50 protein-coding genes and 5 pseudogenes (1 of these 55 running past the window's edge) are annotated in these 56192 nt (G+C 71.7%); 24 read left to right on the forward strand and 31 right to left on the reverse strand.

Translation table 11 applies throughout. The features are described from left to right. The 3 genes and pseudogenes from OJ962_RS24935 to OJ962_RS24945 form a co-directional block, all read right to left on the reverse strand. Positions 1-1292: pseudogene (locus OJ962_RS24935) on the reverse strand (hypothetical protein); the annotation flags it as partial. A 174-nt stretch (positions 1293-1466) separates the two neighbouring features. Next, positions 1467-2252 carry a hypothetical protein gene (locus tag OJ962_RS24940; RefSeq protein WP_202958234.1) on the reverse strand — a complete coding sequence of 262 codons (786 nt, stop codon included), beginning with the start codon at positions 2250-2252 and terminating at the stop codon, positions 1467-1469. 45 nt (positions 2253-2297) lie between these two features. Continuing rightward, entirely contained in the window at positions 2298-5552 is a 3255-nt protein-coding gene (locus OJ962_RS24945) for a lytic murein transglycosylase (protein WP_202958233.1), read from the reverse strand. Between the two features lie 134 nt (positions 5553-5686). Here OJ962_RS24945 and OJ962_RS24950 point away from each other — a divergent pair, with 134 nt between their 5' ends. Then, on the forward strand, positions 5687-6754 hold the full coding sequence (locus OJ962_RS24950) for a hypothetical protein (protein ID WP_202958232.1): 1068 nt from the start codon (positions 5687-5689) through the stop codon (positions 6752-6754). A 42-nt stretch (positions 6755-6796) separates the two neighbouring features. Continuing rightward, positions 6797-9109, forward strand: coding sequence for a phosphoketolase family protein (locus OJ962_RS24955; RefSeq protein ID WP_270006677.1), 2313 nt, complete (start codon positions 6797-6799; stop codon positions 9107-9109). Between the two features lie 85 nt (positions 9110-9194). On the opposite strand, the gene OJ962_RS24960 is transcribed toward OJ962_RS24955, so the two are convergent. Together OJ962_RS24960 and OJ962_RS24965 are read right to left on the reverse strand one after the other, a co-directional pair. Further along, on the reverse strand, positions 9195-9611 hold the full coding sequence (locus tag OJ962_RS24960) for a hypothetical protein (protein WP_202958231.1): 417 nt from the start codon (positions 9609-9611) through the stop codon (positions 9195-9197). Further along, a complete protein-coding gene (locus tag OJ962_RS24965) occupies positions 9611-10660 on the reverse strand; it encodes a hypothetical protein (protein WP_202958230.1) in 1050 nt (349 codons plus the stop codon). The genes OJ962_RS24960 and OJ962_RS24965 overlap by 1 nt, the downstream gene beginning before the upstream one ends. A gap of 236 nt (positions 10661-10896) precedes the next feature. On the opposite strand from OJ962_RS24965, the gene OJ962_RS24970 reads away from it, so the two are divergent. Continuing rightward, positions 10897-11265, forward strand: a complete 369-nt coding sequence (locus tag OJ962_RS24970) for a hypothetical protein (protein ID WP_202958229.1) — start codon at positions 10897-10899, stop codon at positions 11263-11265. A 252-nt stretch (positions 11266-11517) separates the two neighbouring features. Beyond that, positions 11518-11835, forward strand: coding sequence for a hypothetical protein (locus tag OJ962_RS24975; RefSeq protein ID WP_202958228.1), 318 nt, complete (start codon positions 11518-11520; stop codon positions 11833-11835). A 39-nt stretch (positions 11836-11874) separates the two neighbouring features. On the opposite strand, the gene mreC is transcribed toward OJ962_RS24975, so the two are convergent. From mreC to OJ962_RS25000, 5 genes are all read right to left on the reverse strand, one after another. Beyond that, on the reverse strand, positions 11875-12783 hold the full coding sequence (gene mreC / locus OJ962_RS24980; protein ID WP_202958227.1) for a rod shape-determining protein MreC: 909 nt from the start codon (positions 12781-12783) through the stop codon (positions 11875-11877). Next, positions 12776-13306 (reverse strand): RNA polymerase sigma factor, encoded by a 531-nt coding sequence (locus OJ962_RS24985; RefSeq protein ID WP_202958226.1) that lies wholly within the window; start codon positions 13304-13306, stop codon positions 12776-12778. Before OJ962_RS24985 ends, mreC begins: the two co-directional genes overlap by 8 nt. A gap of 43 nt (positions 13307-13349) precedes the next feature. Then, on the reverse strand, positions 13350-14714 hold the full coding sequence (locus OJ962_RS24990) for a GntP family permease (protein WP_202958225.1): 1365 nt from the start codon (positions 14712-14714) through the stop codon (positions 13350-13352). A gap of 129 nt (positions 14715-14843) precedes the next feature. Beyond that, positions 14844-16208 (reverse strand): argininosuccinate synthase, encoded by a 1365-nt coding sequence (gene argG / locus OJ962_RS24995; RefSeq protein WP_202958224.1) that lies wholly within the window; start codon positions 16206-16208, stop codon positions 14844-14846. Positions 16209-16232: 24 nt separating this feature from the next. After that, positions 16233-17117 carry a DNA gyrase subunit A gene (locus OJ962_RS25000; protein ID WP_202958223.1) on the reverse strand — a complete coding sequence of 295 codons (885 nt, stop codon included), beginning with the start codon at positions 17115-17117 and terminating at the stop codon, positions 16233-16235. Positions 17118-17173: 56 nt separating this feature from the next. Here OJ962_RS25000 and OJ962_RS25005 point away from each other — a divergent pair, with 56 nt between their 5' ends. The 3 genes from OJ962_RS25005 to OJ962_RS25015 are packed head-to-tail and all read left to right on the forward strand — an operon-like array spanning position 17174 to position 18674. Beyond that, on the forward strand, positions 17174-17872 hold the full coding sequence (locus tag OJ962_RS25005; RefSeq protein WP_202958222.1) for an arsenate reductase/protein-tyrosine-phosphatase family protein: 699 nt from the start codon (positions 17174-17176) through the stop codon (positions 17870-17872). Next, on the forward strand, positions 17865-18251 hold the full coding sequence (locus tag OJ962_RS25010; RefSeq protein ID WP_202958221.1) for a VOC family protein: 387 nt from the start codon (positions 17865-17867) through the stop codon (positions 18249-18251). The genes OJ962_RS25005 and OJ962_RS25010 overlap by 8 nt, the downstream gene beginning before the upstream one ends. 12 nt (positions 18252-18263) lie before the next feature. Beyond that, a complete protein-coding gene (locus tag OJ962_RS25015) occupies positions 18264-18674 on the forward strand; it encodes a PPOX class F420-dependent oxidoreductase (RefSeq protein ID WP_202958220.1) in 411 nt (136 codons plus the stop codon). Here OJ962_RS25015 and OJ962_RS25020 read toward each other — a convergent pair. Further along, positions 18671-19252 (reverse strand): hypothetical protein, encoded by a 582-nt coding sequence (locus OJ962_RS25020; protein WP_202958219.1) that lies wholly within the window; start codon positions 19250-19252, stop codon positions 18671-18673. The two genes, OJ962_RS25015 and OJ962_RS25020, sit on opposite strands and share 4 nt — an antisense overlap. 77 nt (positions 19253-19329) lie before the next feature. Here OJ962_RS25020 and OJ962_RS25025 point away from each other — a divergent pair, with 77 nt between their 5' ends. Beyond that, on the forward strand, positions 19330-20448 hold the full coding sequence (locus OJ962_RS25025; RefSeq protein WP_270006678.1) for an FAD-binding oxidoreductase: 1119 nt from the start codon (positions 19330-19332) through the stop codon (positions 20446-20448). Positions 20449-20621: 173 nt separating this feature from the next. After that, a complete protein-coding gene (locus OJ962_RS25030) occupies positions 20622-21989 on the forward strand; it encodes a tryptophanase (RefSeq protein WP_202958217.1) in 1368 nt (455 codons plus the stop codon). Here the strand turns inward: OJ962_RS25030 and OJ962_RS25035 are convergent. Genes OJ962_RS25035 through OJ962_RS25045 form a run of 3 tightly spaced genes read right to left on the reverse strand, consistent with a single transcriptional unit; the run spans position 21973 to position 26294 of the window. Further along, positions 21973-23922 carry a hydantoinase B/oxoprolinase family protein gene (locus tag OJ962_RS25035; protein WP_202958216.1) on the reverse strand — a complete coding sequence of 650 codons (1950 nt, stop codon included), beginning with the start codon at positions 23920-23922 and terminating at the stop codon, positions 21973-21975. The two genes, OJ962_RS25030 and OJ962_RS25035, sit on opposite strands and share 17 nt — an antisense overlap. Continuing rightward, positions 23923-25941, reverse strand: a complete 2019-nt coding sequence (locus tag OJ962_RS25040; protein ID WP_202958215.1) for a hydantoinase/oxoprolinase family protein — start codon at positions 25939-25941, stop codon at positions 23923-23925. A 29-nt stretch (positions 25942-25970) separates the two neighbouring features. Further along, positions 25971-26294: a cupin domain-containing protein gene (locus tag OJ962_RS25045; RefSeq protein ID WP_202958214.1), complete on the reverse strand. Its 324-nt coding sequence runs from the start codon at positions 26292-26294 to the stop codon at positions 25971-25973. Positions 26295-26345: 51 nt separating this feature from the next. Here OJ962_RS25045 and OJ962_RS25050 point away from each other — a divergent pair, with 51 nt between their 5' ends. Continuing rightward, positions 26346-26768 carry a hypothetical protein gene (locus OJ962_RS25050; RefSeq protein ID WP_202958213.1) on the forward strand — a complete coding sequence of 141 codons (423 nt, stop codon included), beginning with the start codon at positions 26346-26348 and terminating at the stop codon, positions 26766-26768. Between the two features lie 377 nt (positions 26769-27145). On the opposite strand, the gene OJ962_RS25055 is transcribed toward OJ962_RS25050, so the two are convergent. Further along, positions 27146-27622: an RNA polymerase sigma factor gene (locus OJ962_RS25055; RefSeq protein ID WP_202958212.1), complete on the reverse strand. Its 477-nt coding sequence runs from the start codon at positions 27620-27622 to the stop codon at positions 27146-27148. 190 nt (positions 27623-27812) lie between these two features. Then, the gene (locus tag OJ962_RS25060) at positions 27813-30749 is read right to left on the reverse strand and encodes an ATP-binding protein (RefSeq protein ID WP_238932577.1); all 2937 of its coding nucleotides are present in this window, start codon (positions 30747-30749) and stop codon (positions 27813-27815) included. A gap of 57 nt (positions 30750-30806) precedes the next feature. Here OJ962_RS25060 and OJ962_RS25065 point away from each other — a divergent pair, with 57 nt between their 5' ends. The 3 genes and pseudogenes from OJ962_RS25065 (at position 30807) to OJ962_RS25075 (ending at position 32726) form a co-directional block, all read left to right on the forward strand. Further along, positions 30807-31520, forward strand: coding sequence for a hypothetical protein (locus OJ962_RS25065; RefSeq protein ID WP_202958210.1), 714 nt, complete (start codon positions 30807-30809; stop codon positions 31518-31520). A gap of 177 nt (positions 31521-31697) precedes the next feature. Beyond that, positions 31698-32279 carry a dihydrofolate reductase family protein gene (locus OJ962_RS25070; RefSeq protein WP_202958209.1) on the forward strand — a complete coding sequence of 194 codons (582 nt, stop codon included), beginning with the start codon at positions 31698-31700 and terminating at the stop codon, positions 32277-32279. Positions 32280-32337: 58 nt separating this feature from the next. After that, positions 32338-32726, forward strand: a pseudogene (locus tag OJ962_RS25075) (ester cyclase). A gap of 218 nt (positions 32727-32944) precedes the next feature. Here the strand turns inward: OJ962_RS25075 and OJ962_RS25080 are convergent. From OJ962_RS25080 to OJ962_RS25100, 5 genes and pseudogenes are all read right to left on the reverse strand, one after another. Then, a pseudogene (locus OJ962_RS25080) lies at positions 32945-33562 on the reverse strand (DUF899 domain-containing protein). 31 nt (positions 33563-33593) lie between these two features. After that, on the reverse strand, positions 33594-34406 hold the full coding sequence (locus OJ962_RS25085) for an MFS transporter (protein ID WP_202958205.1): 813 nt from the start codon (positions 34404-34406) through the stop codon (positions 33594-33596). A 66-nt stretch (positions 34407-34472) separates the two neighbouring features. Next, positions 34473-35531 carry an RNA polymerase subunit sigma-70 gene (locus tag OJ962_RS25090; RefSeq protein WP_270006680.1) on the reverse strand — a complete coding sequence of 353 codons (1059 nt, stop codon included), beginning with the start codon at positions 35529-35531 and terminating at the stop codon, positions 34473-34475. 93 nt (positions 35532-35624) lie between these two features. Next, entirely contained in the window at positions 35625-36290 is a 666-nt protein-coding gene (locus OJ962_RS25095) for a response regulator (protein ID WP_202958204.1), read from the reverse strand. Beyond that, positions 36287-38653, reverse strand: coding sequence for a sensor histidine kinase (locus OJ962_RS25100; protein ID WP_270006681.1), 2367 nt, complete (start codon positions 38651-38653; stop codon positions 36287-36289). Before OJ962_RS25100 ends, OJ962_RS25095 begins: the two co-directional genes overlap by 4 nt. Between OJ962_RS25100 and OJ962_RS25105 the strand changes: the two genes are divergently transcribed. Continuing rightward, positions 38544-38936, forward strand: coding sequence for a hypothetical protein (locus OJ962_RS25105; protein WP_270006682.1), 393 nt, complete (start codon positions 38544-38546; stop codon positions 38934-38936). The genes OJ962_RS25100 and OJ962_RS25105 overlap by 110 nt on opposite strands. A 122-nt stretch (positions 38937-39058) precedes the next feature. After that, complete coding sequence (locus tag OJ962_RS25110; RefSeq protein ID WP_202958201.1) at positions 39059-39736, forward strand: GNAT family N-acetyltransferase; 678 nt, start codon at positions 39059-39061, stop codon at positions 39734-39736. Between the two features lie 109 nt (positions 39737-39845). Here OJ962_RS25110 and OJ962_RS25115 read toward each other — a convergent pair. Both OJ962_RS25115 and OJ962_RS25125 read right to left on the reverse strand, forming a co-directional pair. Continuing rightward, positions 39846-40957, reverse strand: a pseudogene (locus OJ962_RS25115) (amidase). Then, positions 40897-41202: an amidase family protein gene (locus OJ962_RS25125; protein WP_202958199.1), complete on the reverse strand. Its 306-nt coding sequence runs from the start codon at positions 41200-41202 to the stop codon at positions 40897-40899. Before OJ962_RS25125 ends, OJ962_RS25115 begins: the two are co-directional and overlap by 61 nt. A gap of 865 nt (positions 41203-42067) precedes the next feature. On the opposite strand from OJ962_RS25125, the gene OJ962_RS25130 reads away from it, so the two are divergent. After that, entirely contained in the window at positions 42068-42640 is a 573-nt protein-coding gene (locus OJ962_RS25130) for a CAP domain-containing protein (protein ID WP_202958198.1), read from the forward strand. 141 nt (positions 42641-42781) lie between these two features. On the opposite strand, the gene OJ962_RS25135 is transcribed toward OJ962_RS25130, so the two are convergent. Together OJ962_RS25135 and OJ962_RS25140 are read right to left on the reverse strand one after the other, a co-directional pair. Continuing rightward, a complete protein-coding gene (locus OJ962_RS25135) occupies positions 42782-42955 on the reverse strand; it encodes a hypothetical protein (protein ID WP_202958197.1) in 174 nt (57 codons plus the stop codon). Next, positions 42952-43110: a hypothetical protein gene (locus OJ962_RS25140; protein WP_270006684.1), complete on the reverse strand. Its 159-nt coding sequence runs from the start codon at positions 43108-43110 to the stop codon at positions 42952-42954. The genes OJ962_RS25135 and OJ962_RS25140 overlap by 4 nt, the downstream gene beginning before the upstream one ends. A 401-nt stretch (positions 43111-43511) precedes the next feature. Between OJ962_RS25140 and OJ962_RS25145 the strand changes: the two genes are divergently transcribed. From OJ962_RS25145 to OJ962_RS25170, 7 genes and pseudogenes are all read left to right on the forward strand, one after another. Next, entirely contained in the window at positions 43512-43823 is a 312-nt protein-coding gene (locus OJ962_RS25145; RefSeq protein WP_202958195.1) for a fasciclin domain-containing protein, read from the forward strand. A gap of 34 nt (positions 43824-43857) precedes the next feature. Continuing rightward, on the forward strand, positions 43858-43950 hold the full coding sequence (locus tag OJ962_RS25150) for a fasciclin domain-containing protein (protein WP_202958194.1): 93 nt from the start codon (positions 43858-43860) through the stop codon (positions 43948-43950). A 103-nt stretch (positions 43951-44053) separates the two neighbouring features. After that, positions 44054-44332: pseudogene (locus tag OJ962_RS34525) on the forward strand (peptidoglycan-binding domain-containing protein); the annotation flags it as partial. 218 nt (positions 44333-44550) lie between these two features. Beyond that, on the forward strand, positions 44551-45657 hold the full coding sequence (locus tag OJ962_RS25155; RefSeq protein WP_238932576.1) for a hypothetical protein: 1107 nt from the start codon (positions 44551-44553) through the stop codon (positions 45655-45657). Between the two features lie 36 nt (positions 45658-45693). Continuing rightward, complete coding sequence (locus OJ962_RS25160; protein ID WP_202958191.1) at positions 45694-46257, forward strand: dihydrofolate reductase family protein; 564 nt, start codon at positions 45694-45696, stop codon at positions 46255-46257. Positions 46258-46305: 48 nt separating this feature from the next. Further along, positions 46306-46659, forward strand: a complete 354-nt coding sequence (locus OJ962_RS25165; protein WP_202958190.1) for a DUF2200 domain-containing protein — start codon at positions 46306-46308, stop codon at positions 46657-46659. A 49-nt stretch (positions 46660-46708) separates the two neighbouring features. Beyond that, positions 46709-49375: a helix-turn-helix transcriptional regulator gene (locus tag OJ962_RS25170; protein ID WP_202958189.1), complete on the forward strand. Its 2667-nt coding sequence runs from the start codon at positions 46709-46711 to the stop codon at positions 49373-49375. Here the strand turns inward: OJ962_RS25170 and OJ962_RS25175 are convergent. The 5 genes from OJ962_RS25175 to OJ962_RS25195 are packed head-to-tail and all read right to left on the reverse strand — an operon-like array spanning position 49369 to position 55072. Then, positions 49369-51933 carry a helix-turn-helix transcriptional regulator gene (locus OJ962_RS25175; RefSeq protein WP_202958188.1) on the reverse strand — a complete coding sequence of 855 codons (2565 nt, stop codon included), beginning with the start codon at positions 51931-51933 and terminating at the stop codon, positions 49369-49371. The genes OJ962_RS25170 and OJ962_RS25175 overlap by 7 nt on opposite strands. A gap of 15 nt (positions 51934-51948) precedes the next feature. Further along, on the reverse strand, positions 51949-52599 hold the full coding sequence (locus OJ962_RS25180; protein ID WP_202958187.1) for an alpha/beta fold hydrolase: 651 nt from the start codon (positions 52597-52599) through the stop codon (positions 51949-51951). Next, positions 52599-53387 carry an alpha/beta fold hydrolase gene (locus OJ962_RS25185; protein ID WP_202958186.1) on the reverse strand — a complete coding sequence of 263 codons (789 nt, stop codon included), beginning with the start codon at positions 53385-53387 and terminating at the stop codon, positions 52599-52601. Before OJ962_RS25185 ends, OJ962_RS25180 begins: the two co-directional genes overlap by 1 nt. Continuing rightward, on the reverse strand, positions 53387-54253 hold the full coding sequence (locus OJ962_RS25190) for an alpha/beta fold hydrolase (protein WP_202958185.1): 867 nt from the start codon (positions 54251-54253) through the stop codon (positions 53387-53389). The genes OJ962_RS25185 and OJ962_RS25190 overlap by 1 nt, the downstream gene beginning before the upstream one ends. Before the next feature lie 3 nt (positions 54254-54256). After that, positions 54257-55072, reverse strand: a complete 816-nt coding sequence (locus tag OJ962_RS25195) for an alpha/beta hydrolase (RefSeq protein ID WP_202958184.1) — start codon at positions 55070-55072, stop codon at positions 54257-54259. Between the two features lie 216 nt (positions 55073-55288). Here OJ962_RS25195 and OJ962_RS25200 point away from each other — a divergent pair, with 216 nt between their 5' ends. Continuing rightward, complete coding sequence (locus OJ962_RS25200) at positions 55289-56176, forward strand: alpha/beta fold hydrolase (RefSeq protein WP_202958183.1); 888 nt, start codon at positions 55289-55291, stop codon at positions 56174-56176. Here the strand turns inward: OJ962_RS25200 and OJ962_RS25205 are convergent. Next, a protein-coding gene (locus tag OJ962_RS25205) for a M14 family zinc carboxypeptidase (protein WP_270006685.1) crosses the window boundary here: on the reverse strand, positions 56159-56192 show its final stretch. The gene runs 2633 nt beyond the window's last position; only the last 34 of its 2667 coding nucleotides appear in the window; its start codon lies beyond the right edge, outside the window — the gene reads right to left on this strand; its stop codon occupies positions 56159-56161. The genes OJ962_RS25200 and OJ962_RS25205 overlap by 18 nt on opposite strands.

The raw sequence follows: 56192 nt of genomic DNA on the forward strand, positions 1-56192 counted from the left end.
CCCGCCGCCGCGCTTGCGGTGCCGGCCGTCTCAGACGCCGCCGACGCCGCGGCCGCGCTCTCGCCGCGCGCCGACGGCGCGGCTGCCGCTGCGACCGGGGCCGGCTTCGGCGCCGGCGACTTCGCTGCGGGCGGCGGCGTCGGTGGCGCGGGTTCCGACTTGGCCGCCGGAGGCGCCTCAGCCTTCGCGGTCTCAGGCTCGACTTCAGCCTCAGAGACGAGGTCGTCGGTGCCGCCGTCGTCCGCGTCCTCGCTGGTTTCGCCTGCCGTGATCTGCTGGAAGACGGCGTCGGCCTCCGAGCGGGGGTCGGCGGTCTCGGCCGCGGGGACGTCGGCAGGAGCCTCGTCCTCCGCCTTGGCCGGCTCGGGCGGTTGCGCGGCGGGAGCGGGCGTGCCGGCAGCCGCTTCCGCGTCGCTGTCGGAGCCCGCGTCCTCGTCTTTGTCAGCCGTGGTCGGCGCGGCGTTCGCCGCGACCTCGGCGGCGGCCGGCGGCGCCCCGCCTCCGGCCAGGGCCTGCTCGGCCGAGGCCTGTTTTCCCGCCGCGGCCGGCGCGGCGTCCTTGAGCGCCGACGCGATCGCCGAGTCAGCGCCCGCCAACGGGCCACCCGTCGAGAGCGCCCCCGCCAGCCCGGCGGTGTCGGCGGTCGCGCCGTTGAGGCCCGTGACCGCCGGGGCGGCCCCATTGGCAGCCGGCGACGCGCCGCCGAGGCCCGCGACCGCCGAAGCGGCCGCAGCGGCCCCATTGGCAGCCGGCGGCGCACCGTTGAGGGCCGAGGACGCCGCGTCAGCGGACGGAGAAGTGCCGTTGAGCGCCGGCGAGGCGGCGTCGGCAGCCGGAGACGCGCCGTTGACGGCCGGCGAGGCCGCGTCGACAGCCGGAGACACGGCGTTCGACCACGAGGCCGGACCGGTAGCCGAAGATGCGCCGTCCCGTGCCCGGGGCGATGGAGCCGCGCCGTTCGCGACGCCCTCGAGCGCCGGGACGGTTCCGCTCTCGCGCCGCGCAGCGGCGGCGGCGATTGCGGCCGCGATCGCGCCGTCGCCACCCGCGCCGCCCGTGTCGAATACGCCCGACGCGCCGCGGCCGGACCCCGCGCCTGCGCCGCCGCGCACGAAGCTGCTGACCGCGCTGTTGCCCGCCGTCTGCTGCAGGTTGAGCATCTGCTCGACGCTCATCGAACCCGGGCTCGCGGGTCCGGCGAAGGCCGGGACGCCGCCGGCGGACGCCGGGGCGGCGGCGCTGGCGACGGGGGCGGCCTCGGCGACCGCGTGGTCTTCGGTGCGTTCAGGCATCAGACCCTCGCCTCAAAGACGAGCCCGCCCCACGACCACCGACCAAACGACAACGAGACCCCGCACCGGATGAGCGGAAGCGTACGCAATCGTCCAGAAACCGTCACGGCCCGTACGGGTACCCGTTCGCGCAGATCTCACCGCATGGTCACAACGACGTCACGGGCGGACTCGCTAAGGCGCGCAGACCGACGACGAGAAGCCGGGCACCCGCCGCGGCGACGTCAGGCGCACGACGCGACGCACGACCCGCGTGCCGCGCCGCCACTCGAAGTCGGCCAGCCCGCGGAACGTGCGGCCGTCGATCCCGCTGAAGCGGAACGTGTAGCCGCCCTGCCAGGAGCGGTCGGCGCGGCCGAGCACCGTCCACGGCGAGGTCCCGTTGGGCACGTCGACCCAGCGCGCGCCCTCGGCGTACTGGAGCCGGAAGCGCGCCGCGACGCGGTCGCGCCGGGCGCCACCCGCGGGGCTCGCCGCGCGCACGCCCACGGCGGTCGGCGTGCACACGTTCATCGTGGCCCACGGGCGCGGGGCGGTGATCGAGTTGCAGCGCACGCGGCGGTTGTCGGCGACGCTGACGCAGTGCCGCGCGTCCAGCCGTAACCGGCCGCCGCGCACGACGTAGGCCCGCGTGCGGGCGAAGTTGCGCCCGTGCACGGTGAGCTCGAGCCGGGAGGCGGCGCTGAGCCGCAGCTTCGGGCGGAACACGTGGCGCGGCCCGGTCGCGACGGCCTCCACGGACGTCTGGCCCAGGCACTCGTGGCAGTTCAGGGCAACGCGCTCGCCAGCGGCCACGCCGCCGACGGCGATCGCGCGGACGGTCAGGCCCTGCGCGTCGAAGGTGACCGAGAACGGGGCCGGCGCGTCGGGAACGGCGTCGGCGGGCACGGCGGCGTGCGCGTCCGCGCTCACCAGCGCGGTCGCCACGCCCAGGACAGCGATGATTCGGGGGGAACGCACTACGCGGTGGAACACGCGTTCGCGCGCGACGTTGCGGGGTTCGCCTCAGCGGTACTTCTTGGACGCCGCGAGGACCTTCTTCACGTACCAGTCCGCATGGTTGTAGGCGAACAGCGCCTTGTACCAGGAACCCGGCGCCCCGGACGCCCGCAGGTAGCGGGCGGAGGAGTAGATCGCGTCGACCGCGTTGTACGGGTCGGCCTTGCCGTCACCGCTGGCGTCCATCCCCCACTCCTTCCAGGTCGCGGGCATGAACTGCGTCCAGCCGATCGCGCCCGCGGAGGACGGGCCCATGTTACACCCGTGCGCGGACTCGACCTCGGTCAGGCCGGCGAGGATCTGCCAGCGCAGGCCGAACGCCTTCGCGGCGCGCTGGAAGATCGGCTTGAGGATCGCGGAGCCGCTGCACGGCGACGGGGAGCGCAGGCCGCTGAGGTGCTTGGGCTTGCGCCCGAGGCGGAAGTTCGAGCGCGACGCGAGCGCGGTGAGGCTGGCGACCTTCACGCGCGGCGTGCTCAGGTTCAGCCGCCAGACGGCGGCCGCGGGCTGGCCGCGCCGGGACGGCGTGTGGCGCCAGCTCAGGTGCAGGTGGTGCCCGCGGCCGTGGTTGGCGTCCCCGTTGTAGCCGACCCACCGGAACGGCGCGCGCGGGCGGTTCTGGCGCGGCTCGGCCCACTTCGCGAGCCGGTCGATGTCGTTCCAGGAGCCGCCCGGGCCCGGGACGATGTCGATCGCCAGCCCCAGCGGGTGCTCGCCCGCGGCCGAGTGGCCTTCCATCGCGTAGCCGTCGGTGATGCGGATCTTGTAACGGGCGACGAGGTAGCGGATGTCGGCCAGCAGGCGGGAGTCGATGCGCTCGCCCGGGAAGCCGGGGATGCCGACGAAGCGCCCGCGACCCGTGACCCTCGCGACGCCGCGCACGGTCGCGGTGGCGGTGACGGTTTCGACCGACACGGGCGCCGCCTCCTGCCCGCTCGCCTTCGTCTTGGTCGTGTGGGTCTTCTCGCACGCGACGGGCTTGTCGGCCTTGTCGGCCCACGCCTCGTCGCGGCCCGCGCCGCAGCGCAGCGCCTCGGTGGTGGCGTCACGGCCGTCGAGGCGGTCGTTGCCCGCGCCGCCGTCGACCGCGTCGACGCCCTTGTTGCCCCACAGCCGGTCCTTGCCCTCGCCGCCCGCGATCGTGTCGTTGCCGTCGCCGCCGCGGATGGTGTCGTCGCCGCCCTCGCCGAAGAGCTGCTCGTGCGCCGCGCCGCCGGTGAGCTTGTCGTGGCCGGCGCCGCCGATCACGGCCTCGATCGAGGTGGTGACCGTGTCGCCCTCGCCGAGCTCGCCGTCGTCGGGCTGGTCGCCGAGCGTGATCGTGAGCGCGTTCGCGCGCGCCGCGTAGTCCGCGGTGTCGCGCCCGCCGTCGCCGGACAGCCGATCCGCGCCGGCGCCGCCGACCAGCACGTCGTCGTCGTTGCCGCCGCTGACGGCGTCGTTGCCGCCGTCGCCGTTGAGGCGGTCGGCGCCGTTGTCGCCCTTGGTCTCGTCGTTGCCGTCGCCGCCGTTGACGAGGTCGGAGCCGTCGCCGCCGTACACGCGGTCGTCATCCGGCCCGCCGGCGAGCCGGTCGTCGCCCTGCTCGCCCTGCAGCAGGTCGTTGCCCGCGCCGTCGCTGAGCGCGTCGTTGCCCGAGCCGCCGTAGAGCTGGTCGTTGCCGGCCCCACCGTCCAGGGAGTCGTGCCCGTCGCCGCCCGTGAGCTTGTCGGTGCCGTCGCCGCCCGTGAGGGCGTCGTTCCCGCCCGCCCCGGTCAGCGCGTCCGTCCCGGCGCCGGCGACGAGCGTGTCGTCGTCGTTGCCGCCGTCGAGCTTGTTCGCGCCTTCGCCGCCGTTGAGGCCGTCGTTGCCGTTGGCGCCCGCGAGCGTGTCGTCGCCGTCGCCCGCCGCGAGTGTGTCGTCGCCGTTGCCGCCGTCGAGCCGGTTGTCGCCGTTGCCGGCGTCGAGCCCGTCGTTGCCCTCCGCCCCGGTCAGCGCGTCGTTGTCGGCGCCGCCGTCGAGCGTGTCGTGGCCGTCGCCGCCGTCGAGCTCGTCGCGGCCCCCGGCGCCCGCGAGCCGGTCGTCGCCGTCCTCGCCGCGGCCCTTGTCCTGGCCGTCGTCGAGCGTCAGGACATCGCTGCCCGCGCCGCCCCAGGCCTGGTCGTCGCCCGAGCCGCCGGTGACCGAGTCGTCGCCGTCGCCGCCCTTGAGGACGTCGGCCGCGCCCGCGCCGTCCAGCGCGTCGGCGCCCGTGCCGCCCTCGAGCGTGTCGGTGCCGTCGGCGCCGGCGAGCGTGTCCGCGCCCTCGTCACCGTAGGCCTTGTCGTTGCCGGCGCCGGCCGTGATCGCGTCGGCGTCGTCGCCGCCGTAGACGGTGTCGTTGCCGTCGCCCGCGTCCAGCGTGTCGCGGCCCGCGGCGCCGGTGAGGATGTCGTCGCCGGAGCCGCCGGTGAGCGCGTCGTCGCCGTGCGTGCCGGTGAGCCGGTCGTTGCCGCCGTTGCCGGCGAGCACCGCGCCGGTCAGCGTGTCGCCCGCGCTGCCGCCGACCAGGCGCTCGACGCTCGGCCGCACATCGTCGCGCTCGCCGCTCGCACCGTCGTCGTTGACGCCGTCGGCGTCGACCGTCACGCCGGAGGTGCGGGAGCCGTAGTCCGCGGTGTCGGTGCCGGCGCCGCCCTCGAGCACGTCGGCGCCGCCCGCGCCGTCGAGCACGTCGTCGCCGAGCCCGCCGTCGAGCGCGTTCGCGGCGCCGGTTCCGGTCAGATCGTCGTTGCCGGAGCCGCCGACCAGGTCCTCGACGCCGTTGAAGGTGTCGCCTTCGCCGCTGCCCGCGGCCAGGTCGACGACGACGCCGGCCACGCGCGCGGAGAAGTCCACGCGATCGGTTCCCGCGCCGCCCGCGTACGTGTCGTTGCCCGCGCCGGCGAGGAACACGTCCGCGCCGCCGCCGCCCGTCACGAGGTCGCGGCCCGCGCCGTCACCCACGGTGACCGGCACGGTGACGCTCGTGGTGAACGTGTCGTCGCCGTCGCCGAGCTCGACCGCGAAGCGGGCCGCGGCCGGGCAGGTCACGCGGCCGGCCCCCGCCACGGTGCAGCCGGCGCCCGCCGTGAGCGGGGCCGAGGAGTCACGCACCTCGGTCGCGCTGACCACCGTGAGGCGGTTCGTCTCCCCCGCCGCGGCGGTGTAGGTCACGACGCCGCCGGCGGACGAGACGGTCGCCCCGAAAGCGCTCGCGGGGACGAACAACAGGCACAGCAGGATCAGCGGGAGGGCACGCACCTACCAGGTGGTCGGCACCCCGATGCACGACTTGACGGGGTGTCAGGGAACTGGCACGCGGCCACCATGCGCCGACGAGTCCGCGCGCGGACACCTGTTCAACCAGGCATCCTCGACTGGGTTAGGTTCTCCGCGTGAAGCCGGCCGAACGCCAGCCGCAGCCGCGCGAACCCGATCCGGCGGTCCCAGCCCCCGGCCGCGCGCCCGGTCTGCCCGTGCGTGGCGCGCTCACCCCGGCGGCCGTTCTGGCGCTCCAGCGCAACGCCGGCAACCACGCGGTGAGCCAGCTCCTCGGGCGGCGCCCGCTGCTGCTGCGGGAGGTCTCGGAGGAAGAGACGGTGGCGCAGCCGACCCCTGACGAGCTGGCGACGTGCCGGAGGTGCGCGGCGATCCTGGACGGGCTCACGCAGCAAGCACGCGCGGAGCTGATCAACGGGGAGGTGCGCGACTGGGTCGGCGACAAGTTCAACACGTTCATGAAGTTCATCGCAGCCGGCAAGGACAATCTCGCTGTTCTATGGGCCGCGAACGCGATCGAGGAGCGCGTGTATGCGCTGCTCAAGACCACCAAGCTGCCGTGCGACTGGAAGCCGCAGCGGGCGGAATCGATGGGATCTGCGTCCAAGCCGGACATCGTGCTGCTCTTCGCGGACAGCAAAGTCGGGCTGATCGATGTCACCTCGGATGCAGGCCACATCCTCAGGAAGGCCGGCAACTGGGTGGGCGGCGCCAAGCACATCTATGCCGCCGAGGTCCTCTTCGCGAAGATCGACCTCCCGCACTTGTCGGTCATCAAGCAGGCGCTCGGTAAGACGGGACGGATCAGCATTCGCATTCGCGTCAAGAAGGCCGGCGCCATCCAGAAGGAGCGCAAGCAGCAGCGTGACAAGGACGCGGCCCGGGCTCGGCGGCTCTGGAACACGTATGGCTCCGTGGAGAAGATCGCCGCGAGCGAGTCGGAATTCGCGAACGCGGGCGAGGTGCGGAAGTTCCTCCGTTCCGTGAACTTCACGGCCAAGGGGTTCAAGGGCAAAACGCGCAAGGCCCTTGGAGGCATGGACCGGATCGCACAGGACGAGGCAAAACGCAAGCGCGCGCGCAAGGCGCGCGAGCGCCGCCGTGAGATCGAAGCCGCACGCGCGAACGCGCCAAGCGGCAGCGACGGCTCGGAGTCCGAGTCCGAATCCGAATCCGACGGCTAGGCCGGCCGAGGTCGGAGGCGGCGCCCCCGGTACGATCGCGACGTGACCGGGATCGAGAGCGCGGAGCTCGAGCGGCTCCACGCGTATTGGCGCGCCACCAACTACCTGTCCGTCGGGCAGATCTACCTCCGGGACAACCCGCTGCTGCGTGAGCCGCTCACGCTCGAGCACGTCAAACCGAGGCTGCTCGGTCACTGGGGCACGACACCGGGCTTGAACCTGCTGTACGCGCACATGAACCGGCTGATCAAGCTGCGCGACCAACCGACGCTGTTCATCACCGGACCGGGGCACGGCGGCCCGGGGCTCGTCGCCAACACGTGGCTGGAGGGCTCCTACAGCGAGCGCTACCCGAGCGTGTCGCGCGACGAGCGCGGGATGCGCGAGCTGTTCAAGCAGTTCTCCTACCCGGGCGGGATCCCGAGCCACGTCGCGCCGGAGACGCCCGGCTCGATCCACGAGGGTGGCGAGCTCGGGTACGCGCTCGTGCACGCCTACGGCGCCGCGTTCGACAACCCGGAGCTGCTGGTGCTGTGCGTGGTCGGCGACGGTGAGGCCGAGACCGGCCCGCTCGCCGCGAGCTGGCACTCGAACAAGTTCCTGCACCCGGAGCGGGACGGCAAGGTGCTGCCCGTCCTGCACCTCAACGGCTACAAGATCGCCAACCCGACGGTGCTCGCGCGGATCGGCGACACCGCGCTGGGCGACCTGATGCGGGGGTACGGCCACGAGCCGCTGTTCGTGGAGGGCGACGACCCGCACGCGGTGCACGCGCAGCTCGCCGCCACGCTCGAGCAAGCGCTCGACGCGCTGGCCGCCGGCGAGCACCCGATGATCGTCCTGCGCACGCCGAAGGGCTGGACGGGCCCGAAGGAGGTCGACGGCACGCCGGTCGAGAACACGTTCCGCGCGCACCAGGTCCCGCTTGCCGGGCTCGCCGACAATCCGGAGCACCTGGCCGCGCTGGAGGCGTGGATGCGCTCGTACAAACCCGAGGAGCTGTTCGACGAGGACGGCGTCCCGCTCGTGGAGCTGACCGACCAGGCGCCAGAGGGTCCGCTGCGGATGGGTGCGATCCCGCAGGCCAACGGCGGCGAGCTGCTCGAGGACCTGCGCCTGCCGGACTTCCGCGACTACGCCGTCGACGTCCCGAGCCCGGCCGAGACCTCGAGCGAGCCGATGCGCGTGCTCGGCACGTTCCTGCGCGACGTCATGCGCGACAACATGCGCACGTTCCGCGTGTTCGGGCCCGACGAGACGGCCTCGAACCGGCTGCAGGCGCTTTTCGACGTCACCGGCCGCACCTGGCAGGCCGAGACGCTCGACACCGACGAGCACCTCGCGCCCGACGGCCGCGTGATGGAGGTGCTGTCCGAGCACCTGTGCCAGGGCTGGCTGGAGGGCTACCTGCTCACCGGCCGCCACGGCGTGTTCAACTGCTACGAGGCGTTCATCCACATCGTCGACTCGATGTTCAACCAGCACGCGAAGTGGTTGAAGGTCACGCGCGACATCCCGTGGCGCGCGCCGATCGCGTCGCTCAACTACCTGCTGTCCTCGCACGTCTGGCGTCAGGACCACAACGGCTTCTCCCACCAGGACCCGGGCTTCATCGATCACGTGGTCAACAAGAAGGCCGAGATCGTCCGCGTCTACCTCCCGCCGGACGCCAACACGCTGCTGTCGGTCGCCGATCACTGCCTGCGCAGCAAGCACTACGTCAACGTCGTCGTCGCCGGTAAGCAGCCGTGCCTGAACCTGCTGGGGATGGACGAGGCGATCGCGCACTGTACGCGCGGGATCGGGATCTGGGACTGGGCGTCCAACGACGCCGGCAGCGACCCCGACGTCGTGCTCGCCTGCGCCGGGGACGTCCCGACACTGGAGACGCTCGCCGCCGCCGCGCTGTTGCGCGAGCACCTGCCCGACCTGAAGGTGCGCGTGATCAACATCGTCGACCTGATGCGCCTGCAGGACGACTCCGAGCACCCGCACGGGCTCTCGCACGGCCAGTTCGACGCGCTGTTCACCGTCGACCGTCCGGTGATCTTCGCCTACCACGGCTACCCGTGGCTGATCCACCGGCTCGCCTACCGCCGCACCAACCACGGCAACCTCCACGTGCGCGGCTACAAGGAGGAGGGCACCACCACGACCCCGTTCGACATGGTGATGCTCAACGACATGGACCGCTTCCACCTGGTGATGGACGTGATCGACCGCGTGCCCAGCCTGGGCTCGCGCGCCGCGCATCTGCGCCAGCAGATGGTCGACGAGCGGCTGCGCCACCGTGCCCACACGCGCGAGCACGGCGACGATCCCGACAGCGTCAAGTCATGGGTGTGGCCCTATTGATCGGCTCGCGCCACCTCGATGGTGCCCAACCTGCGGCGCGGACGCCGATACGAACCCGCCGGCCAGTCATGGCTGCGCGAGCAGCTCAGCGGATGAACTGGCCCGGATCCTCGTAGATCCGCTCCGAGTAGTCCGCCAAGGTCGTTGGCGCGAAGACCTCGAGGAAGTCGACCGCGCCATCCTCTTCGGAGAACGCGACGCCGCGCTCCGGCCACACGTACAGCACGGCCCGCTTGCCCGCCCGCGAGCGCAGCTCATGCGCACCGGGTCCGAGCGCGGCGGCCAGCGCGTCGGGGTCCACGTCCTCGGGCGCGCCCGCGTAGAGCATCACCTGCCGGTCACCGTCGAAGTAGAAGAACCCCGGCCACAGCGAGGCCGCCCGCACGCGGGCGACCGGGCGCAGCCGTTCGTAGCGGACGCCGTCCTCGACGACGGCGTCCGGGGCCCGCGACAGCACCTCGTCGCGCGACAACCCGCGCAGCGCGTAAGCCTGATCGAGCATCACGCGTACGCGGTGTCCTTGTTGGGCGTCGGGAAGTCGCCCACGGGCAGCTTCCACTTGCCGACGATCTTCTCCAAGAACGCGTAGCGCTTCGGGCAGGGGTTGCCCGGCGTGCCCGCGGCCGCCGAGCCGTCGCCGTTCTTCAACCGGTCGGGCGAGACGAAGAAGAACATGGTGGACTCGGAGAGATCCTCAGAGGCGTTCTTGTCGCCGTAGCTGGTCGGCGGCGCCTCGGCCCCGGCAGTGCCGCTCTTGGTGGCGCGATCGGTCCAGTAGCCGGTCTCCTTCATGAAGTCGCCCTCGGCGTACTTCATCAGCCCGTGCGCGATCTCGTGCACGGTGGTCGCCTCGAGTTGCTTGGGGACGTCGCCGGGGAAGTCGATGTCGGAGGTCTCGCCCGGGGTGAACAGCGCGAAGTTCTTCGAGTCGCGGAAGAACTCGCCGAGCGTGGCGTCGTCGAGCGCGCCGGTGGCGGTGTTCTTCGTGATCGACTGGTCGACCTTGGAAGCCGAGGTGATCTCCTGCTCGGCGCCGATGCGCTCCGACGTCGAACGCCGGGAGCCCAGGATCGGAGCGAAGTGGGCAAGCGCTCGCTCGAGCGCGACGAGCTCGGCGAACAGCCAGGTCGCGCCCTTGACCTTCTTGCGCACGTCCTCGGGCGCCTTGTCGTAGTGGTCCTTGACCGCCTGGACGCCCTTGCTGGTCGAGACCTCGATTCCGTACTTGTCCTGGATGTCCTTGATGATCCGGGCCGCTTCGGCCTCCTCGGCGGCGCTGACGACCTGCACCTTCTCGCTGCCGATCGTGGCGACGTACGGCATACCGGCCGACTTCTTCGCCTTGTTGACGATGTCGCCGATCCAGTCGCCGTGGATCTGCCGGACCCCCGTGCGCTGCTTGATCAGCGCGCGGGAGACCATCGCGTTGCCTGCGCCACGTTGGGCGGCGAGCACCCGCGCCAACTCCGGCGGCGGCCCGGCCGGCGCGGGGACGGCCTCAGGAGTGCGCCGCTCGGCGGTGAGTTCGTCCTCCTTAGCGCGCTTGGTCACAAGACGAGTCTCTCCGGCTCCCGGGGTGCCGTCAAGGGCGCAGCGAACTCGCCCGTGCGAGTGCCGACTCCGCATGGTCGCGCCTCGGCGCGGCCCGCACCGGCCAACCAGCGATCGGCCCACGCTGCGGATCGCTACGAATCACGCATCAGCGGTATGGCTCGTGGTCTCTCTGATCGCCTACGCCCCCACGCCGGTCGCGACGGTGGCCGACGCCGACGGCACAATAGGCCTTGATGTCTTCCCGCAACTTCCGATCGCCGTGGCTTGCCGCACTGCTGGTGGTCGGAGGCTGCGGGTCGCACGAACAGGCACCTCCCGCGAATCCGATTCCAGCCCGTTACGCGGCGCCGCAGGACTCCATCCAGTGTCCGGTCACTCCGTCCGATGACCGCTTGGTCCCGGCGCCCCAGAGCTTCGACGCACGCTCGCTCATCGGACTCGAGGAACAGGCGGCCGTACGCCTCGCACGCCGGCACGGCTGCGTCGTACGAGTGGTCTTCCGTGACGGACGCGGTGGCCTGGTCGAGGGCTCGTCACAGTTCAATCGCATCGACGTCTATGTGCAGCGATCGACGATCGTCGGCGTGGAGCCAATCGAGTAGCGGAGGCGGTGCACGCTCAGCAGAAACTCCGAGCACGCTCGGTGCCTGGCACCACTCGGGCCATCGACCGGAGCTTTCGCTTCTCGTCCGAAGCAGCGGCGACAAGATCTGCGTCGGCGTAACGAACCCTTCGCTATTCGAAGGGTTCGTCGCACCTCGGGCGGCGTTGCCGCAGCCGACGACGCGGCGGGTTCGTCGAGAACCCCCACTTCGGCGACCGTGGCGCAGCGGCCTACGGGTAGTTGTACCGGTGTGACCGATGAAGAGTTCGTCGAGGCCGTCCGGGCCTCCGCAGCGACCCAACTGGAAGAGAACCGGCAGCACTACGCGGGTCTGATCGCCGGATCGGTCCGACGGCAAGGACCGTATGTGGTGTTCGAGTTCGAGGCGAGAAAGCGCCCGGGTACCACGTACGCGTACCGAGCCAGCGCGCTTCCGAGGCCCGATGAGCCGCGCGATGCCGATGGTGTCGCCGGCAGCCTCTTCGCCAATTGGCTCGAGATCGTCGAGGCCAGCGACGTGGCGCCGCCCGAACCGTGCGGGGACGCAATTGCTTGGATCGACGAGTAGCGTCCGGCGTTCGCTGAAGTCCATGTCGGCACCGGCGTTTCACCGGTTCTCGCTGGTCCCCGATCTTGAGCGCGCGTCCGTGAGGACCTGGACGATGTCGAGGCGGCTGAGCTCAGCCGCGGGCTCGACGTAGAACCGTCTGTCCAGGTCGCCGTTGCCGAGCTCGATTCGACTGACGCGGCCGATCGGGACGGCTCGGGGGTAGCGAGACTCAAGCGCGGGGTCGATGGTGCCCGCTGTGTAGACAAGGTCGTTCGCGCGCACGTTGGCGCTCCCGTCCACCGGCTCGAACAGCAGCGCGCCAGGCGACCCGAACGCGGAAGTGACCGAGCCGAGGTTCCGATCACGGCCGGCGTAGACGCTCGTGGCGAAGCTTGGGTCCGTGATCAACGTCACGACGGCGGAGCCGCGGGTCGCGTTCGCGACCGTCCCGACGAGGCCGGCGGCGTCGATCACCGAGTCGCCGCGGTGAACGCCGTCGGCGAGGCCCTTGTCGATCTGCACCTGCTGGTCCCAGGTCTTGGACGAGCGCCCGGACACGATCGCGCTCACCGGCTTGTACCTGCGCCCGAAGGGAGGAGCCGCCGGGATGATCTTGCCCGTACGCGGATCGACCTGGACGATCCGCCGGCCAGCATCTGCAGTCGCGGGCACGGCGCGCTCGTCCGCTGGGATGCGCTCTCGCGCCGGTCGGTATGCGACGACCGCGGCGAAGACGAGCGCTGCCGCTGCGACGGGCATCACGACCGTCAGAAATCGCGACCGGCGCCCGCGAGGAGGACCGACGCGCCGCGCTTCGCCCACGTGCGCGGCTCCGTCGGGGCCGGCCGTGTGCCCGGGCGTCGATCGCCGCTTCGGCGGCCGCTGCGCCCGGGCGCCGTCTGCTTTCTCAGCACGCTCGAACGCCGAGTCAAGCGCCGTGCGCAGCTCGTCGAGGATGTCAGGCACGGTTGGGCTCCTCAGCGAGGTGACGGCGCAAGACGCCGAGAGCCCGGCTCACGCGGGCACGGGCCGTCTGCTCGGTGACGCCCAGCGCTCGGGCGACGTCGCGGTACTCACGCTCCTCGACGACCCGCAGCTGCAGCGCGTCGCGATGATTCTCAGACAAGTGGTCCAGCCCGGCCCGGACATCGCCCCGGAGCTCGTCAAGTCCCGCGAGCTCCTCGATGCGGTCGTACTCGCTCTCGGTCAGCGCGCGCCGCTCCACACCAAGCTTCGCCATCGCCCGGCGCTCGACGTGCGCTTTGCGTCGCCAGTCCGCGAGCAGGTTGCGGGCGATCCCGTACAGCCACGCCGCCTGCTCAGACTCGGTCTGGCCGCGAAAGCGCCCGCGGTCGATGAACGCTCGAGCGAAGGTCTCGGCAACTAGATCCACCGCGGCATCCGGATCGAAGGTCCGTCGCGCGAAGAACCCGAGCATGACACCCGCGTGCCGGTCGTAGAGGCGCGTGATGTCGTGGCGCTCGAGCATGCACTCAGACAGTCGCGCAACCCATCGTTGCTGTGACGTGTGCCTATGTGGCCGCAGCGACCACACTGGCGAGCAGGACCAGCGGCAGGGAGACGACCGCCCCGAGCGACGTGGCCAGTGTCAACGTCTTCAGGGTGCCCTGGGTGGTGATGTCGAGCAGTCGGCTGAACATCCAGAAGAAGTTGCTGTTGACGTGAAGCGCGAACATGGCGCCGGAGGCGATCGCGAGCGCGATGACGACGGGGTCCATGTCGAGGGAACCGACGATCGGCGAGATGATGCCCGCCGCCGTGATCGCGCCGACCGATACGGAGCCGATCGCGAAGTGCAGGACGGCAGCGATCACCCACGCGAGCAGGATGCTCAGGAGCACCGGCGCGTTCTCGTCGGCTGAGAACAGGTCCTTCAGGGTCTCGTCGAGTCCGCTCTCGGCGATCACCGCACCGAGAGACCCGCCGACCCCGGTGACGAGCAGGATCTCGCCCGTCGTGCGGAGGCCGGCGGTGAAGACCGTCTCGACGCCGTCGGCGCCGAGCGAGGACCGAACCATGGCGAACGCGATCAGCAGGCCGATGAAGAGGGCGATGTTCGCGTTGCCGAGGAACATGAGCACCGCATTGGTCGCATCCGCCACGTCCGCGATCGCGCCGGCGGCGATGAGGACCAGCGGCACGAGGATGGGCAGCAGGCGCACCCAGAGTGGCCATCGAGCGGCGCGCTCGGCGAGCGGCAGGGCGTGAGCTGCGGTGTCGGAGTGCTCCTCGACGACGGCGTCCGGATCGACGTCGGACTCCTCCTTCCAGAAGCCGCGCGACAGGATGAGGCGGAACAGGAACGTGGTGATCAGCGCGGTCGTCAGCCCGATCGGCAGGCCGTACAACAAGTAGGTCCCGAGCGGGACGTCCATGAGCCCGGCGATGGCGACGGCCGCGAGGCCGGGCACGACGAACACGTACCCGGCGAAGATGCCGATGCCCATGGCTCCCGCGAGCCACGGCAGGCCGTGACGCCGGTCGACGACCGGTGCCGACTCCTTGGCCATCGGCGCGGCCAGGACCACCTGGACGTCGACGTAGATCGATGGGAAGATCGTCGAGAGCGTGCCGGCCATCGCGTACGGCAGCCGGCGACCCATGCGACGCGCGAGGATCTCGACGAGGTCGCCGAAGGCGCCCATCGAGTGCAGCAAGGCTCCGATCAACACGCCGAAGCCGATGAGGAGCCCCACCTCGGCCATGATCTCGCCGAAGCCGCCGGTGATCTGCTCGACGGTGCCCTCCGCTCCCAGCCCGGTCGCCAGGCCGAGGTACGCGCACGCGAGCAGCAGCGAGATCACCGGGTCGACCTTGAACCTGATGATGAGCAGAATCGCGGCCAGGATCGCAACGGCAGAGTGCAGGATCTCCATGGGCGACTCCGATCGGTCAGACCAACGAACGCGTCACGCTAATGGATGGGCCGCGACCATGCGGCACGGCTCCACCGGCACGCCCCCGCGCATCACCTCTTGCGGAGGTGATGCCGGGGCGCTGCGGCGCTAGTTCGCGCCGTCGGTGAGGTGCTCGGGCTCCTGCGCGCCCTCGACGGCGTGACCGATGATCTCCTCGACGTGCGGCAGCAGCTGCATGTGGGAGTAGGCGGCGAGGCGCGCGCGGGAGTCGGCGATGTCGAGGTCGCGCATCGTGAGCTGGCCGATCCGGTCCTGCGGGCCGAACGCGGCGTCCTCGGTGCGCTCCATCGACAGGCGCTCGGGCTCGTAGGTGAGCGCCGGGCCGGCGGTGCTGACGAGCGTGTAGTCCTCCCCGCGGCGCAGCCGCACCACGACCTCGCCGGTGACGGCCGAAGCCACGAAGCGCTGCAGCGGGTCGCGCAGCGTGAGCGACTGCGGGTCGAACCAGCGGCCCTCGTACAGCAGCCGCCCCAGCTTGCGGCCCATCGTGCGGTAGTTGTCGATCGTGGCCTCGTTGTGGATGCCGGTCACGAGCCGCTCATAGGCGATGTGCAGGAGCGCGATGCCGGGCGACTCGTAGATGCCGCGCGACTTGGCCTCGATGATGCGGTTCTCGATCTGGTCGCTCATGCCGAGCCCGTGGCGGCCGCCGATCTCGTTGGCCTTCATCACCAGCTCGACCTGGGACTCGAACGTCTCGTCGTTGATCGCCTCGGGCCAGCCGTCCTTGAAGCGGATCGAGACCTCTTCCTCGGCGATCTCCACGCCCCGCTTGTAGTGCGCGACGCCCATGATCGGCTCGACGATGTCCATGCTCGTGTCCAGCGACTCGAGCAGCTTCGCCTCGTGGGTCGCGCCCCAGATGTTGGCGTCGGTGCTGTAGGCCTTCTCGGTCGAGTCGCGGTACGGCAGGTCGCGCGCCTTCAGCCACTCGCTCATCTCGAACCGGCCGCCGAGCTCGGTCACGAAGTCCTGGTCCAGCCACGGCTTGTAGATACGCAGCTCCTTGTTGGCCAGCAGCCCGTAGCGGTAGAAGCGCTCGATGTCGTTGCCCTTGTAGGTCGACCCGTCGCCCCAGATGTTCACGTTGTCGGCGGCCATCGCGTGCACGAGCAGCGTGCCCGTGACGGCGCGCCCGAGCGGCGTCGTGTTGAAGTAGGTGCGGCCCGCGGTGGTGATGTGGAAGGCGCCGCACTGCAGCGCCACCAGGCCCTCGTGCACGAGCAGCTCGCGGCAGTCGACCAGGCGCGCGATCTCCGCTCCGTACTCCTTGGCACGGTCCGGGACGTCGGCCAGGTTGGGCTCGTCGTACTGGCCCAGATCAGCCGTGTAGCAGCACGGGACGGCGCCGTGCTCGCGCGTCCAGGCGACGGCGACCGACGTGTCCAGGCCGCCGGAGAACGCCAGGCCGATGCGCTCGCCCTTCGGCAAGCTGTTGAGGATGCGTGCCATAGGCCCTCTTCGTAGCAGGAAAGCTCAGGCCGAGGGCTTGAGCAGGCTGCGGCGCGGGTCTCCGTGCTCGTGCGCGAGCGCCTCCAGGCCCGCCGGCCCGTGCTCATCCAGATACGCGTCGATCAGCTCGCGCAGCGTGAACCGGCGGGGCTCGCCGTCGACGCGCGCGGTCAGGTCGACGGCGTACTCGGTCTCGAGCCGCGTCTCCCGGTAGAGGTCCTGCAGCAGCGCGAGCGTGTCCCCTCGCGGCGCCGTCATGACCACCAGCTGCATACCTTCGCGGTGCGTCCAGTCCTGGACGTCGCTGACGCCGGAGATCCGCCGCGCGGCGACCGCATCCACGATCTCCCGGATGACCCCGTGCTCGCCGCCCTTGCAGACGCCGTACGGCAGCTCGGTGAACACGATCTCCCGCTCCTCCACGTGAGCCCGCGCACGCAGACACAGCGTGCCCGCTCCGGTCGCGTAGATCTCCCGTAGGTCGCCGCGGACGACGCCGCCGGTCGCGAAGTCAGGTCCGGGGAGACGGTCCATGATCCCGTCCAGGTCGATCGACGGGTCCGTCGCGACCGCCCGGATCGCGGCGCACACCTCGGCCAGGTTGTGGCCCGGGATGGTGTCGCTGCCGTTGACGAGCAGGTTCGGGAAGCGCGGGAGCCGGGCCGCCAGCGGCGTGCGCCGCACCTCGACGTACCGCGCCTCCGCGGGCGGATCGTCGTCGACCGAGCCGAGGTTGCCCAGGCCGTCGACCAGCGGGTAGCGCGTCCGCCAGTCCTGCGCGAGCGGGACGAACGCGTCCCACTGCTCGTCGGTCGGCACGATCGTCGACGCCTGCACGTAGCGGTCGCCGAGCCGCTCCAGCCGGCCACGGCGGAACGCGTCGAGTCCGTCGGAGAGATCCGGGATCACGGGAGCAGTGTGCCCGGATATCGCATCAAACTCATTTGATGTATCGTCCGTCAGCGATGGACGCACCACCGGCGTTCCTACGGTTGGCGGGGCATCCGCTGCGCTGGCGGCTGCTGCGCGAGCTGGCCCACAGCGACCTCCGCGTCGGCGAGCTGTGCGGGCTCGCCGGCGAGCAGCAGAGCCTGGTCTCCTACCACCTGCGCCAGCTGCGCGACGGTGGTCTGGTGCGGGCACGGCGCAGCAGCGCGGACGGCCGCGACAGCTACTACAGCCTCGATCTCGCGCGCTGCCGGGACGGGCTCGCGGACGTGGGCGCCGCGCTCCATCCAGCCCTGGCGTCGCACACGCGGCCGCGCACCGCCCGCGCGCGGGTGCTGTTCGTGTGCACGGGCAACAGCGCCCGCTCCCCCATGGCCGCGGCGCTGTGCGAGCAGCGCTCCCACGGGTCGGTCAGCGCCACGAGCGCCGGCAGCCACCCCAAGCCGCTGCAGGCGGGTGCGGTCCGTGTGCTGCGCACCCGCGGGATCGACCTCGCCGGGCGGCGCCCGCGGCACCTGGACGAGCTCGCCGGCGAGCGCTTCGACCACGTCATCAGCCTCTGCGACCGCGTCCGCGAGCGCTGCCCCGAGGCCCGGATCCACTGGAGCATCCCCGAGCCCCACGAAGACGCCGCGTTCGAGGCCGTCGCCGCGGAGCTCGAGACCCGCATCGGCTTTCTCATCGACGCAGTCAACGCAGGAGGCATCCATGCCTGACGAGCTCGTGCACGTGCGCTACATGGTCGACGACGTCGAGGCGGCGGTCGACTTCTACACCACCCACTTCGGCTTCACGCTGCGGATGAGCGCCGCGCCCGCGTTCGCCGACGTGGTCCGCGGGCCGCTGCGCCTGCTGCTCAGCGGCCCGAAGAGCTCCGCCGGGCGGCCGATGCCGGACGGGCGCGTTCCCGAGCCGGGCGGGTGGAACCGCATCCACTTCGTCGTCGAGGACCTCGCATCCGAGGTGGAGCGCCTGCGCGCGGCGGACGTCGCGTTCCGCAACGACGTCGTGACCGGGCCAGGCGGGCAGCAGATCCTGCTCGAGGATCCGGCGGGCAACCCGATCGAGCTCTTCCAGCCCGCCGAACGGATTTGAGACGATCGGCGGGTGACGCTTCCCTCTGAGCTGCGGGCGCTCATCCAGTCCGGCCCGCTGACCCATCTGAGCACGATCAACGCCGATGGCAGCCCACAGGTGTCGGTCATCTGGGTCGGCCTCGACGGCGACGACCTGCTCACCGCGCACATGCGCCGCGGCCAGCTGAAGCTGCGCAACATCGAGCGCGACCCGCGCGTGGTGCTGTCGTTCCTGGCCCCGCCCGAACCGGGCGTGTTCCTGGCTCACCACGCGGTGCTGCGCGCTTCAGCGACGATCGAAGGTCCGACCGAGGCCGCGTGGGAGCTGCTGAACCGGCTCGCGCAGGTCTATATGGGCGCCGACTTCCCCGCGCCGCGGGGTGAGGGGTGGCTCGTGCGCTATCGCGTGGAGCGCGTCGGCGGCGTCGGGCCCTGGGCCTAGCCGCCGAAGCGCCACAGCCGCCGCGCCGGGGGGCGGCGGAAGTTCTCCTGCGCGAGCGCGGAGTTGACCGAGACGAGCGCGAGCTCGGAGATCAGGTTCGCGGTGCTGAGCCGGCTCACGCGGCGCTTCGCGCGCTTGGCCGCGTCGCTCGCCGACGGCGCGGCGTGGTCGCCGTCGCGTAGCGGGACCGCACCGTCCGGCGCCATGCGGGCGAAGCGCATGCCCTCGGCGGCCGTCGCCAGGCCCGTGATCGCGACGACGCCGACCAGCGCGTCCTTGGCGTACGCCAGCCGGCGCTCCTCGGGCGAGAGCTTGCGGTTGGCGGCCTCGTTGAGCCGAGCGCCGATCCACCCCGTCGCGACCGCGGCCAGCGCCAGCGAGTTGACCGTGCCGTAGCGCCGCCATGAAGCGTTGACGACCTTGCCGCGCTCGGCCGGGTCGGCGATCTCGGTCACGCTCGGGTGCATCGCCAGGCGCCCGAACAGGTTCCCGCCGAGCAGCCCGGCGAGCCCGATGTCGTGCGCGGCACGACCGAGCTTGGTCAGCGGGACGGGCGGAGCGGGAACGGGAAGGGCCATGCCGCGAGCCTGCCCACGGCTCGGCGCGGGTGAAACGGGCACCGATGAGTTCGGCCGGCTCCACCCGTCTACGGGGCATGAACCTCAAGGCCCACTCCCCCGCCGATGTCCGCCGCGCCGTCCGCATCGCCCGCTCGCTCGGCGCCCGCGTCGCCGTCCGCGCCACCGGCCACGGCACGCCCGCCGAACTGCCCTCCGGCACGCTCGTCATCGATACATCCGCGATGCGCTCCGTGCTGGTCGACCCTGACCGGCAGGTCGCGCGCGTCGGTCCAGGAGCGACGTGGGGCGAGGTCGTCGAGGCCGCCGCGCCCTTCGGCCTCGCCCCGGTCACGGGCACCAACCTCACGGTGGGCGCGACCGGCTTCACGTTCGGCGGCGGCCACGGGTTCCTCGCGCGCAAGTTCGGCCTCGGCGCCGACAACCTGCTGCGCGCGGACGTCGTCACCGCCGATGGTGAGCTGATCACCGCCACCGAGGGGCGCCGGTCCGGCCTGTTCTGGGCGCTGCGCGGCGCGGGCGGGAACTTCGGCGTCGCGACGTCGATCGAGGTCCGCCTGCACCCCATCCGCAGTGTCTTCGGCGGCAGCGCGACCTTCGACCGCGGCCTCGTGCCGCACCTGCTGCAGGCGTTCGCCGAGTACGCGCAGCCGGACGAGCTCAACGTCTCGATCGTGCTCACCGACGACGCCGTCGCCGTGCGCGGCGCCTACGCCGGCAGCGCCGACCGCGCGTGGGCCGCGCTCGCCCCGCTGTTCCTGGACGAGCCGCTCACGGACTCCTTCCGCACCATGCCGATCGCCGAGACCGAGACGATCGGCGGCACCCGTCCGATGCACCTCGAACTGCTGCGGGAGGTCCCGGTCGACGCCATCCTGCAGACGGCAGCGTCGGCGACCGAGGTCGAGGTCAAGCGCTGGGGCGGCGCGATCGCGCGCGGGACCACGCCGGCCGGCCACCGCCGCGTCCCGTTCAGCGTCACCGTCAACGGCGACACCGTCGCGCCGCTGCGCTCGTACGTGACGGGCGGGTCGTTCCTGAACTGGCTGAGCGGCACGAGTCACCCGCACGCGGCGTACACGCCCGCGGACCTCAACCGCCTGCTCGAGCTCAAGCGCGCGTACGACCCCGAGAACGTGTTCGGCGTCGGCCGCGACCTGGTCACGGCGCCGGCCGAGTACGCGGTGGCCGCATAAGGAGGGTGCGGGAGACCGCACCCGCACAACATCAGGGACGACATCAGGGGTCGCTCCCGATGTAGCGCGGCGCGCCGGGCCGGATCATTCCGGGCCATGCATCCCCTCCCCAACCTCCTGTTCCGGGTCGCGGCCGCCGCCGTCGCCGCCACCGCGATCGCCTTCACCGTCCGATGACCTTCCGGACGATCATGGAGCCGTTCCGGATCCACTCGGTCGAGCCGATCCGGATGTCCACCCGCGAGGAGCGCAGCGCGTGCCTGGAGGCGGCCGGCTTCAACCTCTTCCGGTTGCGGTCCGAGGACGTCGCGATCGACCTGCTCACCGACTCGGGCACCGGCGCCATGTCACGCGACCAGTGGGCCGGCATCCAGCGCGGGGATGAGAGCTACGCCGGGTCGCCGTCCTGGTTCCGCTTCGAGGCCGCGGTCAAGCACCTGTTCCCGTATGAGCACGTGATCCCGACCCACCAGGGCCGCGCCGCCGAGCGGATCCTGTTCAGCCAGATCGCAGGCCCCGGCAAGACGATCCCGAACAACACCCACTTCGACACCACGCGCGCGAACATCGAGTTCACCGGCGCGACCGCGGTCGACCTGGTCATCGCCGAGGGTCGCGACCCCGCGTCCGAGCACCCGTTCAAGGGCAACATGGACCTGGCCGCGCTCGAGCTGGTGCTGGAGACCGCGGACGTGCCCGTGGTCTTCATGACCGTCACCAACAACGCGGGTGGCGGCCAGCCCGTGTCGCTCGAGAACCTGGCCGGCGTGCGCGCGCTGTGCGACCGGTTCGGCGTGCCGCTGTTCCTGGACGCCTGCCGCTTCGCCGAGAACGCGTACTTCATCAAGACCCGTGAGCCGGGCCAGGCAGGCCGCGAGATCGAGCACATCGTGCGCGAGATGGCCTCCTACGCGGACGGCATGACGATGTCGGCCAAGAAGGACCCGATGGCGAACATCGGTGGCTGGCTGGCGCTCAACGACGACGAGCTCGCCGAGCGCTGCCGCACGATGCTCATCCTCACGGGCGGGTTCACCACCTACGGCGGGCTCGCGGGCCGCGACCTCGAGGTGATCGCCCAAGGGCTGGAGGAGGCCGTGCAGGAGGACTACCTGCGCTACCGCGTCCGCTCCACCGCCTACCTCGCCGACGCGCTCGCCGCCGCGGGCGTGCCCGTCGTGCGACCGACCGGCGGCCACGCCGTGTTCATCGACGCCCGCGCGCTGCTCCCCCACATCGACCCGCTCGAGTACCCGGGCCACGCGCTCGCGGTCGCGCTCTACCGCGAGGGCGGCATCCGCGCGTGCGAGATCGGGACCGTGATGTTCGGGCGCCGCCCGGACGGGTCCGAGGAGGCGGCGCCGATGGACCTCGTGCGGCTCGCGATCCCGCGCCGCACGTACACGCAGGCGCACTTCGACTACGTGGCCGAGGTGGTCGCGTACGTGGCGGCTCAGGCCGAGGAGCTGCGCGGGCTCGAGATCACGCACGAGCCTCGCCAGCTCCGTCACTTCACGGCCGCGTTCAGCCCCATTCGCTGACGCTGCGGCGGCGCAGGAGCTCCCGGTACTGCTCCGTGGTGCGCGGGAGCACGTCTCCGCTGCCCCAGTCGAGGATCACGCCGTAGTGGCGAACCAGGTCGAGGACGTCGAGCTGCCCGTCGCGGAAGCGGCGGGCGACGTCCTCGGGGTCCTCGTCGATGCGGGCGGCACGGGTTGCGCGCTGCTCGTCGCGCAGCTTGCTCGTGGCCGCCTCGTCGATGCGGTACTCGGCCAGCTCCGCGTCGACCTCCTCGACCACGACGCCGTAGTCGAGCGCGGCGCGTTCGATCGTCACGTAGCCGTCGGCGACGTCCTCGAGCACCTCAGCCGGGTCCCGCTCGAGCGGGTCGCCCAGCCCGCCGCCGCCCGCGGACGGGCGCTCGAAGCGGTCGCCCTCTTTCACCGGCACGCCGGAGAAGTTCGCGCCCAGGAAGCGCTCCTCGTCGGAGCCGCGGTTGAGCCACACGCCGTGCGGCAGCGACGGCAGCCCGCCCGCGATCCCCCACGTCACCGATCGCGCGCGGTCGCAGCAGTAGGACATGACCGCGGCGTCGACCTGCGTGAGCGTCCCGCCCTTGCGCACGCCGCACCCGCCGCGGTGCTTGCCGGGCCCGCCGGAGTCGGGGATGATCTCGTGCTGGGCGGTGAGCACGGGGGTCAGCCGTTCCTGCCCCTCGAACGGCTGCACCGCGAGCCCGACGCCGAACACGGGCGACGTGCAGTCCTGCCCGTCGCGCCCGTTGCGACCGCCCCAGCCGCCGGCCATCCAGTCGTACCACATGAAGAACGGGCGGTCCTCGCGGCGCGCGTCGCGGCCGCCGACGAGCAGGTACTCGAGGTTGAAGCAGCACGCCATCGCACGCTCGGGCATGACCTGCGACCACAACTCGAAGCCCGCGTTCATGATCTTCTCGTAGGCGCCGGAGACAGAGCCGGTGACCGCGTTCGGCCAGCCCGCGTTGACGATCGTCCCCTCCGGCCCGACCTCGACCTTGATCGCGCGGTAGAAGCCGGAGTTCAGCGGGATCTCGGGCAGGAACGTCTTGGCCGAGGCGATCGCGCCGCTGAACGCGACGCCGGCCCCCGAGTTCAGGAACGACTTGATCGCCGGGTCCGAGCCGTTGAGGTCGTAGGTGATCTCGTCGCCGTCGATCGTCAGCTTGACCTTGACGGTGACCAGGCCTTCGTCTGAACCGGGGTCGAAGTCGACGTGGTCGGCGGTCTCCCACTCGCCGTCCGGGAGGTCCGCGATGCGCGCACGGGTGAGCCGCTCGACGTAGTCCTGGACCGCGCCGAACGCCGTGACGACGTCCTCCTTGCCGTACTTGTCGATCAGGCGGAACAGCTCCTGCTCGGCGACCCGCGTGGCCTCGATCTGCGCATGGCAGTCGCCGACGATGTCACCCGGCGCGCGGCTGTTGGACGCGATCATGCCGATCACGTCGTCGCGCGCGGTGCCCTTGTCGACGACGCGGATCGGCGGGACGCGGATGCCCTCGCCGAAGTGGTCGGTGGCGCCGACGTCGAAGCTGCCCGGCACGCTTCCGCCGACGTCCGCCCAGTGGCCGTTGGCCTGGGCGAGCGCGATCAGCTCACCGTCGGCGAAGACCGGCCGGATGAGGCTGAAGTCGGGGAAGTGCGTGCCGCCGCGGTACGGGTCGTTGACGGCGAACACGTCGCCCTCGTGGATGTCGCCCTCGAAGTCCTCGAGCACGGCCTTGGCCTTCAGGTGCAGCGTGCCGACGTGGACCGCGATGTCCTGCGAGCCCTGCATGATCGTGTCGCCGTTCGCATCGTGCAGCGCGCAGGAGAAGTCGCGGCTGAAGATCACGAACGAGTGGCAGGTGCGCAGGATCTGCTCGGCCATCTCGTCCACGACCGTGACGAACGAGTTCTTGAGCACCTCGAAGGTGACGGGGTCGAGCGATGACATCTACTTGACCTCCATCCGGATGTTGAGCCACTCGTCGACCTCGGCGTTCACACCCGGTGGCACGAGCGTGGTGGTGTCCAGCTGGTCGATCACGGCCGGGCCCTCGAAGCGCGCGCCCGCCGGGAGGTCGCTGCGCTCGTAGACCGGTGTGTCGGTGGGCTCGCCGTCGAAGTACACGGTGCGGGTCTCGATCGGCTCGGGCATCTCGCCGGTGCGTTCGTGCTTGGGCAGCTCGATCTCGGCCGTCTTGCCCGTGGCCACCACCTGCAGGCGGTAGAGCTCCACGGGCGCGTCGTCGCGGCGGTAGGAGAACTCACGCTCGTGCTCTTGGTGGAAGCGCTCGACGGAGGCGTTCAGGTCGTCCTCGTAAGCCACTTCGAGCGAGCGCCACTGGCCGAGGTAGCGCATCGCGATCGAGCGATCGAGCTGTACGTCGTCCTCGGCGACGCCCTCGTGCGCGAGCAGCTGGCGCCCCTGCTCCTCCAGGCGCTCGAACGCGTCCTGCAGCTCGCTCGCGTCCGCATCGGACGCGGGCCGCAGGAACATCTCGCTCAGGTCGTGGCGGATGTCCACCATCAGGCAGCCGAGCGCCGACCACGTGCCCGGGCGGGGCGGAACGAGCACGGTCGGCACGCCGAGCTCCTTCGCGAGCGCGGCGCCGTGCAGCGGACCGGCGCCGCCGAAGACCACGAGCGCGAACTCGCGCGGGTCGTAGCCGCGCTGCAGCGAGATGATCCGCACGGCGTCGGCCATGTTCGCGTTGGCGACGGCGATGATCGCCTCCGCCGCCGCGTGCGTGTCCAGATTCAGCGGCTCGCCGATCTTGTCGACCGCGGCGGTCGCGGCGTCCCTGTCGAGCTCCATGCCGCCGCCGACCAGGCGCGTGCCGAGACGGCCGAGCACGAGGTTCGCGTCCGTGTTGGTGGGTTCCTCGCCGCCCTTGCCGTAGGCCGCCGGGCCGGGGTCGCTGCCCGCGGACTGCGGGCCGTTGCGCAGTGAGCCGGCGGCGTCGATGCGCGCCAGCGAGCCGCCGCCCGCGCCGATCGTCAGCACCTCGATGCTGGGGAAGCAGATCGGGTGCCCGTACTCGACGAACCACTCGTTGGTCGTGCGCAGCTGGTTGTCGTAGACGAGGCTGATGTCCGTGCTCGTCCCGCCCATGTCGACGCCGATCACGTTCTTGAACCCGCACAGCTCGGCGGTGTAGCGCGCCGCCACCGCCCCGGCCGCGATGCCCGAAGCGGCCAGCCGTACCGCCAGCTTCTGGACGGCTTCCGGCGTCATCACGCCGCCGCCCGAGTGCAGGATCAGCAGGTCGCCGTCGTAGCCGTCCTGCTTGAGGCGCTCATCCAGCCGGTTGACGTAGCTGGATACGAGCGGCGACAGGACCGCGTTCGCGACGGTGGTGGAGAAGCGCTCGTGCTCGAACAGCTCGGGCAGGACGCCGGACGACGTGGAGATCGTCGCGTCGGGAAGCGCTTCTTGAAGGATCTCCGCCATCCGCTGCTCGTTGTCGCCGTTCGCGTAGGCGTTGACGAAGCACACGGCGACCGTCTCGATGTTGCGCTTGGCGAGGATGCGCGCGACGTTGCGCGCCTCGTCTTCGTCAAGGGCGGTCAGGACCTGGCCGGTGTGGTCGACGCGCTCGGTCACCTCGAGCCGGTCGCGGCGGCGGATGTAGGGCTCGGCGTTGTCCTTGTAGGCGTCCCACAGGTCGTCGCGGGTGCCGCGGCCGATCTCCACCACGTCCCGGAAGCCCTTCGTGCACACCATCGCCGCCTTCGGCAGCCGGCGCGTGATCAGCGCGTTGGTCGCGACCGTCGTCCCGTGGCAGAACAGCGCGGTGGCGCTCAGGTCGATTCCCGCCTCCTCGACGCCCGCCATCACGCCGTCGATCGGGTCTTTGGTTGACGCGACCTTCGCCACCTGCAGCTCCCCGCTGCCCTGGTCGAGGACGCACACGTCGGTGAAGGTGCCGCCCACGTCGACGGCCACCACTCTCGCTGATCCGGAGCCCATTGGGGCGTCGTGCCCCGTTTGCGCGGCGGCTACGCGAGCGCGTCGATGATGAACAGCCGCGTGGGCTCGTCGCCCTCGTTGCGCCCCCGGTGACGCGGCTGCGGCGGGAGCGCGAACGCGTCGCCCGCGTGGAGGCGCAGCGGCTCGCGCTCGTCCTCGAAGTCGTGCGTGAGCGTGCCGCCGAGCACGTAGCCGGAGTGCGGCGTGTCGCACCAGTCCGCGCGGCCGGCGCCGGGCGCGTAGGTCACGAGCGCCCAGCGGGTGCCGTCCACGTCGGTCTCTTGGTCGGCCACGTCCCGGTCATGGCTGACGGCGTCCAGGGAGGAGAAGTCGATCCGGCGCGGTTCGCTCATCCCGGAAGTCCTACCCGATGAGTTCCCGGCCGTGTGAGCGTCCTAGCTGACATGAGCGAACGCCATCCCGCGCTTGAGCCGTTCGAGGCTTTGATCGGCACCTGGTCCACCGTGGCCCGCCATCCGCTGCTCGACGCCGACGTCCCCGGGCAGATCACGTTCGAGTGGCTCGAGGGCGGGCACTGGCTCATCCAGCGCTCTCGCAACGAGCACGAGCTGTTCCCGGACGCGATCAGCGTGATCGGAGCGGGCGGCGACGGGCTCTTCCTGGAGTACTTCGACTCCCGCGGCGTCCGGCGCCGGTACGGCGTGTCCCTCCAGGACGGCGTCCTGCGCCAGTGGGGCGAGTTCCCGGAGTTCGCCCAGCGCTATGAGGCGGCGCTCGCGCCGGACGAGTTCACCGGGCTGTGGCAGGTCGCCGAGACGCCGGGCGACTGGCGGGACGACCTGGCGGTGCGCTATCGCCGGGGGTGAGCAGATTCACCCCTAGGGTCGGTTGGCGGCGGGCCGCCCGTCGCGCAGTATGTGTCTCACAGCGGCTGACCACCGCAGACAGACAGAGGCCCCGGGCAGTTCCCTTCTCCTCCCCGACACCCGCCGCCTTCTCTCTCCGGCCGCCGCGCCTGACCAGCGCGGCGGCCACTCCTCTTCAACGGGACGGGCCTCCAGCGCGCCGAGCACCCCTCGAGCCGCGCGACGCCGGGCTCAGGAGCGCTCTGGCTTCGACGAGTCACGCACCGGGAGTCAGTTCTCGTCGAGCGCCGTCCACACCGTGCCCGGCGGAGCGGTTGTCGCTTCGCTGGGCGTGTTGGACTCGACGCCGGCGCCGAACCGATAGCGCGATGGCGACGTCATCGCGCAAACTTCGCGCGCAGGGAACGGCGAGCGCGGAACACGAGCTGGTTGACGGCGTTCGGCTGCAGTCCGAGCCGCCGGCCGACCTGGGCGCCGTCGAGCCCGGCGATGTCGAACAGCAGCACGGCCTCGCGCTGGCGCGACGGGAGGCGCGTGACGGCCCGGAGCAGCTCCACCCACCGCGCGCGCTCGTCGACGACTTCGTCGAGCGTTGCGGTGGCGGTGGCCAGCTCGCCTGCGAACTCCGCCTCCGGCGGCCGGCGCGTGACGACGCGCAGCGCGGCATGGTGCGCCGCGGTGCGCAAGTAGGCGTCGACGTCGGTCCTCGCCGCATCGAAGGCGGGAAGGCGGCGCAGGACGGCAAGCGCGGCGTCCTGGACGGCGTCTTCGGCGTCGGGGCGGTTGCCGGTGACGTCGATGCACTGCCGTACGAGCGCCGACCAGCGGGTGGAGTCGAGGTCAAGGGTGGCCATGCCGCAAGGGTCGGGCAGCATCCGTAGCGGTCTCGACGGAGACCCACCCCACTATCGACCCCGTTCTTTTGCGCGGCGCGTAAGCCGCGCCGGCCACGCGACACGCAGCTCACCCCGACGTCCCGGCGGCGGTCGCTGCTGTCGCGTGACCCCGAGGCGCTGCTGACCGAGACGACGCGACGGTTGCCCGTCAGCCGCGCAGTACGGCCGCGAGCTGAGCGCGCGACCCGATCCCGAGCTTGCGGTACACGCGCCCGAGGTGCATCTCGACCGTCTTGCGCGTCACGACGAGCTCGTCGGCGATCTCGGCGTTGCTGCGCCCGTCGACCGCCAACAGCGCCACCCGCTGCTCGGAGGGAGTGAGTGCGTCGCGCCCGGTCGTGCTCGCCCGGCGAGGGCGCGCCCCGGCTGCCACCAGCTCGTCCCGTGCGAGCGAGGCCAGCCGGCCTGCGCCGCAGCGCTCCGCGAGATCGAGGCCGTCGGTCAGCAGCTCCCGCGCCACCACCCGCTCGCCCGCACGGCGCCGGGCGGCGCCAAGCGCGACGGTCGCGTGCGCGCGCTCGAGGACGGACGGCCCGGTTCCAGCGGCCGCGAGCGCCTCCTCCAAGTCAGTGGGACCTCCAACGGCGTCCTGCACGCGGAGCGCGGCGCTGAGCGCGCGCGGGAGTCCGATCATGCGGGCCTGCGCGACCTCCTGGGCGGCGAACTCCGCCGCCGCCGGGTCACGGGGGCCGCGGGCAAGCGCCGCCCCTCCGCGCCACTGGGTCCAGCCCGCGCTGTTCGTGACGCCCCAAGTGGCGTCGATGCGGCCGATGCGCTCGAACGCCGCAGCCGCGCGTGGCCCGTCCCCGTCAGCGAGGAGCATCAGCCCTTCGCCGCGGAGCATCGAGGTGGCGACGATGGGGACGTCGGCCGACGGGGACCGCGCTACAAGCCGCTCGTACGCCTCGCGGGCGCCGTCGCGGTCACCGCGCTCGAGCCGGATCTCGATCAGGAACGCCAGCGCCGCCCCCATCCAGCCCTCGAGCTCGGCGACCTGCGCGGTCTCGATCGCCACCAGCACGTCGGTTTCCGCCTCTGCCAGACGGCCGATGCGCAGCCGCACGAACGCCCGAAAGAAGCTGGCCCAGGCGACGCCCGAGGCGCTGCCACGCGGGCGACAACGGTCCAACGCCCAGGTGAGATGCCGTTCCGCGGACTCCAGCGCGTCCGAAAGCGCCAACGCGTGCACCGCCATCCCGAATGCGACGCTGCGGCCCATGTCCGACGGCAGGACGCCCCCCTCCAGCGCGCGCTCGGCCAGCTCGATCGTCTCGCTCGCGGGCTGCGCCCGCAACGCGGCGTCGAAAGCCAGCCCGGCCAGCAGCGTGCGCTGGGCCACCGTGCCGTCGTGCGACGGGTCCGCGAGCAGGTGTCGCACGCGATCGCCGCGGCGTTCGAGCACGTCGGCGAACGGCGGCGCGAATCGCGCGGTGGTCAGGAGCGCCGCCTCGATGCGGATCGCCAGATCCGGCCGCTCGTCTACGAGTTCGTCGGCCAGCTCCCACACGCGGGCCGCGACCGTGGTGTAGCGATCGACCGCCATCAGCGAAGCGGCCAGCTCGATCGCCGTCTCGACCCGGAACTCCACGTCGGAACTCTCGTCATAGGCGGCGAGCAGGTGGTCGGCCGTCGCCGGGTCACCCACGCGGGCTTCGGCCCGGGCCAGCTCGCGCAGCACCTGAGCGCGATCCTGCGGAGGCTCGCTGAGCGCGCGTCGGAGATAGGCGACCGCCGCGTCGGGCGCGCCGATGCTCAGGGCCTGCGCTGCCGCAGCACGCAGCGTCGCGACGTTCTCGGGATCGCTCGCAGGCTCGCCCGCGAGCACGTGTGCGGCGATGCGCTCAAGGCTCTCGCCGCGGGCCGCCAGCACCTTCCCGGCCCGCGCGTGGCGCCGCGCGCGCTCGGCGGGCGGCACGTCGCCGTAGATGGCGCTGCGCACCACGGGATGCAGAAACCGCAGGCGGCCGGCGTCGTCGTCGCCGAGCACGCCCGCGCGGTACAGCGCGTCCCCGGCGGCGCGGGCCTCGGCGGGTGCGAGCCCGGCCAGCTCGGCCACCAGGTCGAGCCGCGCGCCCTCACCGAGAACCGCGAACCAACGGGCGGCGTCGGTCGTCGCGGCGTTGGTCCGCCGCAGCCGGCCGATCACGGTGCGGGCAATCGACTCGGGACCGAGCGTGCGAATGCGCGCGGCGCCCTCAGCGGTCGCGGGCAGGCCGAGGTCATCGGCTTCGCGCAGCAGCTGGCCGAGCAGGAACGGATTGCCGCTCGTCACCTCGTGGCACGCCGCAACGAAACGCTCGTCGGCCGAACCACCGCGACGCAGGGCCACCAGCCGCCCGACACCGTCGCGAGTGAGCGCCCGTGGACGCAGGTGGACGGCCTCGGGCTCCTCGAGCAGGGCTTCGAGCAGCGCCTGGCGCCGCTCGCCTCCGGCCGGCCGCATCGTGAGCACCAGGCCGAACGCAAGGTTCCCGAGGCGCCGCGCGGCGAAGATGAGAAAGCGCAGCGACGCGGGGTCGGCCCAGTGGGCGTCGTCGACCGCGAGCAACGTCGGCTGCCGCTCGGCCAGCCGTGCGCAGATGAGCTGCAACGCCCGCAGACGAGCGAAAGACAGGTCGGTGTCCTCGACAGCGACGTCGCCGCGGGCCGGCGGGTCGATGACCGGCGCGGCGAGCGCGGCACCGCCCTCAAGAAGCTCAGGAGTGCGGGCGACCGGCTGCTCGAGCAGCTGACGGACGATCCCGTACGCGTACTCGCCCTCGAGCTCTGATCCGCGGGCCCGCAGAACCCGCAGCCCGGACTCGCGGGCCAGCTCGTCGGCGGCCGCCAGCAGCCGGGTCTTGCCGATCCCGGCCTCGCCGGCGATGATCACGAGGCGTCCGTTGCCTTCACGCACCGCGGCAATGCACGCGCTCAGCGCCGGAACCTCCGCAGCGCGCTCGAGAAGATCGTCCACCGCGTCGAGATTATCTGCGTAAGGGGTCGGCGCAAACGCCGCGGTGGCATACGCGTCAGGTGGCCGCGACCGGCGGCTGTCGGGCGCCTTACGGGCGTTTGCCCGCCGGTGAAGGTCGGATCGCCTCAACCGGCTCGCTGGTTCCCCGTAGTGACCTGCCGGGGTGCCGTCGGCAGTCTCTACCGCATGAGCTTGAAAGTGACGGCAATCATCGGTGGCACGGTCCTCGGCGCGGTCGCGGTCTGTGCGCTGATTCTCTGGCTGCTATCGAACGGCGACAAGGCGGCGCGCCATGCGTCCACGCAGTTCGGGACCGCCCTGGTCAAGACGAACCCGACGCTGGCACCGGAGGGCGCCGAGGGCTACATCGACGGCGTCCTCGGCCACTTCGGGAACGTGGCGTCGGCCCGCGTGATCGACGCCCGCAATCACAGCGTGGGCTCCGGCAACCACTCCAGGAGCTACTACGTGGCCGACGTGTTCCTACAGACCGCCAACGGGCCGACGGTCCTCGAGCTCTCCTTCGACAGCCCGTCGCTGACGTACAGCAGCGAACGCATCACCGGCATCCACGAGGTCGTCCCGCGCGACGTGCGCGACGACGCGCTGTCTGACGCCGAGTTCGTCGCGCTGGCGCGGGCGTTCGACCGCCGCGGCGGCCGCCCGGCCACCGACGACGTGCTCTCGGGCTCGCCCGTGGCCCAGCCGTCCTCCGTCAACGCGGTCCAGCGCGCCGTCCAGCCGCGCATCAAGCGCCGGGTCTACAAACACGTCAAGAAGCACCTGCCTGCCGCTCCGAAGTCCACGCTGCCACCGCAGCAGCGCCAGGCGATGGCACGTCTCAAGTGCGTGCAGAAGGCCAAGGGCGACATCGAGAAGCTGACCGCCTGCGCGAGCTGACGCGCGCGGCGAGCGGCTGCAACTCGGATTGGCCGCAAGCAGCCTTCTGCGGCGCACGACACATCCGCTCGCCAGTATCAGACGTCCTACTCGCGCTCGTCTCGCCTGCGTGGATCGATGAGTCTTGCGGTTCGCGGTCGTTGTACGGAACGCAAGCAACGATCGTAAGGAGCCGCGATGAGCAAGACGACGTTCGACATGAGCGTGTCGCTTGATGGCTACGTCCGAAGGGCTGACCCGTCGCCGGAGGAGCCCTTGGGAGTCCGAGGCGAGCAACTGCACAGGTGGGCGTTCGGAGACGACGAGCGCGACCACCACGTCATGGCTGAGGGCGGGCAGGGGACAGGCGCCGTGATCGCCGGCCGTCGCACCTACGACGATTCGATCCGGTTCTGGGGCGCCGACGGCCCCACCGGGGCACGACGGCTTCCCGTTGTCGTCGTGACGCATGAGCCGCCGGCCGATTCGCCGCGGGACGGGGTGTACCGGTTCGTCACCGGCGGGATCGAGGCAGCCTTGAGGGACGCTCGAGAAGCGGCGGCCGGCAAGAACGTCACGATCATGGGCGGCGCCGACCTCGGACGGCAGTTTCTCGCCGCACGGCTCATCGACGAGCTCTCGATCCACCTCGTTCCGGTTCTGTTGGGCAGCGGCACGCCGTTGTTCACGGGCCTCCCCGACGGACACCTACAGCTCGAACCGGTCGCCGCAATCCAAAGTCCCAACGCAACCCACTTGCGGTTCCGCGTAGTGCGCTGACCTAAGGCAACGTGAGCCGTAAGGCGCACGAGGCCGCAGCGCGCTGCATGCTGTGCCGATGAGCGATACCGGGCTGACGGACTTCTACCGCCGCTACAACGCCTGCTGCAACGAGCACCGGTTCGGAGACTTGTCGGAGTTCGTCGCCTCCGAGGTCGTGGTCAACGGAACCGATCGTGGCCTCGACCTCTACGTGGAGGGGTTGCGGACCGTCGTCCGTGGCTTCCCGGATTACCGGTGGAACTGCGCCACCTGGTGGTTGACGAACCGTGGATCGCAGCGCACTTTTCGGACACGGGCACGCACGACGGCCCGTTTCTCGGCGTTCCCGCCACCGGCCGCCGCGTAAGCACCCAGGAGTTCGCGTTCTACCGCGTCGATGGTGACCTGATCACCGAGGTGTGGGTCACCGCCGACAACCTGCATTTGCTTGGTCAGCTGCGCTAGCACTCCGTCTCGCTTTTGCGGGCGTGCTGCGTCCGTGTCCGCCGCCTGGTTTCGCTCGCCGTCACGGCCGTGGTGCTCGCCTGGCCGGTGCCCGCGGCCGCCACGCCGCCGGAGCTCGAGTGGCGGGCCTGCCCGGCGAGCTCGCCCGATGAGGAGGAGTTTCTCCGTGCCGTACCGCTGCAGCACGATCGAAGTCCCGCTGTCGTAACCGGGTCGGGTTAACCGCTGTACTCGTCGCGGCGCCGGATCCGGTCCAATGCGGAGTCGCCTCGGCCGGCCGGCTGCTCCCAAGCCTCTTGGCGCCCGAGGGCGGTGAGGTCGAGCCAGTTGTAGGTGCCGTTGAGCAGGTCGATGCCGCGCTCGAAGCACGAGTAGGTATGAAAGACGCGATCCCCTCGGCGCAGGAAGTCGTAGTTGAAGTAACTGCCCCACGAGGATTACCAAGGAAAGGTCCAGCCCATCCGCTGCCGCTAGCGCTCGAGCTTCGCGACTGGCGCAGGCGAGACAGCCGTGAACGACGTGTCGCGGGCGTGCAGGTGGGCCGGGTAACCCCAGCTGTCCATCCAGAACGAGCAGGCCGGGCAGGCCTCATCGGCGTCCGGCTCGAACATGAGGTGGTAGACCAGAAGCTGGCTTCGGCCCTCGAACCGATCGAGCAGCTCGGCCTTGCCGCGCGGGCCGTCGAAGGTGTAATCCTTCGTGATCTCGACGATCGGCAGCATGCGGCGGGCCGTGTTCACCTCGTCGCGGTGCCGGGTCAACGCCTTCTCTCGCTCCGGCAGCTCGAGCCGCGCAGCGAGCCACTCCTCATGTGTCGCGATCTTCAGGTCGTTCATGCCGCGTCTCCTTCGCTCGTTCGACGTGTGGTCAAGCAACGGCCGGCGCGGCGTGGTTCCGGCCCGGCAGCGCCAGTCCGGCGACCGCGCCGGACAGAGCCAGCGCGGCGGCGGGGCCCACGGCGTGCGCGGGCACGGCGCGCAGGACGGCACCGGCGGCGGGCGGGATCGCCATCGCGGCGCCAAGGCCGGCCACGAGCGGCGGCACGACGAGTTCGCCGTAGCCCATCCCCGGCTCGGCGATCACGGCGACCCAGCACATGCCCGCCGCGAGCGTGGCCATCCCCGCGATCAGCACGGGTCGATCGCCCACGCGATCGGCCAGCGCGCTCGCCGCGGGAGCGACCAGGAACAGTGGAGCCGTCCAGGGGAGCAGGCTCAGCCCGGCTTCGAGCGCATCGTGACCCAGGCCGACCTGCATGAACTGGGCGAAGAAGAACACCCCGGCGAAAATCGAGCCGAACAGACAGAAGACGGCCACGTTGCCGGCCGAGAAGCCCGGCAAGCGGAACATCCGCAACGGCAGCATCGGTGCCGCGGTGCGGTACTCCCACGCCACGAACGCGGTGACGAGCAGAAGGCCTCCCGCTAGGGCCTCAATACGAGTCAGTACCAGTGGCACGAGGACGACCCCGATCGGAACGTTGAGCCAGAAGACCCACTCCCAGGAGAGACCCTCCGCCACGGCACCGCCAAGGGTCGGGCCCGCGAGCACGGCCACCGAGGCAGCGAGATCCTCGCGGATCGTGTTCAGCGCGGTGGAGACCACCAGCGTGTGGAGCGCCACCATCAGCGACGCGATCGACGCCAGGACCAATACCCATGTCCTCGTGTTCAGCCTCATCGATTCCTCCTACGGTCGGTGGTCTGTCAGTAACGACCGGCCGACGCGCTGGAAGGAATCGGGCCTCTATGAATCGATTCGCTCGGGCAGGCCGAAGCGTGCAAACAGCGCCGGATCGAGGAGCGCCGTCATCGCGAGGATTCGGCCATCGTCGTCAAGTGTGAGCACGTCGATCCCGTCGGCGACAAACGCCGCTCGCCGTGCGTCCCAGCGATAGCAGCCCACTGCCGGCTGACCGTTGGCGGAGGTGAAGCGGTGACGCCAGCCCTCCTTGGCGGGCCCTGTCGCCAGGAGCTGCCGGATCGCATCCCGCCCGGAGTACCAGAGGCTGTATGGGGACATCGACCACTCGGCATGGTCGGCCAGCATCGACACGAGGCCGTCGACATCGCCGCGCTCGAACGCGTCGGCGTAGTTGCGGACGATCATCTGGACCCGTGTGTCGCCGAGCGCCCGCAGCGTCTCCTGCTGGCTGCGATTCGGAACCCGCTCGTCCAGCCTCGCGCGTGCGCGCTGGAGCGCGCTCTTGACCGAGGGTTCGCTCGTCGTCATCACCTCGGCCACCTCTCGCGCGGAGAACCCGAGCACCTCACGCATGATCAGCGCCGCACGCTGATTGGGCGACAGGTGCTCAAGCGCGGCGATGAATGCCAGCTCGACCCCCTCGCGTCGCTCGTAGCCCTCGTCGGGCAACGGCTGCAGCCAGAGCACCTCGGTTTCCTTCCTCGTCTCGGGGTCCCAGGCCTCGGCGGTCGGCGGCCCCTGCTCCGCGAGCAGCACCGGCGACCGGCCCCGATGCGCGATCACATCGAGCGACGCGTTCGTCGCAATCCGATGGAGCCAGTTGCGCAGTGAGCTCCTTCCGTCGAAGCCCGCCAGCCCGCGCCAGGCCCGCAGCATCGAATCCTGGACGGCGTCCTCGGAGTCCGCAAGCGTCCCGAGCATGCGATAGCAGTGGGCGTGAAGCGCGCGGCGATACGGCGCGACCAGGGACTCGAAGGCCTTTTCGTCGCCTGCTCGCGCGGCCTCTATGAGCGTGGCTTCAGGTGCGGTCGTCTGACGCGACCGTTGACCGATCCTAACCTCGATCGACCTCCGGCATCCATGCGCATCCCGCGCCTGCACATCGACGATCCGAGCTCGGCGGTCATGGTGATCGCGACCACCATCGCGGGGATGAGAGCGCCTCCGAGTCTCCTCCGCGCGGAGGAGCGGGGACTACTCCGGCGGGCGGCCGGGAGTGACGAGACCGGACTCGTAAGCGAGCACGACGGCTTGGACGCGATCGCGGAGGCCGAGCTTGGCGAGAATGTGTGCGACGTGGGTCTTGATGGTGGTGTCGCTGAGCACGAGCTGGTCGGCGATCTCCGCGTTGGAGAGGCCGCGCGCAAGGAGCCTGAGCACGTCGAACTCGCGCGGGGTGAGCTCATCGAGCGCGGCAGGGCGGACACCGCCGGCAGGCCGGACGCGGGCGAACTCGGCGATCAGGCGCCGCGTGACGGTCGGGGCGAGCAGCGCCTCGCCGGCGGCGACGGCGCGGATGCCGTCGACGAGCTGGCGCGGCGGGCTGTCCTTGAGCAGGAAGCCGCTTGCGCCGGCCCGCAGGGCGTCGTAGACGTACTCGTCGAGGTCGTAGGTGGTGAGCACGAGCACTCGCGCCGGGTGCCGCGCCGTGATCTCGCGCGTGGAGGCGATCCCGTCGAGAACGGGCATGCGGATGTCCATCAGCACGACGTCGGGCTGCAGGCGTCCGGCGCTGTGAATCGCTTCCTCACCGTTCGATGCCTCCCCGACGACCTTGAGGTCGGCGTGGTTCTCGAGCACGAGCCGGAACCCGGCGCGCACGAGCGACTGGTCGTCGCAGATCAGAACGCGGATGCTCATACGCCCTCGATCGGCAGGCGGGCACGGACGAGAAAGCCGCCGCTGCCGTGCCGGCCGAGGTCGAGCGAGCCGCCGTAGAGCGCCACCCGCTCGCGCATCCCGACCAGCCCGTGACCGCCGCCGGGCGCCGGGCCGCTGCCGTCGGGGCCACGCCCGTCGTCGGCGATCTCAAGCTCCAGCGCGCGGCCCGGGCAGCGCACCGTCACCCAGGCATGATGGGCGTCGGCGTGTTTGGCCGTGTTGGTGAGCGCCTCCTGCACGATCCGAAATGCGGCGAGATCAATGCCGGCCGGGAGCGTGCGCGCGCGGTCGTCGACCCGCAGCTCGACGTGCAGACCGGCGGCGCGCGCCGGCTCGACGAGCCGTTCGACAACGCCGAGGCCCGGCGCGTTCGCCGTCGGCAGATCAGCGAGCCGGCCGAGTTCGGCGAGCGCCTCGTGGGCGACGGACGCGATCAGCGCAGCGATCTGGGCGACGCGCCTGGGATCGCGCTCGACGATGCCGTCGGCGCCGCCGGCCTGGATCGCGATCACGCTGATGTGATGCGCGACCGCGTCGTGGAGCTCGCGCGCCATCCGCGTGCGCTCGCTCGTCACGGCGGCGGCCGCCTGGCGCGCACGGCTGCGCTCGACTTCGACGTCTTTCTCGCGCTCGACGACCATCAGCCGGCGGTTGCCACTCACCACCCGGCCGATCGTCCAGGGCAGAACGACGCCGCCCAGCAGCGCTGCCACCACGCCCTCCGGATAGAAGACCGCGGCGTGCACCGCCGCCCCCGCGGCGACCAGCAGCAGCCCGCCGACCGCGTGGCCGCGGGTCGCGTACGCGCCGATCGCGTAGTTGGCGACCACCATCGCCAGCATGTTCACGAGCGGAAACGAATCCAAGTCGAGCAGTTGGCTCTGGGTGGTGATCGCCGCGAGCACGCCGGCGGCCACGGCCACCGGCCGGCGCCGCCGCCGCAGCAGCGGCACGGCGAGCGCCACGGCCGTCAGCCAGGCGCCGCCCGGCCCCACGAGCGCCAGCTCGACCGCGCCGACCACGAGCACCGCGGCGACCAGCACGTGATCCGTGACGGCGCCGAGTCGACGTCGGGTCACGGGCGCGCTCCGGGAGGGCAGCATCATGGCGGCGGGGGGATTGGTCGCCGGCGGCAATGGCTCGCCGCCACGGAGGATGTCGGCGCGCGGCGGCGCGAGGCTTGGCGCCTCGCCGTCACGGCGAAGTACGCCCAGCACGCGCCGTACGTCGGCGAGCGCCGCACGCGCCGTACCCGCGATCGCCGCGAGCCGCTCCCGGGCTGTCACGTGGTCACCGGAGCGCAGCAGCGCCGGCAGCGATTGGGCGTCGCCGGCGATGGCTCGTAGGGCGCCGGCGACCGCGACCTGGAGGTCGGCGGCGATCCGCGCGCGCTCCTGGTCCGCCGCCTGGCGCGCGTCGCGTTCGCGATCACGCGCCCGCCGGGCGACCCTGTCGGCCAGTTCCCGCCGCAGCAGGTCCTGGTCGCGGGCCCAGCGCCCGAGCACCAGCGGACACGCGACCGCCGCGAACGTCAACAGCGCCTGGTGGGGTTCCTGCGCGGAGGAGTCGAAGACGATCCGCGTCACCGCGACCGCGGCTGCGGCAGCGGCGGCCGCGGCGAAGGCCGGCACACCGGTCAGCCGGCCGCCCGCGACGTAGAGCACGAGCGCGAGCACGATGATCGTGGTCGCCGCCTCCCCGACCAGAAAGCCGCCGAGCACGGCCTGTACGAAGAGCACGAGCGCGACGGCCGCGAGCGTCGGCAGCGGCGCCCGTCGGCTCCATGCCAGCGGCATGGCCATCGCCGGCACGGCCAGCGCGCTCACGAGCCGCCCACCTTCCTCGCCAGCGGAACCGAGCCACACTTCGGCCTCACCGGAAACAGTGAGCACAACCGCGGCGAGCCCGAACAGGCGCGAGGACACCCCGCCACGGTAACGGCGCGCGTGCATTTCGTCCTCGTCCGCGCGGCTGAGCCCGATCTCCTCCTCCAGGATGAGATTCACGGAGCGGGCGGTCCGCTCAGAGGAGATCCGGTTCGCCACCGTGGCCGACGACGACGCCGGCGTTCCCACCGATAGTGGCGGCATGTCAGTCGGCGCATCCACCCTCCCCGCCCGCCCCTCCACTTCGCCCGGCCGCGCTCGCATCAAGCTGGGCCCGACGGCCCGGCGTGCGCTGCTGACCTTGCACATCATCGCCAGCGTCGGGCTGCTGGGCGACATCGCCGCCGTGCTCGCGGTCAACGTTCGCGCCGCCACCACCGACGACCCGGCGCTCGCCGCCGCGTCGTACGAGCTGCTGGCAATGTTCACCGTGCTGTTCGGCATCCCGCTCAGCATGGTCTCGCTCGCCACCGGCATCGTGCTCGGAATGGCCACACCCTGGGGAGTCCTGCGCTACGCGTGGGTCAGCGCCAAGCTCGTGCTCCTGGTCGGCGTCGTGCTCGTCGGCTCGTTTCTTCTCGGCCCCGGCACCGCCGCGATGCGCAGCGGCGACGGCGGCGCCGAGGCACGCCTGATCGCCGGCTCCGCCTACGACGTCGCTGCGCTCACGCTCGCCACCGGCTTGTCCGTGTTCAAGCCCCGGCGGCGCCGTCGATCGCAAGGCATGGCAAGACACTGATTGCGGAGAGGGCCGACGCCGTAGCCCATGACCGGGACCGCGGCGTGGAGTGCGATCGGCGCAGCAGTTGGACGCCGACGTATGCGCACGAACTGCGCGGACCAGCCACGTACTATGAGCGCGTGCTGGAGCTGGCGCAGCGATCGATCGACGGCTTCGCCGAGACGCTCGCGTGCCTTGGGCGAACCGGCGTCGGTGGTGCCAGGGAAGTGCGGGCGGCGGGGGCCGTCGGGGCGCGCGTGCCGTGGGCCGAGGACAACCACTGGATCGACGCGGCGGTCGGTGGGCCCGGCGTCGTGCTGGTCGATCCGCCGCATTGCCTGTGGAGCACGGTCGCGCCGCCGGACCGGCAGGAGCTGGAGGCCATTGCCATGCCGTGCATGGGGCTCGTGCTGGACGAGTGGCAGGTGCCCGCGGGCGCGCCGCTCGAGACGCCCGCGCTTGACGTAGTCGGTGAGCTCAACGACCGCGCGTACGGGCAGCAGGACCGACTCGCCCCCCTCATCGGCGCACTCGACGATCCGCGCGTGCGCACGCACGGGTTGCGCGTCGACGGCGAGTGGGCGTGCGTCGCGCTGACGGTCCGCCTCGCCGACGACGTCAGCGTCCAGTACGTCGCCACCGAAGCCGCGTTCCGCCGCCGCGGTCTCGCGGCGCAGGTGCTCGCCGGAGCGTTGGCGCGCGCCCGCGCCGATGGCGCCCGCACCGCGACGCTGCAAGCGAGCCCCGACGGCCGCGGCGTCTACGAGCGCTTGGGCTTCCGCACGGTCGCGACGCTCACCGCGTCGGTCGCCGCGTAGGCCGGCTCGATCGGTCGCCAAGAAGGGTCGAACGTCCGGGTGGTGCGCTCGGTGTTTCCGCTGGCCAGTCCGCACGGCGAGCATTACCCGTGATGCGCGCGCGAGTCAGCTAGGTCGCCTTTCCCCTCCATATCGGGGGGCCGCGGTCCGCCCATGGCATCGCCGCCTCGAGCTGGGCTGACACTTGCACGAGCACGTCCTCCCGCAGCGCCTGCGCGGCGAGCTGAACGCCGATGGGCAGCCCGTCCCCCGACACGCCGAGCGGCAGGCTCACGGCCGGCTGCCCGGTCATGTTGAGCTGCGACGTGAAGGGGATCTGCCCGAACAGACGCTCGAACCATTCACGGGCCTCCTGGATCGACTCCGCGTCTTGGTCGAGCGACCCCACCGGCAGCGCGGGAACCGGCACTGTTGGCGTGAGCAGGAGGTCGAAGTCGTCCAAGAACGCGCCCCACGCGCGCGTGACCGTGTTCTGCACAGCGAAGGCTTGGGTTAGCTCCAACGCCGACAGCCCGGCGCCGTGGCGCAGCGCGGTCAGCGTGCCGCGCTCCAACGGGTCTGGGCCCGGTTCACGTCCGGTCAGGTGAGCCAGCGCCAGGACCGACACGGCGGTGAACCAGGTCCAGATCACGAACTGCGCGGAGAAGAACGCATCGATGTCGAACTCAGGGGACGCCTCCTCGACTGAGTGTCCGAGCGACTCCAGCTCCCGTGCAACCTGCTCGACGACGCGCGCCACCTCCGGCGCCGTCTGCATGCCCCAAAATGACTGCGTACGGGACGCGATGCGCAGGCGTCCCGGGTCGGCCTCCAGCTGCTCCGCATACGAGTGCGTTGGCCGGGCGACGTAGTACTTCTCGCCCGGCGCCGGACCGCACACGGCGTCAAGCACCGCCGCGGTGTCGCGCACGCTGCGCGTGACGACAAGCTGAACCGAGGCGTCGTTGAGCACCTCATCGACGACAGGACCAGCAGGCACGCGCCCGCGCGTCGGCTTCAGGCCCTCAAGCCCGTTGCACGCGCCGGGATGCGGATCGAGCCGCCGCCATCGCTGGCGTGCGCGATCGGCACCGCGCCGGCGGCCACGAGCGCTCCCGACCCGCCGCTCGAACCACCCGGTATGCGCTCCGTGTCCCACGGATTGCGCGTGATCCCGTGCGCTACGGGTGCGGTGTTGAGTCCGCCGGGGCGACGAAGCCCGCAATCAGGCGACCGCCCCACTCCATGGGCTTGCCCTCGAGCAGGCAGACGAGGTCCTTCGCCAGAAACGGGACGCCGCCAAGCGGACCGGCAGGGTCATCGGACACATCGTCGAAGGGTTCCCCTACGAGCGCGTTGAGCCGCGGGTTCACCTCCTCAAGCGCACGCAACGCCGCGTCACCTACCTCCTCGCCGCTGACCTGCCCGTCATCGATGAGGCCCTTGAGGCCCAGGCCGTCGTGCTCGGCGTACTCCGCGGAGTGCATCAGCGCGTCTCCCCTCCGGGTAGGTCAGCGCAGTGTCGCGTTGCGGGCTCGCGCCGCAGGCGCACCGACGGGGCACTGCAGCCGCCATCGGCGCCCGACAGCCGCGGTTGCGCGTCGCGGTCCGATGAGCGGACGGTTGAGGATCCGGCCGTTAGGCGGCGACGCCCGCTGAGGGCGCGCCGGCCACTCAAAGGCCGCGTCGAAACTCGGGGCCAGGCGCGCAGAGCCGTCATATGGACTGACTTGATCTCTGGGAAGCCAAGGAAGCGAAAGGCCACGCCGCCTCAACCCCGCCACCCTCACATCCAGCGAAGAAGAGCGGTTCGCCCCTCTCTCCGGCCGCCGCGCCTGAGCCGCGTGACGGCCACGCCTCTTCCACGTCGCGCACGCGCTGCCGGGCGGTCAGCACAAGCGTCCCAAAGCCTGAGAACGCGTCAATCCTTGTTGAATGTCTTGGATTGCCCAACGGATCGCATCACCTGTATTCATACGCCCCGTCACCATTAGTTTCCGGTGCACTGATCAACTCAAGAATAATTGTTTGAGGGATTCTTTTTACTCAGGAACCTTGCGCTAAAGTGTGTCTTGGTCCAGAAACCATCAGCGTTGATGGAGCTCCAAGGAGCTCTCATTGCTGACGAGGATCTGGCTGGGAGCCTCAACTGAGCGCTCCTACCGGCCCAAGGACAGGGCTCAATACAGCGTGCTCGCCAGGAGCAGCACGTCATAGGTCGGGCGGGGCCGATTTCGGTCCGCCGCTCGCGTCCTGCGGTTTTCATCAGCCCGTCTCGAGCACCGGCTCGTTCGGCCGCGGAAGCCGCTCAGCGCAACTCCTTCTCCCGGCTAGAAGATCGGAGACGACGCCATGCGCTCGTCCCACTCCACGCTGCTGCGCCGCTCATTCGTCTGCGGTGCCCTCATCACCACACTCAGTCTCACGGGCGGCCGCTCCGCCGACGCCGCCGTGACGAAAGACCAGTGCCCCAACGTCGATATCGCGCTCACGGCCAGCAACGTCGACGAGATCCGCGGCGGCATCCTGTGCCTGACCAACGCGGAGCGTGAGCAGCGCGCCCTGAAGCCGCTGCGCGAGCACGCCAAGCTGCGCAAGGCCGCGCTCTCCCACTCCTCGGACATGGTCCGCCGCAGCTTTTTCTCGCACACCACCCCGAGCGGCACATCGTTCGTCGACCGCATCGTGCGCGCCGGCTACACGCAGCGCAACGACGGCTGGTCGCTCGGCGAGAACCTCGCCTGGGGCACCGGCGAGCTCGGGACCGCTCGCGGCGTCCACGAAGCCTGGATGCACTCCAGCGGCCACCGCGCCAACATCCTCAAGCCGGCCTTTCGCGAGCTCGGGATCGGCATCCGCCCCGGCGTGCCGACGGACCCCACCGTCGGCACCACCTACACAACGAACTTCGGCGTGAAGCTGTGAGCATCCGTCTTGCGCTGCTCGCGAGTGCGCCAACGCCTCGCCGCCCGTTCGGCGGGTACGCCTACGCCGCCGATCGGCGAAACCGCTTCGCCGGCTTCCAGGACGCGCTGCAGGCCGACGTCGCGATCACCCACTCCCTCCTTAAGCGGACGCGCGCTTCGGGGCGTCGGCCACGTTCGCGCGGCTCAACTCGGCGCCCTGCGCGTCCGGCGTCTCCTGCTCGAGCTCGACCTCGCCGCGGGGCGTGATGAGGATCATGCCCGCGATGACCAGCAGCGTCGCTACCCCTCCTGCCACCGCCAGGAGCACGTTCATGACCGCTCCCTCACCGCGGCCATCCAGAACGCGCCGCCGGAGAGGATCGACGGCACCCAGAGGCCGACGAAGACGCCCTCGTCGCGGTTGTCGGTGAACCACAGCCCGATCGAGAGCAGAAACGACCCGAACGCGGCCAGCAGGAAGAGGATCACCCCGAGCCGATGCCGGTCACTCGCCGCGGTGCTGCGCGTTACGCGTCCCGCACCCTTTGCGCTGCTCGTATGCACGTCGCCTCCAGTCGCTTGGCTCAGCAGCGGTACGTCCAGCGACGAGAGCGCGGATCGGCGGCCGGCGATTCGTGGCGCCCGAAGAGGCGGATGAGTCAAGGATGAGCGCCTATCCGCCAATCTCGTTGCGTGGTCAACCGACTTGGGCGTGTGCCTCGTAGGGCTGGACACGCAACCTCAGGAGGCAGGGCTCATGCAGATTCAGGCAAAGCGGCTGGCCACGTTCGCCGCCATAAGCATCCTCGGATTGGGCGTGGCGGCGTGCGGTGAGGACGAACCGGAATCGGCGGCCGCGGAGGCGGCCCCGGCCGAGGACGCAGACGCCGGTGGCCACCGAGACGCCGGCCGCGGCCGAGCAGGACATCGTCGCGCTGGCCTCGGCGACCCCGGACCTCTCGACGCTCGTGTCCGCGGTGCAGGCGGCCGAGCTCGTGGAGACGCTGCAGGGCGAGGGGCCGTTCACGGTCTTCGCGCCCACCAACGACGCGTTCGCCGCCGTGGGCCAAGCGACGCTCGACGAGCTGCTCGCTCCCGAGGCAAGGATCAGCTCACTGCCTGCCATCCTCACCTACCACATCGTGCCCCCGGTGAGCTCGCCGCGGCCGATCTCGAGGACGGTCAGGCGCTCGAGACCGTGAGGGCACGGTCAGCATCGAGGGCGACACGGTCCGCGTGGGCGACGCGACGGTCGCGATGGCCGACGTCCAGGCCAGCAACGGCGTCGTGCACGTCATCGACAGCGTGCTGATGCCGGCCGAGCAGTAGCCACTCCCTTCACGCGGCGCGGGTCAGGGACATCCCTGACCCGCGTCCGGGAGAGACCTAATGGAAACTTGACGGGCCGGGCGCGACAGTGGTGGACACAACGATGCACATCCACCATCCCCTTGTCATCCGTCCACGCTGGGCGCGGCCCCCGCGACCGCGCGGGATCGGCCTCGCGCTCCGGGCGGTGGCGACGCCCGGCGCGGTGCCGGGCGGCGCTCCCGCGCTGCACGCCCGGGTCGCACAGGAGCGGCTCCTGGCGCACGGCTTCCTCGCCGACGACGCGGTCACCGGCCGCTTCGACCGGGCGACCCTCAACGCCGTCGCGCGCTTTCAGGCCGCGCACGCGCTCCCGGTGGATGGCCAGCTCGACGCCCGCACCGCCGACGCGCTGCTCTGCGACCGAGCGCATGCCACCGGGGCTGTATCAGGGCTAAAGGAAGTTCGTCGAGCGGCCGATAGGGAGCCTGAGCCTGCTCCACAGCGTCTCGGCCAACACCCTCTCCCCTCCCCGGCCGAGGACATTTATTGTGGAGCAGGCTCCCTCCTCCCTTCGAGCACCAGAGGCTTACAGCCGGGGACCTTGGGTACCGGGTGGACATGGACGACGACGCTGCGCTGGTCGAAGCAGTCGCTGCGGCGGTTGCGCCAGAGTACCGCGCCTTGGTTGTCTCCGACGCAGCCGGCTTGCTGCTCGACACCTACTACGACGGCGAAGCTGAGCAACTCGTCCCGCTTGCGCTCGAGCTGAAGAACGAAGATGTGACGCCCGACTTCGAGCGCGACGGAGACGAGCAGGAGCTTGGCTATCCCGAGCTCGACGACAGGCCCGCGGCTCGGGATCTGTGCGATCGCCTCAATCGGCGGATCGACACGGCGGAAGACGGTCACGTCCTGCTGGAGGCGTACTGGCTTGCCTTGGCTTACGTGCTGCACCGGGAGCTCGGCATGCCGGTGCTGGCCGCCGACTGCGAGATGCCGATCGCCGAACAACTCGAGCGCCAGCGTGGCAGGACGCAGCCGGCTGACCCGCTCGCGGGCTTGGACGTCTTTCTCACGTGGCCGATCGACGAACACCGCATCGCCGCCGTGTGGCGCAGCGACTGGGGCCATCAGGCTTCCGCGCGGGCGCCGCTGGAACCGATCGAAATCGGGTTCAACACGGAGATCGGCCGCAACCCTGAGGTGCGCGCCGGCTGGCTGCCGCCCGGAGCCGTCGGCGCGCAACTGCGGGACCGCGCCGGGGTGTGGCACGAGGCGCGCGCAGATCACCAGGTGTGGTTATGCGTGCTGCCGCAGCGCGCCGGTCAGCGTGATCCCGCGATTCGCTACCTGGAGCTGGGTGGCGCGATCTTCCAACGCCTCGAACACCCGGACGCCCTTCCGGCGTTGTGGCCCGCCCAGGCCCCCGGGCCGCCCGAGCTCAGCCAGTCCACGGACGGCGTGCTCGCGTACACCGCCGAAGACTGGTACGTCGTGACCCAGAGCCACACCGGCATCGAGACCCACGCCGCGTTCCGGCCACTCACGGGGACGATTCTCGGCCAACCGTACGCGTTCGGGCTCGAGAATACGGACGACGGCCGCTGGCGCGCCGTTGCCGTTTGCGCCTCATTCACGGTCGATGTCGAGGCTGGAGGCCGGCCCCCTGAACGGCTCGACCTGGTAGCGATCGATTCGCCCCCGGCTGGACAACCGGCCCACTGACCGATGAGTTTCGCGCGCCGTGTTGGTCTACGCGGCATGCGGAAACTGAGCTACGGCATGAGCGTGAGCCTGGACGGCTACATCGCCGCGCCCGGGGACGACCTGAGCTGGGGCGTCCCGAGCGACGAGCTGTTCCAGTTCTGGTCTGACCGGGTGGAAGCGACAGGCCTGGCGCTGTACGGGCGCAAGCTGTGGGAGGGAATGAGCTCGCACTGGCCGACCGCCGACCAGCAGCCGGGCGTCACACCGGCGCACATCGAGTTCGCCAACCGCTGGCGGGACATGCCGAAGGTGGTGTTCTCCTCGACGATCAGCACGGTCGGCTGGAACGCCCGCGTTGTCACCGGTGACGCGGTCGCCGAGATCCGCCGGCTCAAGGCCGAGGATGGCGGCCCCATGGACATCTGCGGTGCCACGCTCGCCGCTACGGCCATGCGGGCCGGGCTGATCGACGAGTACGCGATTGTCACCCACCCGGTGCTCGTCGGCGGCGGTACGCCGTTCTTCACGGCGCTGGACGACTGGGTGAACCTGAGGTTGGTGGAGACCGGGACGTTTCCCGGCGGGGTGTTACTGACCCGGTACGAGACGAGGCGCTGAGGGCTCAGGGGGTGCCGTCCCACCGTCGTCCCGCCGTATAACTCCGGCATGGCAGGGCACCGGATCTACAGCATGAGCGTCGCGAGCGTCTACCCGCACTACGTCACCAAGGCCGAGAAGAAGGGCCGGACGAAGGAAGAGGTGAACGAGATCCTCTGCTGGCTGACCGGATACGACGAGCGCGAGCTCGGCGAGCAACTGGAGCGAGGCACGGACTTCGAGCGGTTCTTCGCCGAGGCGCCTGCGCTGAACCCGTCGCGCAAGCTCATCACCGGCGTGATCTGCGGCGTCCGCGTGGAGGACATCGAGGAACCGCTCATGCAGGAGATCCGCTATCTCGACAAGCTCGTCGACGAGCTCGCGCGCGGCAAGGCGATGGAGAAGATCCTGCGCGCGCCGTGATCGCGCGACGCGGGCGCGGCGCCGGCTGCGCTTTTAGGGTTCGGTTCGAGTGAGACGAACCGGGAACACGCTCGTCGGGCGCGAGGACGAGCTCGGGCTCGTCGACGCGCTGCTGGCGCGCGGCGGTGAGGCGCTGCTGCTGCACGGGGACCCGGGCGTCGGCAAGAGCGCGATCGCGGCCGCCGCGACGGCGAAGGCGCGCGCGGCCGGCGCGACCGTCCTGACGACGACCGGGATGCCGGCGGAGCCCGAGCTCCCGTACACGTCGCTGCAGCCGCTGCTGTGGCCGGTGCTCGACGACGCCGCCGGCCTCCCGGCGCCGCAGCGGGCCGCGCTGGACGCGGCGCTGGGGCTCTCCGCGGACGCGCCGAAGGACCCGTTCCGGACCGGGATGGCGGTGCTCAACCTGCTCGGTGACGCGGCCGAGCGGGCGCCGGTGGTGGTCGTGGTGGAGGATGCGCACTGGCTGGACGAGGCGACGACGGAGGTGCTCGCGTTCGTCGCGCGGCGGATCGAGGATGACCCGATCGCGATGCTCATCACGTCGCGCGAGAACGTCCCGCGCCCGTTCCGCGCCCTCCCGTCGCGCGCGGTCGCGCCGCTTGTGCCGGCGGCCGCGGAAGCGCTGCTGCACGAGCTGGACACCGAGCTCGCCCCCGCGACGCGGACGCGCATCCTCGAACAGGCGCAGGGCAACCCGCTCGGGCTCGTCGAGCTGCTGGCGAGCGCCGCTCGCGCGCAGGCCGAGCCGGAGCTGCCGGCCTGGCTGCCGCTGAGCACGCGGCTGGAGCGCACGTTCAGCGCGCGCGTCGCGGACCTCCCCGAAGGGACGCGGGCCGCGCTGCTCGTGGCCGGGCTGACCGATCGGGCTGACGTGACCGAGGTGCTCGCGGCGGCTTCGGTGCTCGCCGGCGCGCCGCTGACGCTCGACGCGCTCACGCCCGCGGTCGAGGCGGGGCTGATCGAGGTCGGGGAGCTGCGGATCGCGTTCGGACATCCGCTGATGCGCAGCGCGATCGTTCAGAGCGGGTCCGAGACACGGCGGCGCGGCGCACACGAGGCGCTGGCGGCGACGCTCGATCCAGCGCGTTCGCTCGGGCATCGTGTGGCCGCGGCGGCGGGGGTCGACGACGCGCTCGCCGACGAGCTCGCGCGGCTCGCCCACGCCGCGCAGCGACGCGGCTCGATGGTGCGCGCGGCCGAGACGCTCGGCCGCGCGGCGGCGCTCACCGGGGAAGAGACGCGGCGGGGCGCGCGCCTGCTCGACGCGGCCGAGCTCGCGCTGGACGTCGGCCGCGAAGACCTCGTCGAGCGCCTGCTCGCGGACGCCGCGCCGCTCCTCCTCGCCCCTGACGACCAGCAACGGCGGCTGTGGCTGCAGCGGACCGCGAGCCGGCGGGCGCCGGCGCCGGCGTGGTTCGAGGCGCACCTGGACCGGATCGAGCAGCTCGACGATCCCGCGCGCGCGTCGCAGGCATTGCTGTCCGTGGCGTTCCGGGCGTGGTGGTCGGACGTGCCGCGCCCGGTACGGGAGCGGTTGGTCGCCGCCGCCCGTTCGCTCCCGCCCGGCTCGCCGCCGTTGATCGTGGCGATGGTGCTCGCGCTCGTCGCGCCGGCCGATTACGGGTACGAGATCGGCCAGAGCCTGAAGCGGATTGACCCGGACGAGGTGGCCGCCGAGTTGCTGCGGCTGGGCGCCGTGATGTGCACGATCGTCGGGACGTTCGAGCGCGGCGTGACCCTCGGGGACCGCGCGCTGGAGCGGCTGCGGGCGCGCGGCCGGTACGGGCTGCTCGCGACGGCGCTGGTGGGTCGCGCGTGGGCGGGCGTGTTCGCTGGGTCGTGGACGGCATCGCTGGCGGCGGCGCAGGAGGCCGAGGCCGTCGCGCGTGAGACCGATCAGCCGCTGTGGGTGGTCGCGGCGCTGTCGGCGCAGGCCGCGCTCACGGGCGCGCGCGGGGAGCTCGATGCGGCGCTCGCGCTCGCCGACCGCGCCGACGCGCGGCTCGCGCCCGGTGCCGCCGACGGCATGCGGACGATGAGCGAGGTCGCGCGCGGGCTGGCGCAGCTGGCCGCGGGTGAGCCACGGGCGGCGCTGGCGCACTTCGAGCGCGTGCTGTCCACGGGCACGGAGTTCGTCGCGCGCTGGATCGTCGCCGACGCGGTGGACGCTGCCGTGGCGGCCAACGCGTACGACGCCGGCCGCTCGCTGCTGGCGCAGGCCGAGACGTTCGCGGGACCGTCGCGGCACCTGCGCGCCTCGCTGGCCTACGCGCGGCTGGTGCTCACGCCCGAGGAGGCGGCCGCGAAGGCCGCGTTCGAGGCGTCCGCGGAGATCCCGGCGCTGCGCGCACGCGTGCAGCTCGCGCACGGTGGCTGGTTGCGCCGCAACCGACGGCCCGGCGAGGCGCGCGCGTTGCTGCGCGCTGCGCGGGACACGTTCGAGGCGCTCGACATGGGCGCCCCGGCCGAGCGGGCGCGCGGCGAGCTGCGCGCGGCGGGCGAGGCCGTGCGCGTCGCCGACGTCGACGTCATGCGGGTGCTCTCACCGCAGGAGCTGCAGATCGCGCGGCTCGCCGCGGACGGGCTCTCCAACCGCGACATCGGCCAGGCGCTGTACCTCTCGCACCGCACGATCGGCTCGCATCTGTACCGCATCTTCCCCAAGCTCGGGGTTGCCTCGCGCGGCGAGCTACGCGCGCTGATCGCTCAGTAGCCGAGCCGCTCGAGCGCGGCACCGACGTTCGCGCGCGACGACACGTCCAGCTTGGGGAAGATCTTGCCGAGGTGATGCCCGACCGTGCGCGGCGACAGGGCGAGGTCCGCTGCGATCGCCGGGTTCGTCAGCCCGCGCGCGACCAGCCGCGCGATCTCCAGCTCCCGCGGCGTGAGCCGGTCGACGGTGGCCTCTGACCGGTGTGCCGTCTCGGCCGTCGCGGCGAGCTCGCGCTGCGCCTTCTCCGCCCACGGCTTCGCGCCCAGCCGTTCGAACGTGGCCGCCGCCGCCCGCAGCGGCGTGCGCGAGTCCGCCGGCCGCCGGTTCCGCCGCACCCGCATCCCGTGCACGAGCAACATGCGTGCGTGCGCCAGCGGGACGTCCTCGCCGATCACCGCCGCCGCTCGTTCGAACGCCGCGTCCGCGTCGCCGTCCTCGGCGAGCACGAGTGTCGCGTGCGCCTGCGCGAGCGCGGCCCGATCGCCGGCGGCCGCGAGCTGGTCGCGCACGAACGCGCGCTCTTCGTCGGTCGTCGCCGATTCGGCGAGGTCGTCGAGCGCCGTGAGCGCCGTGCCGAGGTCGTAGGCCGGGTCCGTCGGGTCGAACGGACGCCGCAGGTGCGCGAACGCCTCGCCCGGCCGGCCCGCTCCGAGCGCCAGCGCGCCGCGGGCCTGCTGCACGGCGGCGAGCACGGACGCCCCCTTCACGCGCAACGCGATCCGCTCGGCCTCGCCCGCGTGCTCCTCCGCGGCGTCCTCGTCGCCGCGCAGCGCCGCGATCCGCGCGAGCGCCGTCCGCGCCAGCGCGCCCCACAGCGGCTGGCGAACCTGGCGGCACAGCGCCGCCGACTCCAGCCCGTCCTCCCAGGCGCGGTCGAGGTCCGAGACGCCGAGCCGCGCGTGCGCGGCGAGCGCGAGCACCTGCCCGAGCCGCGTCCGGCGCCGCTGCGCCCGCAGCTCGTGCACGGCCCGCTCGAGCAGCGCCGCGGCGCCGCGCAGGTCGCCGGTGACGAGCGCGAGGTACCCGCGCAGCGCGAGCGCGACGGGCTGCTCGGCGCCTCGAGTGGTCGATTTCCCACGGTATGCGAGGGAAACCGAGCGGTCGGTGGGGCGCCCGTCCGCGGCGACCGTGAGCGTCGGCGCGGACACGAGCGCCTCGTGCGCGAGCGCGGCGCCGTCGCCGGCCGAGGCCTGCGTCTCGGTCGTTGCGCGCCACCACAGGCGCAGCGCGAGCTCCGGGTCGACGCAGGTGCGCGCGGTGGCGGCGAGTGTGCCCGGTGACACGCGTGGCCGCAGCACGAGCGCGCGGACGCGACCCGTGTCGTCGACGTGGGCCGGGACGACGTCCTCGAGCAGGCGGGTCGCGACATCCACCCCGCCGATCTCGGCCGCGAGCTCGGCGGCCAGCAGCAGTCGCCGGCTGCGCTCGGGGCCGGCCGGAGTGAGGTTCGCCGCGCGGCGCAGGCCGGCGGCGGCACGCTCGTAGTCGCCGCGGTCCCGCGAGCGCAGCGCGACCGCCTCCAATTCGCTCGCCAGCCCTTCGTCGGTGCCGGGCGCGCCGACGACCCGGTGCCACACCGCCCGGTCCGGGTCCCGCGCCGCGATCCCCGCGGCCAGCGCCGCGTGCCCCGCGGCCCGCGCCGCCGGGCTCGCCGCGTGCCGCACGGCCGAGCGCGTCAACGGATGCGCGAACCGCAACCGGTCCCCGTCGACCTCGACCAAGCCGGCCGCCACGGCCGGCGCGAGCACGTCCGCCGTCGCAGCGCCGGCGGCGGCGAGCACGTCGTGCAGCCGCTCGGCGTCGTCGAGCGCGGCCAGCAACAGCGCGTGAGCGCACGCGGACGGCAGGTCCTCGGCGCCGAACGCCTCCTCCAGCGCAGGCGTCAACGGCGCCCAGGAGCCGAGCAGCACGCCGTCCCCCACTGCCGCATAGGCCGCCGGCAGCTCCATCAGCGCCAGCGGGCGACCCGCCGCTTCGCGCAGCACGCGCTCGCGGACCAGCAGCGGCAACGTGTCGTCCAGCAGCGCGGCGGCCGAGACCGGGTCGAGCGGGCCCACGACCAGCTCGTCGACCCCGGCGACCCCGTCACCGTGCCCACCGAGCAGCACCGGGACGCCGACGCCCGCGCCGATGAACGCGCTGATCGCCGCGCGGCTCTCGGCGTCGACCCACTGCCAGTCGTCGACGCACACCACGCCAGGCTCGGCGTCGCGCGCCAAGGCGACGAGCGCCGCAGCCACCTCGTCAGCCGGGACGACGCCTTCGCTGAACCCGAAGGACGCGCGCAGCGCCTCGCCCGGCTCAGCCGGCAGCGCCTCCACCGCGCGCCGCAGTGGCCGCAGCAGCGCGTGCAGCCCCGCGTACGGGAACCCGGACTCGGCCTCCACGCCGACAGCGCGCAGCACGCCCAGCCCGCGCGCGCCTGCCTTCTCGACTGCCCCGTCGAGCAGCGCGCTCACGCCGCACCCGCGCGGCCCGCGCACCATCAAGGCACCACCGGCACGGAGGACCTCGTCCAGCCGCGCCAGCTCGTCTTCACGCCCGATCAGCGTCCCCATGCACCGCGAACCATCTCAGGTTCGGCGGGTCGCGCGGAAAAACACGCCCGCGACCTCGGCGGCGTGCGTGTGCAGGACAGCGTGGGTGGCGTCGAGCTCCATTACCGCGGAGCCCGCGCGCGCCGCCATCTCCCGCTGCGCGCCCGCGGCGACGAACCCGTCGCGCCCGGCCACCACGAACCACGACGGCACCCGCGCCCACGCCGGGTCCGCAGCCGGCTCGTCGAGCGCCCCCGGCAGCACGGGCCGCTGCAGCGCGGCCTCTCCGCCCACCACGTCGTGGTACCGGTCCCGCGCGACCAACAGCTCGATCGCCCCGCCGCGCGCGACGCCCGGCCGCAGCGTCTCCAGCACCGGCGCGCCCAGCCAGCTCACGCACGTCTCCCCCGCCGCCGGAGCGAAGGCGGCGACGTACACGAGCCCGACCACGTTCGGCGCGTCCACGCCGGTGATCACCGACCCGCCGTAGTCGTGCCCGCCGAGCACGACCGGCCCGTCCATGGAACGCGCGAGCGACGCCACGTAGGTGGCGTCGCTCGTCAACCCCGTCAGCGGGTTCGCAACCGCGATCGCCTCGATCCCCTCGCGCTGCAGCGCGGCGATGACGCGCGCCCACACGGACGTCTCACCGAACGCACCGTGCACGAGGAGGACCGACGCGCGCACTACTTGCCTCGGGCCGCCTGGAGGATCAGCTCGGTCGTGATCGCCGGCTCGGACATCATCACCACGTGCGAGGCGTTGCGGACCTCCCACGTGCGGGCCTTCGCACGCTTGGCCATCGCCCGCAGGTTGCCGGTGCCGATCGTGTTGTCGCGGGTCGGGACCAGCGCCCACGACGGGATCGACGCCCACGCCGGCACCCCCGACCCCTCGCCCAGCGTCACCAGCGAGGCGGGCCGCTGCGAGACCGCCATCACGTTCGTCACGCGCCGGGGGAGATCGGCCGCAAAGATCTCGCGGAACAGGTCCTGCTTGATCGTGCCCTCCGTGCCGGGCGGCGTGCCGTCGCCCACCAGGTCGAGGGCCTTGAGGCCGAGCATCGCTCCGCCCGCGGCGGGCGTCAGCTGCTGCACCGTCTCACCCTGCGCGGGAGCGAACGCCGCCGCGTAGACGAGCGCCTTGACGTTCGGATTGCCGGTCGCCGCGTTCGTGATGACGACGCCGCCGTAGGAGTGGCCCACGAGCACGACCGGGCCGCTGATGTGCTCGAGCAGGCGGCGCAGGGACGCCGCGTCCGCGGTCACGCCGCGCAGCGGGTTGGCCGGCGCGAGCACGTTGTAGCCGCGGTCCTGCAGACGCTCGGTGACGTCGTTCCAGCCGGACGCGTCCGCGAACGCCCCGTGCACCAAGACGATCGTGGGCTTGGGCGGCCACGTCTTCTTCGTCTTCGCCCCAGCGGGCGCGGCGAACACCAGGAGGGCGGCAACGACCGCCAGAACCACACGCTTCATCAGGCCACCCCAGCTTCCGTGTTGGCGACCACCCCGACGTCCTCCCCGCGCGCGAACGCGAGCAGGTCGGCGGAGAGCTCGTCCTTGTGCGTGTCCGTGATGCCGTGCGGCGCCCCCGGATAGACCTTCAGCCGCGCGCCCGCGACGCGCGCCGCGGACGCCTGCCCGCCGACCGTGAACGGCACGACCTGGTCGTCGTCGCCGTGGATGACCAGCGTCGGCACGTCCACCCGGTCCAAGTCCTCGCGCATGTCGGTCGCGGAGAACGCCGCGATCGAGTCGTACGCGTTCTTGTGCCCCGACTGCAGCCCTTGGCGCCAGAACGCGGCGCGGATGCCTTCGGAGATCGACACGCCGTCGCGGTTGTGGCCGAAGAACGGCCCGTCCGCCAGGTCGCGGTAGAGCTGCGAGCGGTCGGCCAGCGAGCCCGCGCGGATGCCGTCGAAGACCTCGATCGGCACGCCGCCCGGGTTGTCTTCGGTGAGCAGCATGAACGGCGGGACCGCGCTCACGAGCACGAGCTTGGCCACCCGATCGGTGCCGTGCCGGCCGATGTACCGGGTGACCTCGCCGCCGCCCGTGGAGAAGCCGACCAGGATCACGTCGCGCAGGTCCAGCGCCTCGATCAGCGCCGCCAGATCGTCCGCGTAGTGGTCCATGTCGTTGCCGTCCCACACCTGCGTGGAGCGACCGTGGCCGCGGCGGTCGTGCGCGATCGCGCGGAAGCCGTTGTCGGCGAGGTAGAGCTGCTGCGCCTCCCACGAGTCGCTGTTGAGCGGCCACCCGTGGGCCATGACGACCGGCTGGCCGGAGCCCCAGTCCTTGTAGAAGATCTCGACGCCGTCGGGAGTGCTGATGAACGGCATCACCTAGGCCTCGACCTTCGGGTTGACGCGGGCGTGCGCGAGCGCCCATTCGAGCGCGCGGTCGGCGAGCTTCTCCCAGCCCTCGAGCGCCGGCATGAAGTGCGGGCCCTCGACCTCCTCGATCTCCGTGAGCGTGCCCTCGCCCTTGTAGTGCTTGGCGTTGGACCGCTGCACCGACGGCGGCATGATGTGATCGTCGGAGCCGGAGATGAACAGCAGCGGCGCGCGGTTCGGGTTCGAGTAGTCGACCCACGTGTCCTGATGGCCCGGCTTGACGTTGGCCAGCACGCTCTCGAGCAGGATGCCGCCGTTCGCGGGGATCGCGTAGCGCTCGTACAGCGGCCGGGCGATCTCCTCCGGCACGCCGTTGGTGAACGCGTAGTGGAACTGCTCGAACGTGAAGCCCGCCGCACGATGCCGGTTGGCCGGGTTCTTGAGGATCGGGAACGTCGAGCGCAGCTGCGAGAGCGGCGCGACCTTCACGCCCTCGGTCGGGGCGCTGTTGAGCACCACGGCCGACGCGCCGTAGCCCTTGTCGAGCAGGATCTGCGTGAACACGCCGCCGGCCGAATGACCCATGAGGATCGGGTTGTCGAGCGGCTTGACGACCGACTCGAGGTGATCGACGATCTTCGGGACGGTGAGCTCGGCGATCGGCGTCGGGTCGGCGTTGAGCGCCTCGACCTCCGCCTCGAGCCCGGGGTACGCCGGGGCGATGACCTTGTAACCCTTGGCCTCGTAGTACGAGACCCACTCCTCCCAGCTGCGGGGCGTGACCCAGAAGCCGTGGATGAGCACGATGGTGTCCGGTGCTGACATTCGCTGTTCCCCCTTGGAACGAACCGCGTTGACCTGCCGGGGAAGCTATGTGCGCGCCTACCTCCGTCGCATCGGGTGCATGACTGTCATGGCCGCGGGCGCGGATGCAGTCAACTGACCGATGCGGCACCGACCCGTGCTCGATAAGCGCCCCTGATGCGCCGGGCAACGAACGATCATTGGCGCCGGGCGGGAAGCGCTGGAACACTCGCCGCCATGAAGCACGGCATGGCCGACATCGAGCCCGGGCTGCGGCTGCACTACACCATCACGGGCGACGGCCCGCGCACGATCGTGCTCCTGCACGGGTTCCCGCAGACCCTGCGCGAGTGGGACAAGGTGACGCCCGGGCTCGTCGACGCGGGCTTCACCGTGATCGCCCCCGACTACCGCGGCGCCGGGCACTCGTGGCGACCGGCGGGCGGCTACGACAAGCGCACGATGGCGCAGGACATCCGGCGGCTCGTGCGCGACCACCTCGGTGTGGAAGGCCCGTTCGTGCTCGCCGGCCACGACATCGGCCTGATGGTCGCGTACGCCTACGCGCAGCGCTACCGCGACGACCTCTCGCACCTCGTCGTGGCCGACGCGCCCATCCCCGGCACCGCCGTCTTCGACCGCCTGCGCAGCGACCCGCGCGTGTGGCACTTCGCCTTCCACGGCGCCCGCGACCTGCCCGAGCTGCTCGTCCAGGGCCGCGAGCGCCAGTACCTGCAGTTCTTCTTCGACGCGCGCACCACCGACCCGTCGGCGACCGACCTCGACGTGTACGCCGACGCCTACGCCGCACCCGGCGCGATGCGCGCGGGCTTCGAGCTCTACCGGGCGTTCGAGCAGGACGCGCAGGACAACCGCGCCGCCCTCGCCGCGGGCGGCAAGCTGACCGTGCCCGTGCTGGCCATCGGTGGCGAGATCTCCACCACCGGTCCGCTGATGGAGGAGATGCTGCGCGAGGTGGCCGAGGACGTGACGGGCCGCGTCATCCCCGGTACCGCGCACTGGATCCCCGAGGAGAACCCGGCGGCGTTCGTCGAGGCCGTGGTGGCGTTCGTGGCGCCCTCCGCGCAGGAGGGCGCCACGTCTACCTCAGTGCCCGTGGCGTGAGCTGGGCACCTCGACG

Source organism: Solirubrobacter deserti, assembly GCF_027587175.1.
In the GTDB taxonomy this organism is placed as follows: domain Bacteria; phylum Actinomycetota; class Thermoleophilia; order Solirubrobacterales; family Solirubrobacteraceae; genus Solirubrobacter; species Solirubrobacter deserti.

Bases quoted from the DNA above. Each gene is read 5' to 3' on its own strand.
- OJ962_RS24960 (WP_202958231.1), bottom strand. From the start codon at position 9,611: ATGCTCGATCAGGCTTACGCGCTGCGCGGGTTGTCGCGCGACGAGGTG.
- OJ962_RS24970 (WP_202958229.1), top strand. From the start codon at position 10,897: ATGTCTTCCCGCAACTTCCGATCGCCGTGGCTTGCCGCACTGCTGGTG.
- OJ962_RS24985 (WP_202958226.1), bottom strand. From the start codon at position 13,306: ATGCTCGAGCGCCACGACATCACGCGCCTCTACGACCGGCACGCGGGT.
- OJ962_RS24990 (WP_202958225.1), bottom strand. From the start codon at position 14,714: ATGGAGATCCTGCACTCTGCCGTTGCGATCCTGGCCGCGATTCTGCTC.
- argG (WP_202958224.1), bottom strand. From the start codon at position 16,208: ATGGCACGCATCCTCAACAGCTTGCCGAAGGGCGAGCGCATCGGCCTG.
- OJ962_RS25005 (WP_202958222.1), top strand. From the start codon at position 17,174: ATGGACGCACCACCGGCGTTCCTACGGTTGGCGGGGCATCCGCTGCGC.
- OJ962_RS25010 (WP_202958221.1), top strand. From the start codon at position 17,865: ATGCCTGACGAGCTCGTGCACGTGCGCTACATGGTCGACGACGTCGAG.
- OJ962_RS25020 (WP_202958219.1), bottom strand. From the start codon at position 19,252: ATGGCCCTTCCCGTTCCCGCTCCGCCCGTCCCGCTGACCAAGCTCGGT.
- OJ962_RS25025 (WP_270006678.1), top strand. From the start codon at position 19,330: ATGAACCTCAAGGCCCACTCCCCCGCCGATGTCCGCCGCGCCGTCCGC.
- OJ962_RS25030 (WP_202958217.1), top strand. From the start codon at position 20,622: ATGACCTTCCGGACGATCATGGAGCCGTTCCGGATCCACTCGGTCGAG.
- OJ962_RS25035 (WP_202958216.1), bottom strand. From the start codon at position 23,922: ATGTCATCGCTCGACCCCGTCACCTTCGAGGTGCTCAAGAACTCGTTC.
- OJ962_RS25040 (WP_202958215.1), bottom strand. From the start codon at position 25,941: ATGGGCTCCGGATCAGCGAGAGTGGTGGCCGTCGACGTGGGCGGCACC.
- OJ962_RS25045 (WP_202958214.1), bottom strand. From the start codon at position 26,294: ATGAGCGAACCGCGCCGGATCGACTTCTCCTCCCTGGACGCCGTCAGC.
- OJ962_RS25050 (WP_202958213.1), top strand. From the start codon at position 26,346: ATGAGCGAACGCCATCCCGCGCTTGAGCCGTTCGAGGCTTTGATCGGC.
- OJ962_RS25055 (WP_202958212.1), bottom strand. From the start codon at position 27,622: ATGGCCACCCTTGACCTCGACTCCACCCGCTGGTCGGCGCTCGTACGG.
- OJ962_RS25065 (WP_202958210.1), top strand. From the start codon at position 30,807: ATGAGCTTGAAAGTGACGGCAATCATCGGTGGCACGGTCCTCGGCGCG.
- OJ962_RS25070 (WP_202958209.1), top strand. From the start codon at position 31,698: ATGAGCAAGACGACGTTCGACATGAGCGTGTCGCTTGATGGCTACGTC.
- OJ962_RS25085 (WP_202958205.1), bottom strand. From the start codon at position 34,406: ATGAGGCTGAACACGAGGACATGGGTATTGGTCCTGGCGTCGATCGCG.
- OJ962_RS25095 (WP_202958204.1), bottom strand. From the start codon at position 36,290: ATGAGCATCCGCGTTCTGATCTGCGACGACCAGTCGCTCGTGCGCGCC.
- OJ962_RS25100 (WP_270006681.1), bottom strand. From the start codon at position 38,653: ATGCTGAGCGGGATGCCGAACAGCACGGTGAACATTGCCAGCAGCTCG.
- OJ962_RS25125 (WP_202958199.1), bottom strand. From the start codon at position 41,202: ATGCACTCCGCGGAGTACGCCGAGCACGACGGCCTGGGCCTCAAGGGC.
- OJ962_RS25130 (WP_202958198.1), top strand. From the start codon at position 42,068: ATGCGCTCGTCCCACTCCACGCTGCTGCGCCGCTCATTCGTCTGCGGT.
- OJ962_RS25135 (WP_202958197.1), bottom strand. From the start codon at position 42,955: ATGAACGTGCTCCTGGCGGTGGCAGGAGGGGTAGCGACGCTGCTGGTC.
- OJ962_RS25155 (WP_238932576.1), top strand. From the start codon at position 44,551: ATGGACGACGACGCTGCGCTGGTCGAAGCAGTCGCTGCGGCGGTTGCG.
- OJ962_RS25160 (WP_202958191.1), top strand. From the start codon at position 45,694: ATGCGGAAACTGAGCTACGGCATGAGCGTGAGCCTGGACGGCTACATC.
- OJ962_RS25165 (WP_202958190.1), top strand. From the start codon at position 46,306: ATGGCAGGGCACCGGATCTACAGCATGAGCGTCGCGAGCGTCTACCCG.
- OJ962_RS25175 (WP_202958188.1), bottom strand. From the start codon at position 51,933: ATGGGGACGCTGATCGGGCGTGAAGACGAGCTGGCGCGGCTGGACGAG.
- OJ962_RS25185 (WP_202958186.1), bottom strand. From the start codon at position 53,387: ATGAAGCGTGTGGTTCTGGCGGTCGTTGCCGCCCTCCTGGTGTTCGCC.
- OJ962_RS25190 (WP_202958185.1), bottom strand. From the start codon at position 54,253: ATGCCGTTCATCAGCACTCCCGACGGCGTCGAGATCTTCTACAAGGAC.
- OJ962_RS25195 (WP_202958184.1), bottom strand. From the start codon at position 55,072: ATGTCAGCACCGGACACCATCGTGCTCATCCACGGCTTCTGGGTCACG.
- OJ962_RS25200 (WP_202958183.1), top strand. From the start codon at position 55,289: ATGAAGCACGGCATGGCCGACATCGAGCCCGGGCTGCGGCTGCACTAC.